This window comes from Streptomyces sp. NPDC006368 (genome assembly GCF_040612535.1).
GTDB lineage: Bacteria > Actinomycetota > Actinomycetes > Streptomycetales > Streptomycetaceae > Streptomyces.
Window position 1 is genome coordinate 1 of the sequence record NZ_JBEXQK010000047.1, and the last position, 47,445, is coordinate 47,445.

Annotated in this window: 38 protein-coding genes; 18 read left to right on the forward strand and 20 right to left on the reverse strand. The window is 73.3% G+C overall.

Going from position 1 to position 47,445, the window contains the following annotated elements; genetic code table 11:
* The first annotated feature begins 226 nt into the window (after positions 1-226).
* Positions 227-727: a MarR family transcriptional regulator gene (locus ABZZ38_RS26035; RefSeq protein WP_356744204.1), complete on the forward strand. Its 501-nt coding sequence runs from the start codon at positions 227-229 to the stop codon at positions 725-727.
* Between the two features lie 34 nt (positions 728-761).
* On the opposite strand, the gene ABZZ38_RS26040 is transcribed toward ABZZ38_RS26035, so the two are convergent.
* Positions 762-1,559: a hypothetical protein gene (locus tag ABZZ38_RS26040; RefSeq protein ID WP_356744206.1), complete on the reverse strand. Its 798-nt coding sequence runs from the start codon at positions 1,557-1,559 to the stop codon at positions 762-764.
* Positions 1,560-1,943: 384 nt separating this feature from the next.
* Here ABZZ38_RS26040 and ABZZ38_RS26045 point away from each other — a divergent pair, with 384 nt between their 5' ends.
* Genes ABZZ38_RS26045 through ABZZ38_RS26065 form a run of 5 tightly spaced genes read left to right on the forward strand, consistent with a single transcriptional unit; the run spans position 1,944 to position 7,445 of the window.
* Positions 1,944-4,676, forward strand: coding sequence for a nitrate- and nitrite sensing domain-containing protein (locus ABZZ38_RS26045; RefSeq protein WP_356744208.1), 2,733 nt, complete (start codon positions 1,944-1,946; stop codon positions 4,674-4,676).
* On the forward strand, positions 4,673-5,161 hold the full coding sequence (locus tag ABZZ38_RS26050; RefSeq protein WP_356744210.1) for a roadblock/LC7 domain-containing protein: 489 nt from the start codon (positions 4,673-4,675) through the stop codon (positions 5,159-5,161). The genes ABZZ38_RS26045 and ABZZ38_RS26050 overlap by 4 nt, the downstream gene beginning before the upstream one ends.
* Positions 5,161-5,568 carry a DUF742 domain-containing protein gene (locus ABZZ38_RS26055; RefSeq protein WP_356744212.1) on the forward strand — a complete coding sequence of 136 codons (408 nt, stop codon included), beginning with the start codon at positions 5,161-5,163 and terminating at the stop codon, positions 5,566-5,568. Before ABZZ38_RS26050 ends, ABZZ38_RS26055 begins: the two co-directional genes overlap by 1 nt.
* 10 nt (positions 5,569-5,578) lie before the next feature.
* Positions 5,579-6,181, forward strand: a complete 603-nt coding sequence (locus tag ABZZ38_RS26060) for an ATP/GTP-binding protein (protein WP_356744214.1) — start codon at positions 5,579-5,581, stop codon at positions 6,179-6,181.
* Between the two features lie 28 nt (positions 6,182-6,209).
* Positions 6,210-7,445, forward strand: a complete 1,236-nt coding sequence (locus tag ABZZ38_RS26065; protein WP_356744216.1) for a styrene monooxygenase/indole monooxygenase family protein — start codon at positions 6,210-6,212, stop codon at positions 7,443-7,445.
* Between the two features lie 118 nt (positions 7,446-7,563).
* Here ABZZ38_RS26065 and ABZZ38_RS26070 read toward each other — a convergent pair whose 3' ends face one another.
* From ABZZ38_RS26070 to ABZZ38_RS26085, 4 genes are all read right to left on the reverse strand, one after another.
* A complete protein-coding gene (locus ABZZ38_RS26070) occupies positions 7,564-8,769 on the reverse strand; it encodes an NlpC/P60 family protein (protein ID WP_356744218.1) in 1,206 nt (401 codons plus the stop codon).
* Positions 8,770-8,845: 76 nt separating this feature from the next.
* The gene (locus ABZZ38_RS26075; RefSeq protein ID WP_356744220.1) at positions 8,846-9,118 is read right to left on the reverse strand and encodes a hypothetical protein; all 273 of its coding nucleotides are present in this window, start codon (positions 9,116-9,118) and stop codon (positions 8,846-8,848) included.
* Positions 9,119-9,129: 11 nt separating this feature from the next.
* A complete protein-coding gene (locus ABZZ38_RS26080; protein ID WP_356744222.1) occupies positions 9,130-9,852 on the reverse strand; it encodes a TetR/AcrR family transcriptional regulator in 723 nt (240 codons plus the stop codon).
* A 29-nt stretch (positions 9,853-9,881) separates the two neighbouring features.
* Positions 9,882-10,817 carry a diiron oxygenase gene (locus ABZZ38_RS26085; RefSeq protein WP_356744224.1) on the reverse strand — a complete coding sequence of 312 codons (936 nt, stop codon included), beginning with the start codon at positions 10,815-10,817 and terminating at the stop codon, positions 9,882-9,884.
* Between the two features lie 159 nt (positions 10,818-10,976).
* Here ABZZ38_RS26085 and ABZZ38_RS26090 point away from each other — a divergent pair, with 159 nt between their 5' ends.
* Together ABZZ38_RS26090 and ABZZ38_RS26095 are read left to right on the forward strand one after the other, a co-directional pair.
* Positions 10,977-12,104: a ferritin-like domain-containing protein gene (locus ABZZ38_RS26090; RefSeq protein ID WP_356744226.1), complete on the forward strand. Its 1,128-nt coding sequence runs from the start codon at positions 10,977-10,979 to the stop codon at positions 12,102-12,104.
* An 80-nt stretch (positions 12,105-12,184) separates the two neighbouring features.
* Positions 12,185-12,907 (forward strand): hypothetical protein, encoded by a 723-nt coding sequence (locus ABZZ38_RS26095; RefSeq protein WP_356744228.1) that lies wholly within the window; start codon positions 12,185-12,187, stop codon positions 12,905-12,907.
* A gap of 9 nt (positions 12,908-12,916) precedes the next feature.
* Here ABZZ38_RS26095 and ABZZ38_RS26100 read toward each other — a convergent pair whose 3' ends face one another.
* The 6 genes from ABZZ38_RS26100 to ABZZ38_RS26125 all read right to left on the reverse strand — a co-directional run bounded on the left by ABZZ38_RS26100 (position 12,917) and on the right by ABZZ38_RS26125 (position 20,872).
* On the reverse strand, positions 12,917-13,375 hold the full coding sequence (locus ABZZ38_RS26100; protein WP_356744230.1) for a DUF3291 domain-containing protein: 459 nt from the start codon (positions 13,373-13,375) through the stop codon (positions 12,917-12,919).
* Positions 13,376-13,388: 13 nt separating this feature from the next.
* A complete protein-coding gene (locus ABZZ38_RS26105) occupies positions 13,389-14,909 on the reverse strand; it encodes a penicillin-binding transpeptidase domain-containing protein (protein WP_356744232.1) in 1,521 nt (506 codons plus the stop codon).
* Positions 14,906-16,294: an FtsW/RodA/SpoVE family cell cycle protein gene (locus ABZZ38_RS26110; RefSeq protein ID WP_356744234.1), complete on the reverse strand. Its 1,389-nt coding sequence runs from the start codon at positions 16,292-16,294 to the stop codon at positions 14,906-14,908. The genes ABZZ38_RS26105 and ABZZ38_RS26110 overlap by 4 nt, the downstream gene beginning before the upstream one ends.
* Positions 16,295-16,393: 99 nt before the next feature.
* Positions 16,394-17,692 (reverse strand): HAMP domain-containing sensor histidine kinase, encoded by a 1,299-nt coding sequence (locus ABZZ38_RS26115; RefSeq protein WP_356744236.1) that lies wholly within the window; start codon positions 17,690-17,692, stop codon positions 16,394-16,396.
* Positions 17,689-18,447: a hypothetical protein gene (locus ABZZ38_RS26120; RefSeq protein WP_356744238.1), complete on the reverse strand. Its 759-nt coding sequence runs from the start codon at positions 18,445-18,447 to the stop codon at positions 17,689-17,691. Before ABZZ38_RS26120 ends, ABZZ38_RS26115 begins: the two co-directional genes overlap by 4 nt.
* Positions 18,448-18,787: 340 nt before the next feature.
* Positions 18,788-20,872: a HEAT repeat domain-containing protein gene (locus tag ABZZ38_RS26125; protein WP_356744240.1), complete on the reverse strand. Its 2,085-nt coding sequence runs from the start codon at positions 20,870-20,872 to the stop codon at positions 18,788-18,790.
* A 166-nt stretch (positions 20,873-21,038) separates the two neighbouring features.
* Here ABZZ38_RS26125 and ABZZ38_RS26130 point away from each other — a divergent pair, with 166 nt between their 5' ends.
* Complete coding sequence (locus tag ABZZ38_RS26130; RefSeq protein ID WP_356744242.1) at positions 21,039-21,845, forward strand: nuclease-related domain-containing protein; 807 nt, start codon at positions 21,039-21,041, stop codon at positions 21,843-21,845.
* Here the strand turns inward: ABZZ38_RS26130 and ABZZ38_RS26135 are convergent.
* Together ABZZ38_RS26135 and ligD are read right to left on the reverse strand one after the other, a co-directional pair.
* Entirely contained in the window at positions 21,842-22,792 is a 951-nt protein-coding gene (locus tag ABZZ38_RS26135; protein ID WP_356744244.1) for an ATP-dependent DNA ligase, read from the reverse strand. The genes ABZZ38_RS26130 and ABZZ38_RS26135 overlap by 4 nt on opposite strands.
* An 8-nt stretch (positions 22,793-22,800) precedes the next feature.
* Positions 22,801-23,685, reverse strand: a complete 885-nt coding sequence (gene ligD / locus ABZZ38_RS26140; RefSeq protein ID WP_356744246.1) for a non-homologous end-joining DNA ligase — start codon at positions 23,683-23,685, stop codon at positions 22,801-22,803.
* Between the two features lie 41 nt (positions 23,686-23,726).
* On the opposite strand from ligD, the gene ABZZ38_RS26145 reads away from it, so the two are divergent.
* Positions 23,727-24,758: a Ku protein gene (locus tag ABZZ38_RS26145; RefSeq protein ID WP_356744248.1), complete on the forward strand. Its 1,032-nt coding sequence runs from the start codon at positions 23,727-23,729 to the stop codon at positions 24,756-24,758.
* Between the two features lie 586 nt (positions 24,759-25,344).
* On the opposite strand, the gene ABZZ38_RS26150 is transcribed toward ABZZ38_RS26145, so the two are convergent.
* A complete protein-coding gene (locus ABZZ38_RS26150) occupies positions 25,345-26,049 on the reverse strand; it encodes a ScbR family autoregulator-binding transcription factor (protein ID WP_356744250.1) in 705 nt (234 codons plus the stop codon).
* A gap of 289 nt (positions 26,050-26,338) precedes the next feature.
* Between ABZZ38_RS26150 and ABZZ38_RS26155 the strand changes: the two genes are divergently transcribed.
* The 3 genes from ABZZ38_RS26155 (at position 26,339) to ABZZ38_RS26165 (ending at position 30,217) form a co-directional block, all read left to right on the forward strand.
* Positions 26,339-27,211, forward strand: coding sequence for a ScbA/BarX family gamma-butyrolactone biosynthesis protein (locus ABZZ38_RS26155; RefSeq protein ID WP_356744275.1), 873 nt, complete (start codon positions 26,339-26,341; stop codon positions 27,209-27,211).
* Entirely contained in the window at positions 27,208-28,050 is an 843-nt protein-coding gene (locus ABZZ38_RS26160) for an SDR family oxidoreductase (protein ID WP_356744252.1), read from the forward strand. Before ABZZ38_RS26155 ends, ABZZ38_RS26160 begins: the two co-directional genes overlap by 4 nt.
* Before the next feature lie 340 nt (positions 28,051-28,390).
* A complete protein-coding gene (locus ABZZ38_RS26165; RefSeq protein WP_356744254.1) occupies positions 28,391-30,217 on the forward strand; it encodes a BTAD domain-containing putative transcriptional regulator in 1,827 nt (608 codons plus the stop codon).
* A gap of 84 nt (positions 30,218-30,301) precedes the next feature.
* On the opposite strand, the gene ABZZ38_RS26170 is transcribed toward ABZZ38_RS26165, so the two are convergent.
* Positions 30,302-30,991 (reverse strand): ScbR family autoregulator-binding transcription factor, encoded by a 690-nt coding sequence (locus ABZZ38_RS26170; RefSeq protein WP_356744255.1) that lies wholly within the window; start codon positions 30,989-30,991, stop codon positions 30,302-30,304.
* A gap of 282 nt (positions 30,992-31,273) precedes the next feature.
* Here ABZZ38_RS26170 and ABZZ38_RS26175 point away from each other — a divergent pair, with 282 nt between their 5' ends.
* The 3 genes from ABZZ38_RS26175 to ABZZ38_RS26185 all read left to right on the forward strand — a co-directional run bounded on the left by ABZZ38_RS26175 (position 31,274) and on the right by ABZZ38_RS26185 (position 36,446).
* Positions 31,274-32,143 (forward strand): metallophosphoesterase, encoded by an 870-nt coding sequence (locus ABZZ38_RS26175; protein ID WP_356744257.1) that lies wholly within the window; start codon positions 31,274-31,276, stop codon positions 32,141-32,143.
* A complete protein-coding gene (locus ABZZ38_RS26180) occupies positions 32,140-32,835 on the forward strand; it encodes a 4'-phosphopantetheinyl transferase superfamily protein (RefSeq protein ID WP_356744259.1) in 696 nt (231 codons plus the stop codon). The genes ABZZ38_RS26175 and ABZZ38_RS26180 overlap by 4 nt, the downstream gene beginning before the upstream one ends.
* 107 nt (positions 32,836-32,942) lie before the next feature.
* Positions 32,943-36,446: a BTAD domain-containing putative transcriptional regulator gene (locus ABZZ38_RS26185; RefSeq protein ID WP_356744261.1), complete on the forward strand. Its 3,504-nt coding sequence runs from the start codon at positions 32,943-32,945 to the stop codon at positions 36,444-36,446.
* A 64-nt stretch (positions 36,447-36,510) separates the two neighbouring features.
* Here ABZZ38_RS26185 and ABZZ38_RS26190 read toward each other — a convergent pair whose 3' ends face one another.
* The 4 genes from ABZZ38_RS26190 to ABZZ38_RS26205 all read right to left on the reverse strand — a co-directional run bounded on the left by ABZZ38_RS26190 (position 36,511) and on the right by ABZZ38_RS26205 (position 41,159).
* Complete coding sequence (locus tag ABZZ38_RS26190) at positions 36,511-37,002, reverse strand: pyridoxamine 5'-phosphate oxidase family protein (RefSeq protein WP_356744263.1); 492 nt, start codon at positions 37,000-37,002, stop codon at positions 36,511-36,513.
* A gap of 220 nt (positions 37,003-37,222) precedes the next feature.
* The gene (locus ABZZ38_RS26195; protein WP_356744265.1) at positions 37,223-38,065 is read right to left on the reverse strand and encodes an NAD(P)H-binding protein; all 843 of its coding nucleotides are present in this window, start codon (positions 38,063-38,065) and stop codon (positions 37,223-37,225) included.
* 155 nt (positions 38,066-38,220) lie between these two features.
* A complete protein-coding gene (locus tag ABZZ38_RS26200) occupies positions 38,221-39,399 on the reverse strand; it encodes an acyl-CoA dehydrogenase family protein (RefSeq protein ID WP_356744267.1) in 1,179 nt (392 codons plus the stop codon).
* A 332-nt stretch (positions 39,400-39,731) separates the two neighbouring features.
* Positions 39,732-41,159, reverse strand: coding sequence for an MFS transporter (locus ABZZ38_RS26205; protein WP_356744277.1), 1,428 nt, complete (start codon positions 41,157-41,159; stop codon positions 39,732-39,734).
* A 202-nt stretch (positions 41,160-41,361) separates the two neighbouring features.
* Between ABZZ38_RS26205 and ABZZ38_RS26210 the strand changes: the two genes are divergently transcribed.
* Positions 41,362-41,799 (forward strand): helix-turn-helix domain-containing protein, encoded by a 438-nt coding sequence (locus ABZZ38_RS26210; protein WP_356744269.1) that lies wholly within the window; start codon positions 41,362-41,364, stop codon positions 41,797-41,799.
* Between the two features lie 206 nt (positions 41,800-42,005).
* Positions 42,006-43,199, forward strand: coding sequence for an acyl-CoA dehydrogenase family protein (locus ABZZ38_RS26215; protein WP_356744271.1), 1,194 nt, complete (start codon positions 42,006-42,008; stop codon positions 43,197-43,199).
* An 80-nt stretch (positions 43,200-43,279) separates the two neighbouring features.
* Here ABZZ38_RS26215 and ABZZ38_RS26220 read toward each other — a convergent pair.
* A partial coding sequence (locus tag ABZZ38_RS26220) for a thioester reductase domain-containing protein (protein WP_356744273.1) occupies positions 43,280-47,445 on the reverse strand: 4,166 nt, incomplete at its 5' end.

The following is a 47,445-nucleotide window of genomic DNA, read 5'->3' on the forward strand; positions in this document are numbered from 1 at the left end:
CCGGCGAGTGGTGCCCGAGCCGCCTTCGCGGCCACGGGGCGACGGGCGACGGGCGACGATTGACGGTTACGGTCACCGGCCCCACGTCCTGGCCCGCTCATCTTGTGAGCGGGCCGTCGCGGTGGGGTGGGGCGGGCGCCGCCGTTGGTCTACGCCTGCGAAATACTGTGCACGCTGCGGCACTGCCCGCTGACGGCGGAAACTTTCAGAGTCGGGAAAGCGCACGATGGGTGCTGACGTGCACAGAAGCGGTACCGGAAGCGATGGCGACAGCGGCAGGGGGACCGGAACGGACCCGGAGTTCCTCGCCCTGGAACGGGAATTGGCCGTCCTCCTGCGCCGCGCCCGCGCCCAGTCCGGCGAAATGGCGCGCGCGGTCCACCCCGAACTGGAGCCCGCCGCGTACGGCCTGCTCGTGCGCCTCGACGCCACCGCCAGCCAGCGCGCCACCGACCTCGCCGGCTACTTCGGCGTCGGCAAGGCGACGATGAGCCGTCAGCTGCGCGCCCTGGAGGAGCTCGGGTTGGTCACCCGCGAGCCCGACCCCGCCGACGGCCGGGCCTCCCTCGTCCGCCTCACCGACGAGGGGCGCGCCCGCTTCCGCCGCGTCCGCGACGCCCGCCGCGAGCGCTACCGCCGCAAGCTGGCCGGCTGGGACCGCGCCGAGGTCGCCGAGCTGGCCCGCCTGCTGCACCAGCTGAACGCGGGCGGCGAGGACACCCCCTAGCCCACGGGCGCGTGCTCCCCGGGACGGAGCGGGGCTACAGCTCCATGTACACCGCTGTCGCGTCGTCGTGCGTCTTGCCGCGGCGCGGGCGGCCCGCCCCCTCACGCGCCGCCGCGCCGGCCGTCTCCAGCTCCCGCACCCGGCCGATCAGGCCCCGCGGGCCCTCCTTGCGCAGGACCGCGAAGCAGTCGGCCCAGTCGCCCGCCCCGAACCGCTCCGTCCACCGGGTCGCCCCGTCCGTCAGCGCCGCCAGCGCCCGGACCTCGGCGGTCGGCGTACGGCCCGTCACCGCCCGTGCGGCCACCGACGGGTCGGCCGCCGCCGTGAAGAAGCCGCCCTCCCGGTTCCGTACGGTCGCGTCCACGAGCGCGTCGCTCGCCAGGGAACCGGGCGGCAGCCGGTCCAGCCGGTCGTCCACCACCGCCCGTACCGCCCCGTCGGGGGACTCCAGCAGAAGCACGGAGTCGGACAGGACCAGATGTTCGACCGCCCGCGCGTCCCACCGCGCCATGGCCACGGTTGCCTGAGGAGTTCGCACGTGAGAAAGGTCACATGTATCGCGGTGGGCGTCCGCGGTACGCCGGATCGCCTCCGCGAGGATCTCCACCAGCGTCATGTCCGGTCGCGAAGCGGACAGTTCGGTCAGCGCGCCCCCGAGCCGGGCGGTGAACCAGGGGACCGGGTGCACACAACCGTGGTCGCGTTCCGGCGGCGTCACCCCGTCCAGTACGACCACCACTCCGCCCCCGCCCGGCGCCGGAACCACCACGGAAGCCCAGTCCTCGTTGGGGCGTTCCCGGTCGCCCGGGACGGAGAAGGTCTCGGCGTGCATGGGGCTCAGTCTGCCGCAGTGCGCACGAGTTCTTCACAGGGCCCACCGCAGGCCCGAACCGGACCCGCGTCAGCAGGTCAGCGCGCCCTTCGCGTCCGGACACGGTCGGAATGCCCGACTCCGGGAAGGTGCGGGCGCGCATCCTGCCAAAGCCCGCGCGGAAGATCCAGCCCGGCGGGCGTACGGACGCGGGGCGGGCACCCGGGCGAGTTGTTCGCCAACTCCTGATTGTTGTTCACTCGTTCGGGTGGCGGAGTGGCCGATGCGTGCTGCCTACCGAAAAGCGCTGGAATGGTCGGAAGCCGTACCAGGGGTGGGACTTCACGTGGTGAACGGCCGTCACCTCTGCTTCATGGGTGGACGAGTTCAAGAATGTGAGCACCGGTGCAGAAGCGCAGTGACACTCCCGGCGACCCTCAGCAGGCACCGGGTGGCCGCGGCGTACGGGTCCGCAGTCGGCTCGTGGCCGGCGTGGCACTCGTCGGCATCACCGTCATAGGGGCCGGCGCCCCCGCCGTCCTCACCGCGTCCGAGGATCTCACCGACTCCCAGCAGCTGGTCACCCTCGCCCAGTTGAACCGGCAGGCCGTCACCCTCGCCCACTCGCTCGCCGACGAGCGGGACGAGGTCACCGCGTACATCGCGGCCGGCCGGGACGACGAGGACGCCGAGCACGCGGTCGGCGGGGACCACAGGGCCCGCGTCGACCGGCAGATCGACGAGATCGCCGCCGACGGTTCCGACGCGCCGGACGACGTGCGTCGCGCGCTCGCCGGTGTCCCCTCCCTCCGGCGCGCCGCCCTCACCGGCACGGGCACCGCCATGGACGCCCACCGGGCGTACACCGACGTCATCGCCGAGCTCCAGGCCCTCGCCGCCGACCTCGCCGACCGCACCCCGGACCGCGCCGACGACGCCGGCACCCGCGCCGCCGCCGAACTCGGCCACGCCGTCGAACAGGCGTCCGCCACCCGCGGCCTCCTCCTCGGCGCCCTCGCCGTGCCCGCGGCGAAGGACGCCGGAGCGACCGTCTACGACCCCGCCACCGGGCGCTTCGTCCCGCGGGACGACCCGGACGACGCCGCGGGCGGCCGCACGCGCGACGCGCTCAGCGCCGCCGCCCAGCGGGCCCGCGTCCGCGAGCAGGCCGCCCTGGCCGACTTCGACCGGGCCGCCGCCCCCGCCGCCCGGGACCGCCTCGCCGGTACCGTCACGGGCCCCGAGGTCAAGACCGCCGAGGGCTACCTCGACCGGCTCACCGACCAGCCCGAACTGACGAGCGCCGAGCGCAAGGTCGACGAGGAGAAGGTCGCCGCCGCGCTCACCGCCCGCATCGAGCAGATGCGCGGTGTCGAGTCCGCCCTCGCCACCGGCGAGGTCGAGCGCATGGAGCGGCTGCGCGACGACGACGTCACCGCGCTGGAGCTGCGCATCGCCCTCCTCGGCGGCTGCCTGCTCGTCGCGATCGGCGTCTCGACCGCCGTCGCCCGGACGCTCACCCGCCCGCTCGCCGTCCTGCGCATCGGCGCCGCCCGGATCGCCGCGGCGCCCGAGGTGGAGGAGCCGGTCCGCTTCACCGGCCGCAACGACGAGTTCGCCCAGGTCGTACGCTCCCTCAACGCCCTGCACGGCAAGCTGCTCGACCTGGCCGCCCGGGCGGAGTCCCTGGACGACGAGCGTACGGACGCGGTCGCCGCCCGCGAGGCGCTCGCCGCCGAACTGGCCACCCAGCGCGCCGAGCTGCGCGAGCGGACCGAGCAGCTCACCGCCGAGCTTGAGGGGCTGCGGCACAGCGTCCACCACACGTTCGTCAACCTCTCCCTCCGTACGCTCGGGCTCGTCGAACGGCAGCTCGGCGTCATCGAGAAGCTGGAGGAGCGCGAACAGGACCCGGAGCGGCTCGCGACCCTCTTCAAGCTGGACCACATGGCCACGGTCATGCGGCGCCACAGCGAGAACCTGCTGGTCCTCGCGGGGCACGAGCACAACCACGCCCACCAGGCGGCCGTACCGCTGGTGGACGTGCTGCGCGCCGCGGTCAGCGAGATCGAGCGGTACGAGCGGGTCACGATCCAGTCCCTGCCGCCGCACGCGCAGGTGGCCGGATTCGCCGCCGACGACCTCTCGCACCTGCTGGCCGAGCTGCTGGAGAACGCCACGTCGTTCTCGCCGCCGGACGCCAAGGTGCAGCTCTCCGGCTGGCTGCTGGAGAGCGGCGAGGTCATGCTCTCCGTCCAGGACGAGGGCATAGGGATGACCGGGGACCGGCTCGCCGAGCTGAACGCCCGCCTCGCCGACCCCGACCCGGACGGCCGGGCCGTGGCGGACCAGGACGGCGAGGGCCTCGGCCTGCGCGTCGCCGCGCTCCTGGCGGCGCGACACGGCGTACGCGTCCAGCTGCGGGAGCAGAAGCAGGGCGGCGTGGCGGCGGTGGTCGTCCTGCCGCAGGCCCTGCTGCCGACGGCGCCGTTGTCCGTCACGGAGACGGCGCCCACGCTGAACCTGCCCGGCTCGGTGGCCGAGGCCAACTCCAACGCCCTGCCGGGCGGCCGTGGAGCACGCGGCGAGACGGCCGTCGCCGACGCCCCGGACGGTACGGACCCGCTGGTGGCGGCGGCGGAGTCGGCGATCCGCGAGGCGACCCTCCAGGTGCGCGCCCCGCGCCCACCGGCCGACGACGCCGACGCCGCCGAGGACGCCACCGGCCCCACCGACGAGGGCACCGCGGCAACCGAGCACGCCGGGCACGCCGGGCAGACCGAGCCCGTCGAGCCCGTCGAGAACACCGGAGAGACCGGGCCGACCGGGGACGCCCACCACACCGGTGCCCGGGAGACGGACTCCCACGAGACCCCGGCCAGGGAGCCGAAGTGGGAGCGTGTCACGGACAAGGGCCTGCCCAAGCGCACGCCCAAGGTCGTGACGACGTCCGAGCCACGCGCCGCGCGCAAGGGCGGGATCGACGCCGACGCGCTGCGCCGCCGGCTCGGCGGGTTCCACAAGGGTGCCCTGGAAGGACGCCGTGACGCCGAGGCGGAGATCGCCGAGGTGTCCGGTACCGCGGAGACGCACCAGACCGAAGAGACGGGGGACACAGTCGAGGAGGCACGCAGTTGACTGGGACGACCGGCACACTCGGGCTGAGCAGTGAGGCCCGTAACCTGCACTGGCTGCTGGGGAACCTCGTCGAGGAGGTGCCAGGGGTCCGTTCCGTCGCCGTCGTCTCGTCCGACGGGCTGCTCCTGCTCTCCTCCGACCCGGACCGGAACACCGCCGCCCCGGTGTCCAACAGCCGTTCCGACGGCCCCCGGGGCTCCAGCGCCGACCTCGCCACGATCGTCTCCGGCCTCGGCAGCCTCACCATCGGCGCCGCCAAGCTGATGGACGGCGGCTCGGTCAAGCAGACCATGGTCGCCATGGAGGAGGGCAGCCTCTTCGTGATGGCGATCAGTGACGGCTCACTGCTCGGCGTGCACGCCACGCCCGACTGCGACATGAGCGTCATCGCGTACCACATGGCGCTCTTCGTCGGCCGCGCCGGACACGTCCTGACCCCCGAACTCCGCAGTGAACTGCGCAAATCGATGGAGGCCGCCCAGTGATGTCCGCCTCTGCCGCCGGCCGGTTGCCCGTCCGCGGCGACGGCCGCCGGCCCGCCCGCGTACGCCCGTACTCGCTCACCGGCGGTCGCACCCGCTTCGGTCACGTCCTGCTCGTCGAGACGTTCGTGGCCGCCCTGGAAGCGCCGGAAGAGCGCAAGGAGCTGTCGAACGGCGGGCTCGCCCCCCGCGTCATGCCCGAGATGCGGGCCATCGTCGAGCTCTGCCGCCGGATGCGTACGGTCGCGGAGATCTCCGCGCTGCTGAAGATGCCGTTGGGGGTCGTCCGGGTGCTGCTCAGCGACCTGGCCGACCAGGGAAAGATACGTGTGTACGGGACGAATCACGGCACCGGCCGGCCCGACCGCGCGCTGCTCGAAAGGGTGCTGGGTGGACTCCGCCGTCTCTGACGTCACTGACATGCTCGTCGAGCAGCCGCAGGAGCAGCTCCAGGACTGGCAGCTGGATCACACCCGCGCCCCGATCGCCACCAAGGTCGTCGTCGCCGGCGGTTTCGGCGTCGGCAAGACCACGTTCGTCGGGGCGGTCTCCGAGATCGCCCCGCTGCAGACCGAAGCGCTGATGACGCAGGCCAGCGCGGAGACCGACGACCTGGCCGCCACCCCGGGGAAGACCACCACGACCGTCGCGATGGACTTCGGCCGCGTCACGCTCGCCGACGACCTCGTCCTGTACGTCTTCGGCACGCCGGGGCAGCAGCGCTTCTGGTTCATGTGGGACGACCTGGTGCGCGGCGCGATCGGTGCGGTCGTGATGGCGGACACCCGGCGGCTGACGGACTGTTTCCCGGCGCTCGACTACTTCGAGAGCTGCGGGCTGCCGTACATCGTGGCCGTGAACCACTTCGAGGGGACGGAGCTGTTCGAGGTCGAGGACGTACGGGAGGCGCTGACCGTGCCGCCCGACGTACCGATCGTCATCATGGACGCCCGGAAGCGGAACACGGTCGTCGAGTCGCTGCTGGTGCTGGTCTCCAGAGCGCTCGAAGTCACCCCCGAGTAACGCGAGTAAGGAAAAGAGACCCCTCTCGATGCGGAAGATACTCATCGTCGGAGCCGGCCAGTCCGGTCTCCAGCTGGCCCTGGGACTCCAGTCGCAGGGGTACGAGGTCACCCTGATGTCCAACCGCACGGCGGACGAGATCAGGGCGGGCCGGGTCATGTCCACGCAGTGCATGTTCCACACGGCGCTCCAGCACGAGCGTGACCTCGGCATCAACTTCTGGGAGTCCCAGGCCCCGCGCATCGAGGGCCTCGGCGTCTCGGTCGCGGCGCCGGACGCCACGCGGGCGATCGACTGGGTCGGCAAGCTGGACGGGTACGCCCAGTCCGTCGACCAGCGCGTGAAGATGGCCGGCTGGATGGAGACGTTCGCCCGGCGGGGCGGCCAGCTGGTGATCCACGGCGCGGCCGTCTCCGACCTGGACTACTTCTCGCGCACCTACGACCTGGTGCTGGTCTCGGCCGGCAAGGGCGAGCTGGTCTCCATGTTCGAGCGGGACGCCTCCCGCTCCCCGTACGCCGAGCCGCAGCGTGCCCTGGCGGTCGCCTATGTCCACGGGCTCGGGCCGCGTCCGGAGCACCCGGAGTTCGACGCGGTGCGGTGCAACCTGGTGCCGGGCGTCGGCGAGCTCTTCGTCATGCCGACGTTCACCACGTCGGGCCGCGCCGACATCCTCTTCTGGGAGGGCGTCCCGGGTGGGCCGCTGGACGTCTTCCAGGGTGTCAAGGACCCCTCCGAGCACCTCGCGCTCACGCTGGAGCTGATGGAGAAGTTCCTGCCGTGGGAGTACGCGCGGGCCACGAAGGTCGACCTGACGGACGCGAACGGCACCCTGGCCGGCCGGTACGCCCCGACCGTCCGCAAGCCGATCGGCCGGCTGCCGGGCGGTGGCCTGGTGCTCGGCGTGGCGGATGTCGTCGTCGCCAACGACCCGATCACCGGCCAGGGCTCCAACTCGGCCTCCAAGTGCGCCGCCGCCTACCTGGACGCGATCGTGTCGCACGGCGACAGGCCCTTCGACGAGGCGTGGATGCAGCAGACGTTCGACCGCTACTGGGAGACGGCACAGCACGTCACCAAGTGGACGAACGCCATGCTCGGCGCCCCGCCGGAGCACGTGCTGAACCTGATCGGCGCGGCCGGACAGCTCCAGCCGGTGGCGGATCGTTTCGCGAACGGCTTCAACGACCCGGCGGACTTCGAGAACTTCTTCTACGACCCGGAGAAGACGTCGGCCTACCTGGCCTCGGTGTCCGGATCCTGAGCAGTGGCGTGCAGGGACCACCCCAGCCGCGCCCGGCTGGGGTGGTCCCTTCCCCGCCCACCGGGGTGCCGCGCGACGACCGGCCCGGGGCGTGCGGGGGCGGCGGCGCCGCACGCCCTCAGGGCCGGTTGTTCCCCTCGTCGGAGCCCGCCGACGCGTCCGTGGGCAGGCTCGGCGGGGTGTAGGAGCGCAGCGGCCGGGCCGTGGGGTCCGGGCGGACCGCGCCCAGCAGCGGGTTGGCGGCCAGCGGCGAGACCTTGACGCGGGCGCCGGGTCGCGGGGCCTGGATGACCCGGCCGCCGCCCAGGTAGATCGCCACGTGGGTGGCCTTCGGGAAGTAGATCACCAGGTCACCGGGGCGCAGCTGCCGCAGGGGCACCTTCGGGAGCGTGCGCCACTGTTCCTGGCTCGTCCGGGGGATCGCGCGCCCCGCCCTCGCCCACGCCCGCGACGTGAGGCCCGAGCAGTCGAAGGACTCCGGGCCCTCGGCGCCCCACTCGTACGGCTTGCCGATCTGCTCGGCCGCGTACTCCAGAGCCTCGCCGCCGTCCTCGGACGGGTTCAGCGCCTCGTCCAGCTCGCCCGTGGCGAGCAGTTCCCGCTGGGCGTCGGACGTCTCCTCGGCCTCCAGGGCCGTCAGCCGCTCGGTCTCCTCCTCGGTGAGCGAGGCGAGCAGCTCCTCGACCTCCTTCAGCCGCGCCTGGGCGTCGTCCCGGGCCTTGCGCAGCCGGTCGGTCAGCGTCTGCTCCCGGTCCAGCGCCCGGCGTGAGGCGGTCGCCAGCGCGTCCGCCCGCCGCTCGCCGCGCTCCAGCCGCGCCACGGTCGCCGCCTGTTCGCGCGCGGCGCGCCGGAGCACATGGCCCTGGTCCAGGGCGTGGTCCGGGTCCCGGGCCAGCAGCAGCCGCAGCGCCGAGGAGAAGTCCGTACGGCCCTGGTACTGCGCGCGCGCCAGCCTCCCCGCGTCTTCCCGGCCGCGCGCCAGCTCGCCCCGGACCTTCGTCAGCGCGCCGGTCAGCCGCTTGGTCTCGGCGATGTGGGTCCTGAGCTCCTCCTCGCCGGCGTTGTACGCCTCGGTCGCCTCCTCCGCCCGCTGGTAGAGGGTGCGCAGCCGCGCGAGCAGCTCCTTGACGGTCGGCTCGGCGGACTCGCCCGCCGTGGGCTCGGCGGACCCGGTCGGCCCGGACTCGGCGGGGGCGGGCTCGGCGGACCCGGACGGCGCCGGCGCGGGCGTCGTCGCCGGCGCGGGCTCGGCCGCGACCGGCAGCGCCGTGGTGGCCACCAGCACCGCCGCCGCGCAGACGGCCCGCAGCAGTTTTCCTGACACTTCATCACCTCCGCTGCCCATCCTGCGGCGGTAATGGTGCGAATAACGTACTACTGGGCGGTTCGGGGCATCGTGTTCACTCCGCTGACGGCTTGGACCAGGGCCACTTGAGCTCGCGCCGCTCCCGCCCCCCGGGCGCGTACTCGTACTTCCAGCCGCGCTGGAGCCTCAGCCGCCCGGTGTGGCCCGCCGGGACGCGGCGGTACGCGTGGACGGTCGGCGGGCCGCCGTCGTCGGAGGGGACGGGGACGACGTACCACTTGGGCGGGTGGCCCGTGAGGCCGGTCAGGACCGGCAGGACCCGGCCGTCCAGGGGGCCGCCGTAGAAGGGGGTGTTCTCGCTTCGCACGAGAGCAAGTGTCACAGCAGGTGCGCGGCCTCGCTCACCACGGGGATCACCCGGCGCGCCAGCGTGCCCACCGGCCCCTGCGCCGTCTCCCGCGACAGCAGCACCGCCACCGCGCCCGCCGTCTCCTCGTCGGTCGCGGCCGTCGCCGTCAGCAGCGCGATCAGATGGTCGACCAGCCAGGCGCGCAGCTCCCCGGCGGGTGGCCGTTTCCCCTCGTCCAGCCAGATCAGGGACGCCGCCTCGACCGCCGCGATCCAGGTGCGCACCATCATCCTCAGCCGGGGCCCGGGGTGCGGTACGCCGAGATGCAGCAGGATCTGCTCGGCGGCGGCCCGCCGCACCTCGTCCACGATCGCCGTCGTCCGGGACGTCTCGGCGACGCTGCCGCCCTGGAGCAGGGCGCTGAACCCGGCGTCGTGCCCGTCGACGAAGGCGAGGTAGCGGTCGAGGACCCGGGTGAGCCGCTCCGTCGGCGGGCCCACGGGCGGCTCGGCGAAGCACAGCTCCAGCTCGTCGGCGGCCGAGCGCAGGGCCGCCTCGTACAACTCCTGCTTGCCGCCGGGGAAGTAGCGGTAGACGAGCGGCCGGGAGACCCCGGCCGCCTCGGCGACGTCGTCCAGCGAGACCTCCTCCGGCGCCCGGTGCGCGAAGAGCGAGAGGGCGACGCCGAGGAGCTGGGTGCGGCGCTCCCCGACGCTGAGCCGTCGGTACGCGGGCGTGGCGGCACTGGTCATGCCCGCAGCGTAGCTGCGTGGGGAGATCGTCAGGCCAGGAGTCCTGAGCTCTTCCACAGCTTCCGGCCAGGACCCCGCAGGACCCCGATGTCGTCGAGGAAGTCGGTCAGGCGCCTGGCGCCCGACTGCATGACCTCGCGCCGGTGGCCGCTCGCCCTGACCTGGGCGACCGCCTCGCGCCGGTCGAGGCCGACGTTCTCGTACACCTGGGGGTTGACGAAGCAGACGGAGAAGACGCGGGCCGCCTCACCGCAGCTGAGCCGGGTGAACTCCTGCTCCCAGCGCGGCGCGGTGACCATCTGGCGCCGCAACTCCTCGCGGGCGTACCGCACATGGCGGGCCTCCTCGACCACGTGGATGCGGGTCACGCCGCGCACCAGCGTCTGGACGCGCTCGTCGGGGAAGGTCAGGCGCTGCATCCAGTCGAGGATCTCCTCGCCGAGCAGCGTCGCCGCGAACGAACCGGGGGTGGTGGAGACGGTCTTCAGCACCCGGGCGAGGTTGTGGTACAGCCGGGGTACGGGGTACGCCGGCGCCCCGCCCTTCTGGATCATGCGGGCGAACATCATCGAGTGGCGGCACTCGTCGGCGATCTCGGTGAGGGCGTACCGCACGTGGTTGCTGGTGACCGACTTGTCGTAGATGTGGCGCACCAGCAGCTGCATCAGGATGATCTCGAACCAGATGCCGAGCGAGGCGAGCGACGCGGCCTCGTGGCGCGCGAGGTCCATGCGCTGCTCCTCGGACATCTTCCGCCACAGCGGGGTGTCGTAGAGCGAGACCAGCTCCGGGGGCCAGAACCACTTGCCCTCCTCGAGCGGGGCGTCCCAGTCGAGTTCCTTGTCCGGATCGAAGGAGTGCTTGGCGGACGATTCGAGCAGGCGCTCGGCGACCTGCTCACGGTCCCGGAGCGGGCCGAGCGCGTCGCGGAGCTGATGTATGTCGCGTTCGGTCACGGTGGTCATGGCTGAGGGCACCTCGCGCAGTTGGGGTTACTGGGGGTCATCCCTTATAAGACTGCGTGTCAGCAAGGTCGTCAATCCCCTGTGCGCGACTTGTTGACCCGGCGTCTAGCAAGTGTGAGCCTGCCAACTACCGCCAGCGCACCGGGGAAGGAGCCGTCCGTGTCGACGCACGACCTCTACGTCAACGATCCGGCAGACCGGATATGGGAGGTGCCGGCCGCCGGCGCCGCCCGCTTCAGCTGGGAGGCCGTCTTTCCCGGCCGGCGGAACGGCGCCGGCCGTGACCGTCTCCTCGCCCTCTACCAGAAGGGCAAGGACAAGCAGTGGGACGGCGCCCGGCGCATCGACTGGGACCTGGAGGTCGACCCGTACGACCCCCTCGGTACACCGGACGAGGCGCTGACCCTCTACCACACGCCCTACTGGGCCAGGATGAGCGAGAAGGACAAGGCGGAGCTGCGCAGGCACTACGCCTCCTGGCAGTTCAGCCAGTTCCTGCACGGCGAGCAGGGCGCGATGATCTGCGCGGCGCGGATCGTCGAGTCGGTCCCCGACATGGACGCCAAGTTCTACTCCGCGACCCAGACGATGGACGAGGCCCGCCACGCCGAGATCTACGGCCGCTTCCTGCACGAGAAGATCGGGATGCTCTATCCCATCAACGACAATCTCCAGGGCCTGCTCGGCGACACCCTGCGCGACTCCCGCTGGGACATGCCCTACCTGGGCATGCAGGTCCTCATCGAGGGCCTGGCGCTCGCCGCGTTCGGCATGATCCGCGACACCACGGACAAGCCGCTGCCGAAGCAGATCCTCGCGTACGTGATGCAGGACGAGGCCCGGCACGTGGCCTTCGGGCGGATGGCGCTGCGCGACTACTACCGGCAGCTCACCGATGCCGAGCTGCGCGAGCGCGAGGAGTTCGTCATCGAGGGCTGCTACCTGATGCGCGACCGGCTGCGCGGCGTGGAGGTGCTGGAGAACTTCGGCATCCCGAAGAAGGAGGCGGCACGGTTCTCGGAGCAGTCCGAATTCCTGCACCTCTTCCGCAAGCTGCTGTTCAGCCGGATCGTGCCGTGCGTCAAGGACATCGGCCTGTGGGGGGAGCGGCTCCAGAAGGCGTACCTGGACATGGGCGTCTTCGAACTCGGGGACTCCAACCTGGACCTGCTGATGTCCCAGGACGAGGAGATCGCCGAACGGCTCGACCGCGAACGCTTCGCCGCGGAGGAGGCCGAGCGAGTGGCGGAGGTGACGGAAGCGATCGCGCAGGGCGCCGCCGAGTGACGGGGTGCACCGGCCGCGCGGCGGCGAGGACGGTCGGACGCCGAACGTGTCCGTGCGGACACGTGGCGTAGCATTCGGGTGTGAGCACGCCTCCTTCGCCCCATCGGCCGCCCGGCGTCGGGGGGCCGCCGCCGGCGTCCGCGACATCGCCGGCGTCACCGGGGAAGAAGCGGATCGGGCTCGTCCTCGGGATCGCCGCCGGATCGCTCGCCGTGCTCGCCGTCCTGGCCTGGGCCGGCAAGCACGGCCTGGACGCGCTCTCCGCCGCCGGCGGTTCCTACCCCGCCGCCGAGTACCGGCTGACCGCGCCACCCACCCTGCTGGGCGGCGCGTACAAGCTCCGCGGCGACTCCTCCGGGAGGGAGGGCAAGGGCCTGGAGGCGGAGGACCGCAAGGACCCCACCGTCCGGCTGACCGCGGCGGTCGTCGCCACATACGCCGGTGAGCCCGGGAGCGCGCTGGTCGTGTCCGGGTTCTACGGTCAGATCAAGAACCCGGGCCCCACCCGCGAGCAGATCCTCGACGGCGGTGCCACCTCCCCGGGCACGACGCTGGTCGTGCCCCCGAAGGAGTTCCGGCCGGCCGGCTTTGACGTGACCGTGAGCTGCCAGGTGACGCGCTCCACCGCGGCCGGCCGGACCAGCACCGTGCCGATGTGCGCCTGGGGGGACGGCAACACCGCCTCCTTCGTCGCGCTCGTCACCCCCGAGGTCTCCGCGCGCGACCCGCGCACGGTGGACCTGCGGAAGCTGGCCGGGACGACCGCCGCGGTGCGCGCGGAGATGCGCGCGCCGTTGAGCTGAGGCCGGACGTCAGCCGAGGTCGTCCGTCCCCGGCGGGAAGCTGTGGCGCAGGGTGAACGCGTGCGGCGTCGCGCCGTGCTCGCGCAGCCGCAGGAGGCGCTTCTCGGCCTCCGCCACCGTCGGGCGTTGGCCCTCCGCGACCCACCACAGCGCGGTCATCGCCTCCTCGACCCGCTCGAACCACTCGTACCGGCGGCTGAGCAGCTCCCGGTGCCGCCCCTGGTACATGAAGGCCGTCAGGGCATCGGTGTCCCGCCACACCGACATGTTGACGATCAGCCAGTCGTCCCCGAAGACGGGGACGTCGGTGGCGTTGCCGCTCTCGCTCTTCAGGCGCCAGACGAAACCGTCGGCCGTGTCGGCCACGGCGTTCACCGGGTCGAGCGCGTCGACGAACTCCTTCAACTCGGGGGAGTCCAGGGGGAATTTGAGGCGGGCCAGGTTCACCTGGGCCAGTTGGTACGGCATGGGCGCACCATAGTCACGGCCGGAAGGGCCACCCCGGCCGGTTTCGCGGAGTGAGACGGTCCCCGCTCTCCGCCTCCTCGCCGCGCAGCGCCGCCTCCATCACCGACCGGGCGATCGGCGCCGCGCTGCCGCCGCCGCTGATGTCCTCCCGGTTCGCCGAGGCGTCCTCCACGACGACCGCCACCGCCACCGCCGGGCGGCCCGCGTCCTCGGCCTGCGCCCAGCCGATGAACCAGGCGTACGGGGTGCCCATGTTGCCCACGCCGTGCTGCGCGGTGCCGGTCTTGCCGCCGACCCTCGCGCCGTCGATCGCCGCTTTGCTGCCCGAGCCGCCCTCGACGACGTCCAGCATCAGCTGCCGCAGCCGGACGGCCGTCGACGGTTGCATGGCCTGCCCGTAGGAGCGGCGGACGGTCTGTGCGACGACCCTGCCGCCCGAGGTGGTCGTCCTGTCGATCAGATACGGGTACGCGAGGTCCCCGCCGTTGGCGACGGCGGCGGCGACCATCGCCATCTGGAGCGGGGTGGCCGTCGTGTCGTACTGGCCGATGGCGGACAGGGCGAGCTGGTCCGCCGTCATGTCCCGGTCGAAGTTGGACCGCGCCACCGCCGAGGGGATGCGCAGCCGCCCGTCGTTGAAGCCGAAGCGTGCCACCGCGTCGAGCATTCCGGTGAGGCCCACCTTCACCCCGAGGTGGGCCATCACGGTGTTGCAGGACCAGCGGATGGCGTACGCGAGCGAGGCGTTGCCGCAGCCGGTCGCCTCGTTGGGCAGCGCCGTGCGCGTGTGGGGCAGCAGGTACGGGTCGGGTGTGCCGGTCGGTGCGTCGACGTCGGTGACGACCCCCGCGTCCAGCGCGGCCGCCGCCGTCACGATCTTGAAGGTGGAGCCGGGCGGGTAGGTCTGCCGGATGGCCCGGTTCAGCATCGGCTGGCTCGGCGTGGCGTTGAGCCGGGTCCACGCGTCGGCGACCCCCTTCCCGGTTCCGGAGAGCTCACCGGGGTCGTACGAGGGGCTCGTCACCAGCGCCAGGACGCGCCCGCTCGACGGGTCGAGGGCGGCGACCGCGCCACGCCTGCCCCGCAGCCCCTCGAACGCGGTCCGCTGGAGCGTGGGGTCGATGGTGGTGACGACCGTGCCGCCGGGGCGGCGGGTGCGGCTGATGTCGTTCCAGAAGGGGAAGGGCGCGAGGAGCGGACTCGTACCGGAGAGGACGGGGTCCTCGGCGTTCTCGACGAGCGTCGTGCCGTACGTCTGCGAGGCGTAGCCGGTGACCGGCGCGTAGAGCGGGCCGTCGGTGTACGTGCGCTCGTAACGCAGTTGCTGGCGGGTGTCCCGGGAGCCGGTGACCGCCTTGCCGCCGACCACGATGTCACCGCGCGGCTGGGCGTAACGCGCCATGGTGGGGCGGCGGTTGGCCGGGTTCTTGTCCAGCGAGGGCGCCTCCACGATCTGGACGCGCGCCGCGTTCAGCAGCAGGGCGACCAGCAGGACGAGGCTCAGCGCGGCGGCGCGCCGGATGTAGGGGATCACCGCGCGTCCTCGGTGACGGCGGGCGGCGGGGCGACGGCGCCGGGGCCGGGCGTCCCCTCCTCCGGGGCGCGGGCCGAGTCGCTCACCCGGATCAGCAGCGCCACGATGATCCAGTTGGTGACGACGGACGAACCGCCCTGGGCGAGGAACGGCATCGCCATGCCGGTCAGCGGGATCAGGCCCATCACGCCGCCCGCGATGACGAACACCTGGAGCGCGACGATGGAGGCGAGCCCGGTGGCCAGCAGCCGTCCGAACGGGTCGCGCAGGGCGAGGCCGGTGCGGTAGCCGCGGGCGACGAGGAGCGCGTACAGCAGGAAAAGGGCGGTGAGCCCGGCCAGGCCGAGCTCCTCGCCGACGGTGGCGAGGATGAAGTCGGACTTGGCGGCGAAGCCGATGAGCATGGACTCGCCGAGGCCGAGGCCCGCGCCGAACATCCCGCCGGCGGCGAAGGCGAACAGCGACTGGGCGAGCTGTCCGGGGCCCTGACCGGCCTCGATCGAGGCGAACGGGTCCAGCCAGTCCTCGACGCGGCTGTGGACGTGGGGCTCCAGGCTGCCGACGACGAACGCCCCGACGGAGGCGAGCAGCAGGCCGACGGCGATCCAGCCGGTGCGGCCGGTCGCCACGTACAGCATGATCACGAAGAGGCCGAAGAAGAGCAGCGAGGTGCCGAGGTCCCGCTCCAGGATGAGCACGCCGACGCTGAGCAGCCAGATCGCGGCGATCGGGCCGAGGACACGGCCGGCGGGCAGCTGGAGCCGCCAGATGCGGCGGCCGGTGTGCGCGAGGGCGTGGTGGTTGACGGCGAGGTAGGCGGCGAAGAAGACCGCGAGCAGGATCTTGGCGAACTCGCCCGGCTGGAAGGAGAGCCCGTCGACCCTGATCCAGATCTTCGCGCCGTTGACCGCGGGGAAGAAGATCGGCACGGAGAGCAGGAGCAGGGCGGCGGCGACCGACAGGTACGCGTACCGCTGGAGCATCCGGTGGTCGCGCAGGAAGACGACGGCGAGGATGAACAGGCCGACGCCGAGCGTCGACCACACCAGCTGCGTGGGGGCGGCCCGGTCGCCCGGGGTCTCCAGGTCGAGCCGGTAGATGAGGACCAGGCCGAGGCCGTTGAGCAGGACCGCGATGGGCAGCAGGAGCGGGTCGGCGTACGGGGCGCGGAACCGCACCGCGAGGTGCGCGAGGAGGGCCAGGAGGCCGAGCCCGGCGCCGTACCCGGCGGCGTCCGGGGGCACGGCGCCGCTGCGGGCGAGGCCGACGGCGATGTATCCGTACACCGCGATGAGCACGGCCCCGATGAGGAGGGACAGCTCCACCCCCCGGCGCTTGCGCAGGCGCAGGCCGGGCGGCGGGGTGTCGGCCCTCGTTGCGGTCATGGTCGGCAACGTAGCAAGACGCACCCGAATTTCCCTTTATGTCACAGTTCATGTCATAGGTGTGGCGGGCTCGGGTGGCCGGGCACGGCAGGGCTGCGGTCAGGACCCGTCGGGCGGCTGGGGGGTGTCCACGGGCGCGGCGTACTCCGGGAGCGTCAGGCGGGCCTCGGCGCCGCCGTCGTCGGCGTTGGAGAAGACCAGCTCCGCGCCGATCGCCGCCGCCTGGCCCGCCGCGATCGTCAGGCCGAGACCGTGGCCCTTGCTGCCGCTGTCCGTGCGGAACCGCTGCGGGCCGTGCTCCAGCAGGTACGGCGGATAGCCCGGCCCGTGGTCCCGGACCGTCACCACCGGGCCGTCCACGCGCACCACGACCGGCGGGCGGCCGTGCCTGTGGGCGTTGGTGACCAGATTCCCCAGCACCCGCTCCAGGCGCCGCCTGTCCGTCTCCACGCGCGCGTCGCGGACGACCCGCACCTCCGTGTCCGTGCCCGACGCCCGCACCACCCGCTCGGCCAGCGGGCCCAGCGCGTGCACGTCCAGGTCCACCCTCTCGGTGCGCGCGTCCAGCCGGGAGATCTCCAGCAGGTCCTCCGTCAGCGCGCGCATCGCCTTCACCCTGTCCCGCACCAGCTCCGCCGGACGGCCCGCGGGCAGCAGCTCGGCCGCCGCCGACAGCCCCGTCAGCGGCGTGCGCAGCTCATGCGCCACGTCCGCCGTGAACCGCTGCTCGCTCAGCAGCTTGCGCTGGAGACTGGACGCCATGGTGTCCAGCGCCCCCGACACCGTCGCGACCTCGTCCTCCGGGCGCGAGGGGTCCCTCGTGCGGGGGTCGTTGACCCGGGCGTCCAGGTCACCGGCGCTGATCCGCCGCGCCACCTGCGCCGTCAGATGCAGCCGCCGGGTCACCCGGGTGACCGCGACCGAGCCCACCAGCAGCGTCGCGCCGATGGCCAGCACCGACGAGCCCACGATCGCCTGGTCCAGGCCCCTGATGGTGCTCGCGCTCAGCGAGTAGTCCACGCGCACGGCGAGCGCCCGCCCGTCCGCAGGACCGGCCGCCCACATCGTCGGCCGGTCCTCGAACGCGGCCACCAGCGTGCCGCGCCGACCCCGGGTGGCCAGATCGCGCAGCGAGGCCGGCAGGCCGGGCGGGTCGACGCCCGCGAACGGCGGCAGCGGCTCGCCCGCCTCGTACGCGACCGTCACCTCCTCCAGCAGACCCAGGGCCTTCTCGCGGGCCGTGTCCACGGTCCGGCGGCTCACCGAGACATGGACCAGCGTGCCCAGCAGCGCGGCCAGGGCGCAGCACATGACCGTGATGAACACCGCCGCCTTCCACGTCAGCGTCGCGGTCCAGGCGGGCGGACGAGGGCGCCGGGGCCGGCGGCGCGTGGTCATGACCCGGCCACGGGAGGCGACGCCCCCGGGACCGCGGGCTCCTCGGGCGGCGGGTCGGGGGCGTCCGTGCGCGGCGGCACCGGCTTGACGCGGATGATCTCGTCCCGCGTCGGCAGCATCGCCCGCTGCTGGGCGTCCCACGTCCACGCCGTGCGGTACTCATAGCCCGGGATGCCCGCCGAGACGACCCGCGTGACCAGGTCCCTGCCCGCCAGCCGCACGCTCACGATCTGCTCGACCGTGGACATGATGCGCGTCAGACCGCCCTTCTCCGGCATGTAGCAGCGCAGGCCGAGCTGCTGGTCCGGCATCCGGATGCCGACGATCAGCTCGTCCCTGCCGTCCCCGGTCAGATCCCGGTAGTACGGCTTCAGGACCGGGCACGCCTTCGGCCTGCTCCGGCACTCGGCGATCCGCTCCACCGTCTCCTCGTACCGTCCGTCGGCCCCGCTGAACCGGTCCGGGTGCGCGGCGGCCTCCGTCCGGACGACCGCCACCGGGTCGAGCCGGCGCACATCGCCGTCCGGCACCTCGATGCCGGGGACGCGCTCGGTGTCGCTCTCGCCGTAGTCGATCGGCGGCGCCGTCACGGGCGGCAGATCGGGCCAGAGGGGGACCGGGCCGACCGCCGTCGGGGTGGGTCCCGCGCTCTCCAGCCCGCCCGGGTCGTCGCACCCCGGCACCGCCACCGCCCCGACCAGCGCGAGCGCGGACAGCGCGACCCCGGAGAACGCGATGGGGCGATGCGGGCTCACGGTGCTCCTGCGGTCGGCGGCGGCTCGTCCGTCAACCTTATGCGGAGGGAAGTCCCTTTTGTCGACCACGCGGGGACGGCCTGCGCAGCCGGGCCCGGCCTGCGGGGCGGGGCCCGGCCTGCGGGGCGGGGTCCGGTCTGCGCGCGGGGTCCGGCCGCTGTGCCCGCTGGGCGCCCGACCGCACCCCGGGCCGGGCCCGGTCTGTCGCCTTGGGCGCGCCCGTACGCGGGGGACCGCCTGCTCGGCCGGGACCGTACGCCGGGCCCGCCCGTGCGTCGGGGCGGTGCCGGACGCCGCGGGCCCGGGGAGTCCGCGTGCCCGCTGGGCTCCCGCCTCCGTCCTACCGGTGGCCCAGGGCCCGGCGGCACAGGGTGAGCAGCCTCTCGTCGTCGTGGATGTCGTGATCGCCCGGGCTGCCCTCCGACACGTTGTGCCGGCGGGGCCGGGCCAGCTCGGCGCGCAGCAGCGTCGCCGCCGGCTGCGCCGTGACCGGCCCCAGCTCGGCGAGGCATTCGGCGATCCGCACCCGCGTGTACCGGTTCTCCTTCCACCCCGCCACCAGCACCGGCAGCGCCTCCTCGAGGTCCCCCGTCACCCGGCACAGCGCCGCCGCCGCGTCCACCCGCAGCCACAGGTCCGGTGCCGTCAGGCAGGAGCGCAGCTCCGGGCACGCCGCCCCGGCGGCCCCGCCGATCGCGCCCACCGCCCACGCCGCCTCGCGCCGCTCATGGGCGTCCGGCGCCCGCAGCAGCCCGCACAGCTTCGGCAGTAAGACCCCGGCGTCACCGTCCACCGCCCACAGGGCCCGTGCCGCCATGCTCACCAGCCCCGCCGAACCGTCACCCAGCAGCGCCCGCAGATCCGGCACCGCCTCACGGGCCGCCGGCCCGAACGCCGCCACCGCGCGCAGCGCCGACTCGATCACCCACTCCCGGCGGAACGCCGGCGCGCCCCGCAGCACCCGCAGCACCTCCGGCAGCGCGTCCACCGCCCGCAGCCCCGCCAGCGCCAGCAGCAGGGGCCCCGCCTGCTCGCTCAGCTCCTCGTCCAGCGGCAGCGCGCCGAGCCTCCGCCGCAGCACCGGCGCGAGCGGCGCACCCGCGTCCGCGAGGTACGGCACCGCGTACACCAGCTGCGCGTTCGGCTCGGACTCCTCCAGCGCCCGCGCCAGGGCCGGCACCGCCCGCGCATCCCCCGCGCGGGTGAGCGCGAGCAGCGCGCTGCCCGGCCACGTCCGGCCCCCGCCCGGCCGCTCGGGCTCCCACGGCGCGGGGTCCGCCGCGACCCGCGCCGCCAGCGCGTCGGCCGCCGGGCGCGCCAGCGCGAACAGGCCCTCCAGCCATGACGCGGCGGCCGTCCTCAGCCGCGGCTCCGGGTCCGACAGCTGCGCCCCGACGAGCCGCACCACCTCGTCGTACGCCCCGCGCCACGTCTGGACCAGCCCGCCGCACATCCACACGGCGTCGGCCCGCTGCCCCCGGTCGGGGCTGCGCAGCTGATCCGTGACGAGCGCGATGCGGTCGTCCACCCGGTCGTCCAGCGCGCTGTGCAGGGTCCGCAGCAGATCGTCGGCCCACGCGGTGCCCCGGCCCGCCCGGTGCTCCTCGCGCAGCTCCCGCAACTGCCCCACCAGGGACGGCGTCACCGGGCGGGCGGCCGGCTCCAGCGCCTCCACCGGCTGGGCCGCCGCCGCGCGCAGCTCCGCCAGCAGCCCCGTCACCCGCGCCACCACGTCCGCGGGCAGCCGCGCCGGCGCACACCGCGCCAGCTGCGCCAGCGACGCCAGCCGCAGCGCCGGATCCTGGGCCGCGCCCATCAGCCAGGCCAGCCACTCCACCGTCTCGTCGCGCAGCGACTCGTACCGCAGCGCGATCCGGCCCACCGCCTCGACCAGCGCCAGCCGCACCTCCGTGTCGGTCTCCACGGTCAGCCGCTCCCGCAGCAGCACCAGCACGCGCGCGGGGTCGCCGTGCAGTGAGGCGAGCGCGCCGGGCGCCGCGAGCCGTACCTCCCGGTCCGTGTCACCGAGCAGCCCGACGAACACATCGGCGCCCGCGGCGACGGCCGCCGCCGCCATCGCGTAGTTCGCCGCGTCCTCGAACTCCTCGCCCTCCGGGTCGAGTTCGTCCAGCTCGTCGTCGCCGCCCAGATCGATGCCGCCGATGCTGGTCAGCAGCTCGACGATGCAGCCGCGGTCCTGCACCTCGGGGGAGGCCACCAGCTCCAGCAGGAAGGGGATGCACGCGAGCGTCGAGTCGTACACGTCGCCCTGGTGGTGGACCGCGCCGTACATCCCCTCCAGCGCCATCTCGCGCTCGGCGGCGTCGCCGGAGGCCAGCCCGCGCAGCAGTGCCGGCACATCGTCGGCCGGGCCGTAGGCATGCCCCAACGAGGCCCAGTCGACCTCCTCGATCCCCGTGAACATGCCCATCCCTCCCCGTCAACACTGCACTTGGGGGCAATAGTGCACCACACCGCCGTCCACCATGACCCGCCAATCGGACACGCGTCGCCCCCTGTTCGTCACCGCCCCGGCGCCCCGTCTTGCCCCAGGAGAGCGCGGCTGTTCCCATGGAACGGGGTGATGCTGCATGACGGGACTGCGGGTGACACCGACCCGCCTCCACGGCCGGGACCGGCTCCACGTCAGCCTCCCGGACGGCCGGTCGGTCGCCTGGTACGACCGGCAGAGCGGCCGGGTCAGTCTGCTGTACGACGCCTACGAGGACGACGTACGGACCGCCCTCGCCCCCTACGTCACCGGTACGGTCACCGTCGGCCCGCCGCCCGTCCCCACCCCCGCCGACCTGGCACGTCTCTCGCTGCACCCCGACGACGACCTCGCCCCCAACCGCCCCGGCGAAGCGCTGCACCTGGCGCTCGACCGGGCGGGCCGCCCGGCCCCGCGTCTCTTCCGGCGCGACCCGCGCCCGGCGGAGCTCGCCGCGCACCAGCGGGTCGGTGACGCCCTCGACCGGCTCGACGGCGCCGGCTGGCGGGTCCTGCACTCCGTACCGCTGCCCGGCGCCGCCCGCATCGACCACCTGGCCATCGGCCCGGGCGGCGTGCTCGTGGTGCGCACCGTCGCGGCGCGCGGCCACCGGGTGCGGTTCGCCGACCCGCTGGTCGCCGTGGGCCGCGCCGAGCCCCTGCCGCGCCTGCGGTGGCTGCGCCGTGACGCCGAGCGCGCCGCGCACGCGCTGGCCACGGCCGTGCACCCGGTCCTCGCGGTGGCCGAGGCGGCCCGCTGGGACCTGCCGCCGGGGCCCCCGGACGTGCGGGTGCTGCGGGACGGCGAGATACCGTCCCTGGCCGCCCTCGGTGGCGTACTGAAACCGGTGGACATCGACGCGCTGTACGCGACGGCCCGCGACCGGCGCACCTGGCTGGCCGCCTAGGGCCCGCCCTCCCGGCTCCGGACCGTGCCCTCCCCGGGCCCGCCGTCGGGGTCCTTCAGCCGCAGCACGGTCGTCACCGTGTGCCGTGTCGTCCCCGTCGCGACCTCCGCCGTCAGCTCCGGCGGTACGGAGCGGTAGGTGACGTCGCCGATGCCGACCGCCGTCGCGGTGCCCGGCTCGCCCGGGGTCAGGGCCCGCAGCACACTGCCCGCGCGGGAGCGCAGCGCGGGCGGCAGCGGGCTGGACACCACCGGGACGTCGTCGTCCGGAAGGACCAGCACCAGCGCGGCCGGCCGTTCCCGGGCGCCGGTGAAGCCGACCACGACCGCGTCCTTGGTGTCGGTGTGCCGGAACTTGCGCCACGCGCGCGTGCCCGCCCGGTACGGCTGGTCCAGCCGCTTGATCACGAGCCCCTCGACACCGATCGCGGGCAGTGTCTCGTACCAGGTGGCCGCCACCTCGGGGTCGGTCGTCATCGGTACCGCCTGGATCGGCGGCCCGAGCTCCGCGAGCAGCTCCTCCAGCCGCTCCCGGCGCCGGTCGTAGCGCGACCGCCGCAGATCGGCGCCGTCCGCCGCCAGCACGTCGAAGGCGGCGTACGAGGCGGGCAGCCGCCGCGCCAGGGCCGGCGCCCGCCCGGGAGTGGCGAAGGCCCGGCCCTGTACGGCGGCGAAGTCGATCCGCCCCTCCCGCCAGACGACCACCTCACCGTCCAGGACGGTGCCCTCCGGCAACCGCAGGGCGGCCTCGGCCAGGTCGGGGAACGCGGCGGTGACGATCCGCCCCGAGCGGGCCTGGAGCACCACCTCGCCGCCCTGCCGGAAGATCACCATCCGGTGGCCGTCGAACTTCGGTTCGTACGCCAGTCCGTGCTCGCGCGGCAGCGTGCCGACCGTCTCGGCGAGCGCGACCCTGACCGGCGGCTGCAACGGCCTCGGCGGTTTCACCGGCACCGTCATGGCAGGGCCCCCGCCCGCTCCGGGTCGAGCAGCGGCGCGAGCAGGTCCCCGTACCGCTGGAGGCGCGGCGGAAGGTCACCGATGCCGAAGGTGAGCTGCGCGGGGTCCCCGCACGACTCGACCTCCTCCCAGGTCACCGGGGTGGAGACGACGGGTGCGCGGCGGGCCCGCAGTGTGTAGGGGGCGGCGGTCGTCTTGGCGGCGGCGTTCTGGCTGTGGTCGACGAAGACCTTGCCGGGGCGCAGGGATCTGGTCATCCGGTGCACGACCAGGGCCGGAAGGTCCGCCTCCGCCTCGACGGCGAGCTGTTTCGCGTACGCCGAGACCCGTTCGGAGGGGGCGCGCTCCAGCGGGACGTACAGGTGGAGCCCCTTGGCGCCGGACGTCTTCGCGTACGCCTCAAGGCCGTCCGCCGCGAGGCGCTCGCGCAGCCAGAGGGCGACATGGCAGCACTCGACGACACCGGCGGGCGCGCCCGGGTCGAGGTCCAGCACGAGCCGGTCGGCCTGGGCGGGGGCGTCGGCCCGCCACTGCGGGGTGTGGAACTCGACCACGAGGTTGGCCGCCCACATCAGGGAGGCGAGGTCCTCGACCATCACCTGGCGGGCACTTTCGTCCTCCGACCGGGGGACGGGCACCGTTTTCACCCAGGAGGGGGTGCCGGGCGGCGGGTTCTTGGTGAAGAACAGCTGCCCGTCCGGCCCGTCCGGATACCTCAGGAAGGACAGCGGGCGGCCTCTGAGGTGCGGAAGGAAGCACGTGGCGGCGGTCGCGTAGTAGTGGAGGAGCTCGCCCTTGGTGGTGCCGGTGGCGGGGTGGATGACCTTGTCCAGGTTGCTGAGCGCCAGCCGTCGCCCCTCCACCTCGGTGATCGGCGTCATACGATGAGAATCCCACGGAACCGGGACGAAAGGGATGAACCATGCGGTCCATCTGGAATGGTGCCATTTCTTTTGGCCTGGTCAGCATCCCGATCAAGCTGGTGAACGCGACGGAGAACCGGTCCATCTCCTTCCGGCAGATCCACACGGAGGACGGCGGCCGCATCCGCTACCGCAAGGTGTGCGAGCTGGACGGCGAGGAGGTGCCCTCGGCGGAGATCGGCAAGGCGTACGAAGAGGCCGACGGGTCGATGATCCAGATCACCGACGATGATCTCGCCGCGCTGCCGCTGCCGACGGCCAAGACGATCGAGATCGTCGCCTTCGTACCGGCCTCGCAGATCGACCCGCTCCAGATGGACGCGGCGTACTACCTGGCGGCGAACGGGGTGCCGGCGGCGAAGCCGTACACGCTGCTGCGTGAGGCGCTCAAGCGCAGCGAGCGGGTCGCCATCGCCAAGTTCGCGCTGCGCGGGCGGGAACGGCTCGGCATGCTGCGCGTCGTCGACGACGTGATCGCCATGCACGGCCTGCTGTGGCCGGACGAGATCCGCCGCCCCGAGGGCGTCGCACCCGACACCTCGGTGACGGTCCGGGAAGCCGAACTCGACCTCGCCGACGCCCTGATGGACACGCTCGGCGAGGTGGACATCGAGACCCTGCACGACGACTACCGGACGGCGGTGGAGGAGCTGATCGCCGCGAAGGCGGAGGGCTCCCTGGAAGTTCCGGCCGAGCCGAAGAAGGAACGGGGCGGCCAGGTCATCGACCTGATGGCCGCGCTGGAGAGCAGCGTCCGCGCGGCGAGGGAGGCGCGTGGCGAGGACGCGGCGGAGGCCTCGGTGACGGCGATCTCCCCGAGGAAGAAGGCGCGGGCGGCGCCCAAGGAGACGGGTGGGAAGAAGTCCACGGCGAAGACGGCCGCGAAGAAGACGTCGGCGGCGGCGCGCAAGTCGACGTCGAAGACGACGGAGAAGAAGCCGGCGGGGAAGGCAACGGCGAAGACGGCGGAGAAGTCGGCGGCGAAGAAGTCCACCGCGAGGAAGACACCCTCGCGCAAGCGCTCCGCCTGACCCCGTCGGCGCCCCGCGACCGGAGCGGCACTGCCGGCGCGGGGTGCCGGGGTGCGGGAGCGGCGCGGGTGCGGGGCGTGGGGGACGGGTGCGGGGTCACGGTGTGCGGTGGGGTGCGGTGGGGTGCGGTGGGGTGCGGTGGGGTGCGGTCCCGCGGCGTCCCCGGCGCGGCCGGCCCGTTGGGCGCGGGGGCGAGGGGCCGGTCGACTGGTCGGCGCTGTCGCGGCGCGCACGCGCGGGGACGTGGCTCTGGAGATGTACGAGCGGCTGGTCGAGCCCCGGCACCCACGCCGTACCGCTGGACGCGGAGTGCGCCGGACCAGCGCAGATATTGGCCGAAAAAACATTCTCCCGGAGCCGGTCGTCCGGCCCCTGAGCGGCACGATCGTCGAAGAGCTCCCCGACTGCGCCGCCCGCGTCGCGCCCCTTGACCGCACCGACTTCCGCCACTCTCCGCGACGCCTGGCGCGCGCCACGCGAACGCGGCACGGAACGCGGCCCGCTCGTCCCGTCGGCCGCCCTTCCGGTGTCAACCGGGCGCACCTCTTACCCGGGGAGCGGCGCGTCCGGCCACGGCGACCAAGGGCTAACCCACGGACGCCGGTCGCGCCAGGTCCGCCGTCCGCTGCGCATACCGGGCCTCCGAGCCCGGCTCCGGCGGTGACGACTCGAGGGCGAGCCGGGCGGCGCGGTCCGGGGAGAAGTCCAGCGCGGCGAGCACCGACGGCACGGCGATGCTCGGCAGCACGTGTTTCTGGAGCGCCGCGTAACGCCGGTCCAGGTCCTCGTAGTTGCTCATGATCTGCGACACCGCCTGGACGCCGGCGAAGGCACCCACATACAGGTCGGCCGACTCGGCGGGGTTCACATGGGGCAGCAGCTCACCGTGCTCCTTGGCGGCGGCCAGCAGCTCCAGGGTGCTCTCCCGCCACCGCAGGAACGGCCCACGGCGATCGAGGCTGTGGGCCTGCTGGTCCATGGAGAGCCGCACTCCGGCGCGGGCGAGGAGACTGGTCCGCATCCGGTGGATGAACAACACCCCGACGTCCACCAGCTCCTGGAGCTTCAGATCCTGCGGCGGGACCCGCTGCGGCGGCTCCTGGGCGTCGAAGACGCCCATCGCCAGCTCCTCCTTGGACTGGAAGTGGAAGTACAACGCGCCCTTGGTGACACCCGCGACCTTGAGGATGTCCGTGATGGTGGCGGCCTGGTAGCCCTGTTTCTCGAAAACCTGGGCCGCGGCCTCCAAGATCGTCTGGCGGGTGCGGATCGCCCGAACCTGCTTGGCCACGCGTACCTCCTTCATGACAGCGGGATCACGCCACGGTGAATGATCCGGGACGACGCTTGAGGGGAAGAAAAAAACCGCCTAGTCTGAATGCTACTGGCTTGTTTGCATCGATCGTGCATCGCCAGGGCAGCGCTGACTGTCATCATCCTGGGGGGGAATCATGCATGAAGCGGCAGTTTTAACCGACCTCGCACCGATAACCGACCTCGCACCGATAACCGACCTCGCGCCGATAGCCGGCCACGGGCCGCCTCCGCCCAACCCGACCGCACAACCTGTTCACTTGGCCATGGTGCACCGTATCCGGACGGCGGACGCCTTCCCCACGAGCTGGGCGCGGACGGGGGAGCACCGCTTCACGGTCACCGCCGTGCTGCCGCACGACCACTCCTTCTTCGCGCCGGTGCACGGCGACCGGCACGACCCCCTGCTCCTTGCGGAAACGATGCGCCAGTCCGCCATGCTGGTCTTCCACGCCGGTTACGGAGTCCCGCTCGACTACCACTTCCTGATGGCCTCCCTCGACTGCACCTCGCGGCCGGAGGGCCTCGCGGTGGGCACCGGGCCCACGGAGGTGGAGGTGGAAGTCGTCTGTTCCGCGCTGAAGTGGCGCGGCGGACGGCCGTTCCAGGGGCGGGTCGACTGGGTCGTGCGGCGCTCGGGAGCGGTCGTCGCCACGGGTGTCGGCGTGACCCGGTTCACCAGCCCGCCGGTCTACCGGCGAATGCGCGGCGACCAGGGCCTCGCCCCTCCTCCCGCCGGGCCGGTGGCCCTGCCGCCGGCGGCGCGCACCGGGCGGGCCCGGGCCGACGACGTCGTCCTGTCGGAGACGGCACAGGAGAACGTCTGGCAACTGCGGGTGGACACCACCCACTCCACTCTCTTCCAGCGCCCCAATGACCACGTGCCCGGCATGCTGCTGCTCGAAGCGGCCCGGCAGGCGGCCGGTATCGCGACCGCCCCGAGCGCTTTCGTGCCCGCCACGGTCAGCACCCGGTTCCACCGGTACGCCGAGTTCGACCGCCCCTGCTGGGTCCAGGCCCATGTCACCGGGGGCGGGACACCGGAGACCACCTCAGTGCGGGTGACCGGCAGTCAGGACGACGCCCTGGTCTTCTCCGCGGTCCTGTCCGGCCCCGCCGTCACGGACAGTCCTTCGTGATCCTCGTGACCGGGGTGACCGGCGCGGTCGGACGCGAGGTCGCCCGGCTGCTGGCCGCGGCCGGGCCGGTACGCGCCCTGGCCAGGCGGCCGGAGCGGGTACCGGTCACCGAGCGCGCCGTCGACGTCGTCCAGGGCGACTACGACGACCGTGACTCCCTCGACCGGGCCCTGCGCGGAGTGCGTGCGGCGTTCCTCGTGACGAACAGCCCCACCGAGCCGCACGACGCCCGGTTCGCCACGGCCGCGCGGGAGGCGGGCGTCCGCCACCTGGTCAAGCTGTCCATGGCCGCCGTCGCCGAGCCGGACGCCGATGACCTCCTCGTCCGTGTGCAGCGCCGCAACGAACAGGCCATCAGGGAGTCCGGTCCGGCCTGGACCCTGCTCCGTGCCAGGACGTTCATGTCCAACACGCTGCGCTGGGCGGGCACCATCCGCTCCGAGGGCGTCGTACGCGCCCTCTACGGCACGTCCCCCGTGGCGTGCGTCGACCCCCGGGACATCGCGGAGGTCGCCGTACGCGTCCTGACCGAACCGGGGCACGAGGGAAAGGCGTACTCCTTGTCCGGGCCCGAGGGGATCAGCGCGGCCGAGCAGACCGCGCAGCTCTCCGAAGTACTGGGCCGGCCGCTGCGGTTCGAGGAACTGACCCGCGAACAGGCCCGGGCCGAGCTGCTCCGGCGCCATCCGGAGCCGGTGGCGGAAGCGTTCCTGCGGAGCGCCGAGCGCCAACGGGCCGGGGCCAAGGCGCACGTACTGCCCACGGTGCCCGCGCTCACGGGGCGGGCGGCGCGGCCGTTCCGGGCCTGGGCGCGCGATCACGCGGACGCGTTCGCCTGAGCCGGACCCCGGGAGGGGGCCATATCCGAAGCGGTATGGCCCCCTCCCGCGTATGCATAACAAACCGCGGGCGCTCTTTTTATGGGTGGAACGGGCCATGGCGGACGGATGAACAAGCGTGAGCCGCCGGTCGCATGCGCGACGCCCGGTGTCCGTGACCGCCGCGACGACCCGCCCGTTCCACGCGCTGACCAGCTGACAATCCGTCAACTAGCCCTGCACCACGAGAGGTTGAGCCTCGGTGGAGACATCGGTGCGAGTCGAATCACTTTGCCAAACCGGTACGTCGGTTTGTAACGTCGCGTATGAAGAGGACACGTGCATGGAGACTGGGGGAACTATGCGCTTTCGGATGCTCGGTCCGCTCGAAGTGATGGCGGGCGACCGGCCGGTCCCTCTCGGGGGAACCAAACAACGGGCCACTCTGGGGTACCTGCTCCTTCAGGCCAACCAGGTCGTGCCCACAAGCCAGTTGCTGTCCGCCCTGTGGAGCGGTGAGGACACGCCCGCCACCGCGCGCAAGATCCTCCAGAACGCGGTGTGGGGGCTGCGCGGGATGCTCACCACCTCCGCCCCTGCCGTCGAGCACCCGGCCACGCTCGTCACCCGGGCTCCCGGCTACATGATCAACGTCGACCCGGACCAGGTGGACCTCCACCTCTTCCGCAAACGCGTGCACGAAGGCCGCGCCCGCCTCGCGGCCGGCCGTCCGGAGGAGGCGGTCCCACCGCTGTGCGAGGCGCTGGAGCTGTGGCGCGGCCCGGTCCTGGCCGACCTCGTCGAGCGGGGCACCTCCTGGCCCGAACTCACCGCCGTGCAGAACACCCGTCTCGACGTCCTGGAGGACTACTTCGAGGCCAAGCTGCAGTGCGCGCAGCACTACGCCGTCCTGGGCGAACTGGAGACGACGGTGGAGGCCGAGCCGCTGCGCGAGCGGACCGCGGGGCAGCTGATGCTGGCGCTGTACCGGTGCGGGCGCCAGGCCGACGCCCTGGGCGTGTACCACCGCATCCGCGCGACCCTGGTCGAGGACCTGGGACTCGAACCCGGCCATGAGCTGCGCCGGATGCAGCAGGCCATACTCGCCCAGGACCCCGCCCTCGACATCGCCCCCGCCGCGGCGGTCACCGCCGACCGGTACCTGGTCGGCGTGCCCGGCGGCCGGGTCCGCCAGCGCGAGGAGCACGAGGTGTACGAGGAGCGCCTGGGGGCGGGGGCGCCGGACGGCCGACGGCACCGGGACGAGCGGTCGCGTGAGGGGCGGCCTCACGAGGAGCGGTCGGGCGAGGAGTGGCCTCACGAGGAGCGGTCGCGTGAGGGGCGGTCGTGTGAGGGGCGGCCTCACGAGGAGCGTCACCGTGAGGCGCGCCGTCGGGAGGAGGCGCACCGCGACGAGCGCCGTCGCGAAGAGGCGGCCCACCGTGACGAGCGTCGACGTGAGGCGCACCGCGACGAGCCGCGGCGTACGCCCGCCGGGGTGTTCGCCGACCGCCGTGTCCAGGCCGCAGCGCCGCCGGTCATCCCGGCGCAGGGTGGCCGCGTGCCGGTGCCGCGGCGGCAGACCCCGGCCACCTTGTTGACGACGACGCGTCAGCGCGTGAGCGTGCTGCTCGTCCGGTCCCGGCTCGCCCCCGGACTCGGCGGCGGTGCCGCGGAGTCGATGGACCAGGTCTTCGAGAGCGTCAACGCCTCCGCACGGCGGCAGATCGAGCGGCTGGGCGGCGAGACCGTGGCCTCGATCGGGGCCGTGACGCTGGGCCTGTTCCGCTCGCCCGACGAGGAGAGCGCCGCGCTCTCCGCCGTACGCGCGGCCGTCGCGCTGCGCGACCGCCTCACCGTGCCGGCGGTCCCCTCGACCCCGGACGGCACACGGCCGGCGTCCTGGCGGGGGCTGACGCTGCACGCGGCCGTGGCCACGGGGCAGGCGCTCGTGCGGTTCCGGCAGGACGATCCCACCGTCCCGTCCGCGGTCAACGGGGCCCTGATCGACCGGTGCCAGTCCCTGCTGGCGCTGGCGCCGCCCGGCGGGATCCAGGTGTGCGACGCCACTCGCGCCGCCGCCGCGTCGATGGTCGAGTACGCCCTGAGCGGCGGGGCCCAGGCCGGATGGCGGGTGCTCGACGGGGTGCCGGAACACCACCCGGCGCCCGGGGTCCGGGCGGGCTGACACCGACGGCAGCCGCTGTCCACGGCCCGCTGCCCGCCGGTGATCAGGCCCGCGGGCGGCGGGCGGCGGCCGGTGGCGTTCCCGTCAGTCGGCGAATCCGAGGACCGGCCACCAGCGCGGTGACACCGCGGCACCCAGGGCCCCCACGCCGTGCCCGGCGCAGCTGTCAGCCGGGGCGACGGCGCGGACCGTCTGATCGGTGGTCAGTCGTGGCAGGAGGAGCCGCCACAGCCGGGTGAACATGTGTCCGCTGAACCACTGCGGATCCGTGCGCCCCAGCGCCTCGAAGCCCAGGGTCGTCGCCGCGATGACGACGGTGGCGTCCTCCAGCGTCACCCCGTCGGCGAGCGCGCCCTGCCGGGCGGCGGCGGCCAGCCCGTCGCCCACCCACTCGGCCCAGTACCGCCGCAGGCTGCCGCCACCGCCCTTCCAGGTGGTGTCCGCGCTCAAGCCGAACCCCGCCCGCAGGATCACGTCCTCCCGCATGTGCAGCGCCAGCGTGTGCGTGGCGTCCACCAGGCCCTGGAGAGCGGGACCGGTCGCGTCGCCCCACGGGGGCGCGATCCGGCGCAGGGCCGTCACGGCCTCGTCCTCGACCGCCTCGGCCAGGGCGTTCTTGTTCACGAAGTGGAAATACAGCGCGCCATTGCTCACCCCGGCTCGGGTGCTGATGGAGGTGAGCGACGACAGGGCGAATCCGTCCCTGTCGAACACCTCGGCGGCGGAACGAATAACTGCTTCACGTGTGCGTGCCGCCCGCTCCTGCTTCGTCATGTCGTGCTCCATGGTCGCGGCGGTCGGGCCTCGGAATGGGATGCGCACAGTCTATAGAAACCGGCAGTGCGGTTTCTTTATTGTGGGGAAGGGCTGGCTCAAAAGCGCGCGGTGATCCACGATGGAACGAGCTGTCGCGCGAACGTCCCGTGGAACGCGGGCGGGACATAACAGGGGGAAAACCATGTGTGTTGACCGGTTATCGCGGTTGTCCGACGCGCCGGACGGCGGCGCGCGCCCAGGGCGCGTGGCGTTCGGCACCATTTTCCCGGACGCGTCCTGATGGCCGGCGGATCGGGCGGATCGGGTGGACCGAAGAGCCGAGGGGGACTGCTGGCCGTCAGCGACCTTCACGTGCGGTACGCCGAGAACCGCGGGATCGTCGAGGAGTTGCGGCCCGGGACGGACGACGACTGGCTGCTGGTCGCCGGTGACGTCGGTGAGACCGTCGAGGACGTCGAGTGGGCGCTCGGCCTGCTGCGCGACCGGTTCGCGCATGTGGTGTGGGCGCCGGGCAACCACGAACTGTGGACGACGCCCCACGACCCCGTGCGGCTGCGTGGCGAGGCGCGCTACCTCCACCTCGTCGAGATGTGCCGGCGCATGGGCGTCACGACGCCCGAGGACCCCTACCCGCTGTGGGAGGGCGAGGGCGGCCCGGCGGTGATCGCACCGCTGTTCCTGCTGTACGACTACACCTTCCGGCCCGCCGGGGCGCGTACGCGGGAGGAGGCGATGGAGATCGCCGAGCGGGCGGGCGTCGTCTGCACGGACGAGGCGTTCCTGCACCCCGACCCGTACCCGAGCCGGGAGGAGTGGTCCCGGGCGCGCGTGAAGCAGACGGCGGCGCGACTGGCCGACATCCCGGCGGAGTTGCCCACCGTGCTGGTCAACCACTATCCGCTGGTGCGCGAGCCCACCCGGATCCTGCGGTACCCGGAGTTCGCCCTGTGGTGCGGTACCGAGGCGACCGAGGACTGGCCGGTGCGGTACCGGGCCGCCGCGGTCGTCTACGGCCACCTCCACATCCCGCGCCTGATCGTGCGGGACGGCGTCCCGCACCACGAGGTGTCGCTGGGCTACCCGCGCGAGTGGCGGCAGCGCGCCGGCGTTCCGGGGCGTCCCGTACGGATCCTGGGGGAGCGCGGATGATCGAGGAACTGCTGCCGCCGTCGGTGGCCGCCGTCGAGTCCTTCGGTGACGACCCCTCGGCCGAGCGGGCCCTGTACCCGCAGGAGGCCCGGCTCATCGCAGTCGCCGTGGAGTCACGGCGCCGCGAGTTCGCCACCGTACGCCGCTGCGCCCGCGAGGCGCTCGGCAAGCTGGGCGGGCCCGCAGCGCCGATCCTGCCGGACGCCAAGGGGGCCCCGCGGTGGCCCGAGGGATTCGTCGGCTCGATGACCCACTGCAAGGGCTACCGCGCCGCGGTCGTGGCCCGCGCCGCGAGCCTCGCGGCCGTCGGCATCGACGCCGAGCCCAATCTGCCGCTGCCGGACGACGGGGTGCGGGACCTGGTGACCGTTCCCCAGGAGCGGGCGTGGCTGCGGCAGTTGGCCCCACGACGGCCCGGCGTCCACTGGGACCGCCTGGTCTTCAGCGCCAAGGAAACCGTCTACAAGGTCTGGTATCCGCTGACGCGCCGCTGGCTGAACTTCGAGGAGGCCGTGATCACCGTGGATCCGGACCGGTCCACCTTCACCGCGCGCCTGCTGGTCCCCGGGCCGGTCGTCGACGGCGTGCGGCTGGACTCCTTCACGGGCGGCTGGCTCGTCCGGGACGGGCTGATCGTCACCGCGGCGACGATCGCCGGCCCAGCCAACAGCGGTCCAGCACTGCACACATGACGAACGATCAGGTGTCAGCCGCGGGTCGGTGGCGATACCCGGGCGCGGGGGCGTGATCCGCGTAACTGTTCTGCGTTTGCGTCATATATCTGAGTTAATGTGAGGTCATGCGATTCGGGGTGCTGGGCCCGCTTGAGGTGTGGACCACTGAGGGAAGACCGGTTCGGGTCCCCGAAGTCAAGGTGCGCGCCCTGCTCGCGAATCTGCTGGCCCACCACGGCCGCGTGGTGCCCGCCCAAGGGCTGATCGAAGCCCTCTGGGGCGGCTCCACGCCACCCGCCAACCCCACCGGCTCGCTCCAGGCGAAGGTCTCCCAGCTGAGACGGGCCCTGGATGAGGCGGAGGAGGGCTCCCGCGAACTGGTCGCCCACCGCGCTCCCGGATACGCGCTGCGCGCCACGGACGAGGCGGTGGACGCCGGGCTCTTCCGTTCCCTGGTGGCACGGTCCCGTACGGTCGACGACCCGCGCGCCAAGGCCGCCGTCCTCGCCGACGCGCTGGCGCTGTGGCGGGGCCCCGCGTTCGCCGACTTCGCGGACGAGCCCTTCGCGCACTCCGCCGCCGCCGCGCTGGAGGAAGAGCGCCTCACGGCGGTGGAGGAGCACCTGGAGGCCCGCCTCCAACTCGGCGAACACCGACTCCTGGTGGGCGAGGTCACCACCCTGGTGACCGCCCACCCGCTGCGGGAGCGGCTGCGGATGGCGCAGATGCACGCGCTCTACCAGGCCGGCCGGTCCTCCGAGGCGCTCGACAGCTACGCCGACCTGCGCCGCCGTCTGGACGAGGAACTCGGCCTGGTGCCCGGCCCGGCCATCGACGCCCTCCAGCAGGCCATCCTCCGTCAGGACCCCGCCCTGCAGAGCGAGGCCGCCGCACCGGCCGCGCCGGCGGCGGGCCGCGCCCGCACCAACCTCCCCGAGCCGGCGAACACCCTGGTGGGCCGGGACGCCGCGCTGGCCGAAGGCCGGCGGCTGATCCTGAACAACCGGCTGGTCACCTTCACCGGCCCCGGCGGGGTCGGCAAGACCCGGCTCGCCGTCGCCGCCGCGAGGGGCCTGACCGGCGAGTTCCCGGACGGGGTGTGGCTGGTGGAGCTCGCCGCGGTGGCCGCCCCGGACACGCCCGACGCCCTGGAGTGCCTCGCGCAGCAGGTGCTCGCCGTGCTCGGCGTCCGGGAGGAGTACGACGGCGCCGGGGCGCCGCCCGCGGGCCCGGACCGGTCCACCGGGCTCCTCGTGGACGCCGTCGCGTCACGCGGGCTGCTGCTCGTGCTCGACAACTGCGAACACGTCCTGGACGCGGTCGCGGAACTGGCCGGCCTCCTGCTGGAGAAGGCCCCCCGCGTCAAGGTCCTGGCGACCAGCCAGGAGCCGCTGAGGCTCCAGGGTGAGACGGTCTGGCCGGTGCCCCCGCTGGAGCTCCCGCCCCCGGGCGACGCCACCGCGCTGGAACGCTCCAGCGCCGTCCGGCTGTTCGTCGCGCGGGCACGCTCCGGTGACCCCTCCTTCGTACTCGACGCCACCACCGCCCCGGCGGTCGCGGCGGTGTGCCGAAGACTCGACGGGATACCGCTGGCCCTGGAACTGGCCGCCACCCGCGTCCGGGCCCTCGGCATCCATGAGCTGCTCCAGCGGCTCGACGACCGCTTCCGCGTGCTCAACAGCGGCTACCGGGGAGCGCCCCGCCGCCAGCAGACCCTTCAGGCCACCATCGACTGGAGCTGGGGCCTGCTGACCGCCCGCGAGCAGGCCGTGCTGCGCCGGCTGGCGGTGCACGCCGAAGGCTGCACCCTGGCAGCGGCGGAGGAGCTGTGCGCCGGGGGTGAGGTGTCCGCCGACGAGGTGGTCGACGTACTGGCCCGCCTCGTCGACCGTTCCCTGGTCACCCGGGTCGACGGCCGCGTCGCCACCCGCTACCGGCTGCTGGAGTCCGTCGCCGCGTACGCGCAGCGCAGGCTGGAGGAGTCGGGCGAGGCCGGCGAGCTGGCCCTGCGGCACGCCCGCTACTACACCGAGCTGGCCGAGCGGGCCCGGCCGCATCTGCACGGCCCCGGCCAGCACCGGTGGACGCAGACGCTCCACGGGGAGACCGGCAACGTCAGGAAGGCCCTGGAGGAGGCCGGGCGCGCCGGCGCCCCCGGCCTCGCCCTGCGTCTCGTCAACGCCCTGGCCTGGTACTGGTTCCTCGCCGGGCGGCTGGGTGAGGCCCGCCGGACCCTGACCACCGCCCTGGGCATGGCCGCCGGCGCTGACGTACCGGCGGCGCGGGTCGCCGAAGCCGCCACCTGGAACAAGGGGTTCGCGCTGCTGCTCGGCGAGAGCGAGCCCGGCGCCCACACCGGACCGCCCGAAGCCGGAAGGGCCGGGGAACCCGCAAAGGCCGGGAAAACCGGAAGGGCCGGGGAGGCGCGAGAGCCCGCAGCGGCCCCGGAGCTCACCGTGGGCCGGGCCCGCGCGGAGTGGTTCGTGGGTCTGGCCCTGTGGGAGGTGGGCGCGCCCGCCGCCTGCGAGGAGCGCGTGAACCGGGCCCTGGCCGACTTCCGGGCCCTGCGCGACGGCTGGGGCGTGGCCGCGGCCCTCAGCAGCCGTGCCGCCCTCGCGATGTGCCACGGCGAGCTGGAGGCGCTGCGCGACAACGCGCTGGAGGCACGCGCCCAGTTCACCGCGCTCGGCGACGGCTGGGGCCAGCTGAAGGCGGCGGAGGCGCTCGCCGTGCACGCCGAGATCAACGCCGACTACGACCTGTCGGCCCTGCTGCACCGCGAAGGCCTGCGCATGGCCCAGTCGCTGGAGCTGTGGTCGGAGGTGTCCCGCCAGCTGTCGGGGCTGGGCCGGATCGCGCTGCTGTCCGGCCGGTTCGACGAGGCCGAGGAGTTCCACCGGCGGGCCCTGAAACTCGCGATCGAGCAGGGCAACCGCCCCGCGGAGCAGATGGCCGAGCTCGGGCTCGCCCTCGGCGCCCGCCGACGGGGCGACCTGGACGGCGCCGAGGCGCACTTGAGACCGTGGCTGGAGTGGAACCGCCGCCGGGGCGCGAGCCACGGCCTCGCCCTGGTCCTGGCCGAGCTGGGGTTCGCCGCCGAGCTGCGCGGCGACGCCGCCGCCTGCCTCGCCTTCCACCAGGACGGTCTGACCGCCGCAGTGGCGACCGAGGACCCGCGCGCGGTGGCGCTGGCCCTGGAGGGACTGGCCGGTGCCCACAGCCTCGCCTCGCGCCACGTCCGCGCGGCCCGCCTCCTGGGCACCGCGTCGGCGACCCGTTCCCGCGCGGGGGCGCCGCTGCCCCCGGCCGAGCGGACCGATGTGGACCGGATCGGGGGGCGGGTGCGCGCGGCGATCGGCGAACACGACTTCGCGGCCGAGTTCGTCGCCGGGCAGGCGGTGGACCCGGCCGGCGCGGCCCGGGACGAGCAGGGCCTCACGCCGGAGGACCCTGCCGCACCGGACTGCGGACTTCCCGGTGTGGTCGCGGGCGGTGCGGGATGCCGCCCGGCGGCACCTCAGCGCGCCGGGCGCCGCCGCCGGGCCTGGTACCGCCCGGCGGGCGGCGAACAGGGCCCGGGCGACGGCGCGCGGGGCGGAGACGCGGAACCGGGAGGCCTGTCCGCGTGACGGGCGCCGGGACCTGCCTGACCCGCGCCGGGCTCACCTGCGTCAGCGCTGCGGCTCGCCTGGATCAGCGCTGGGCCTCGTCGGTCCAGATTCGGCTGCTCAGGTCCGAGCCCCGGAGGACCTGCACGCGCCACGGCTCGATGCGCAGCACGTGGTACTTGGGGTCGGTGGGGCCCTGACGCCAGAAGTTGCGGGGGTTGTAGCCGACCCCGGCGGGGCTGCCCTTGCTGTACAGCTCCCACGCGTACTGCTTGGTTTCCGGGTCGTCGACCCAGGTGGAGACGCTGTCGATGAAGACCGCGTTCTGCCGGGGGTTCCAGTACGAGTAGGTGGTGTGCGGGTTGTTCGCCAGGTGGGCCACCTTGACGGGGGTCTTGTACGCCGCGAGCCAGCCCACCGGTTTGCCGTCGACGGTCTCCCAGATCGGGAGCAGGACGCGGGCCCGTGGCCGGCCCTTCTTGTCCACGGTGATCATCGTGCAGTAGACGATGTCCTGGATGTACTTGACGAACGCGTCCTCGATTTCCGAGAACGTCTCCACTTTGGCAGCAGCCACGACGGCACCTCGACAGTCATTGGGTGAAATGGGCATATTTCCCGCCCAGTTGCCCTCAGCATGCCGCACGGCCCGCCCGTGCAGAAGAAGGCACTTGGAAGTCACCGACTGACTGCCGGGGAACCCCCTGCCCGGACCCCCTGTCCGGACGCCCTGCCCCCTTGCCCTGCCCCCCTGCCGGGACGCCCTGTCCGGACGCCCTGCGGGTCGGGTCACCGCCTCAGACGGCCCAGACGCCCCGGGCGGCGGCATCCCGCACGAAGTCCGTGAAGTCGCGGGCGGGGCGGCCGAGGACGCGCTCCACCGTGTCGGTCGGGGCGGCGTTGAGGTTGTCGCGGATCTGCGCGACGAGGTCGGCGACGAAGAGGGCGTAGTCGGCGGGGACGTCATAGGACACCAGTTCGTCCACGTAATCCCGGTGGGAGACGGGGACGTAGAGGATCTCGCGGCCGGTGGCGCGGGAGATCTCCAGGGCGGCGTCCGCCAGGCCGAAGGCGCGCGGACCGCTCAGCTCGTAGACCTGGCCGGCGTGCCCCTCGTCCAGGAGCGCCGCCGTCGCCACCTCGGCGACGTCACCGGCGTCCACGAACGGCTCGAGGCCGTCACCGGCCGGCAGGCGCAGCTCACCGGCGCGCACGGCGTCCAGCAGCACGCCCTCGTCGAAGTTCTGGAAGAACCAGTTGGGCCGCAGGACCGTCCATTCGGCCCCGGACTCCTGCACCGCGCTCTCACCCGCCGTCAGGTCCTTGCCGCCGACCGGACCCGTCACCCGCGCCTGGAGCAGCACCAGCCGCCGCACGCCCAGGTCCACCGACAGCTTCGACAGGGCGCGGATGCGTGCCTCGGCGTCCCAGTCACCCGGCTTGTCCTGCATGTCGACGATGTAGGCCGCGTCGGCGCCCTTGAGGGCCGCATCCCAGGTGCCCTCGTCGTTCCAGTCGAAGCGGACTTCACCGGACCGGCTGGCCGCGCGGACCGGCGCGCCCCGCTCGCGCAGGGCCTCGACGACCCGGCGGCCCGTCTTGCCGGTCCCTCCCAGGACCACGATGTTCTTCTCCGTCATGGTGTTCGCCTTCTCTGTGTCGGTGTCGGTGGGACCGTGCGGAGGTGCGGAGGTGCGGAGGTGCGGAGGTGCGGAGGTGCGGAGGTGATGCGGAGGTGCGCAGGTGCCGAGGGGCCACCCGCCCGGGCGGACGGGTGGCCCCTCGGTGGGGCGGGCTACAGGAAGGGCGTGTCCGGGGCGAGGCCGAGGATGGCCCGTCCGTGCACTTCCTGGTTGGTGTTGAAGGCGAACAGGGCGTGCAGCGCCAGACCGCGCATGTCACGGTGGTAGCGCTGGAACGGCACGTCACGCATGATCACCGAGGCGCCGCTCGCCTCGAACAGCTCGTCGACGGCTTCCTTGGCGAGCTGAATCGCGTACCCCGCCTTGCCGCGCACCGCCGCACGCTCCTCCAGCGACGGCTGGGTGCCGGCGTCGGCGTGCTCCTGGAGCAGCCGCAGCCACGTCTCCTGGAGCGCCTCGGCCGCGGCGATCTTGTTCGCGGCGGTGGCGACCTGGATCTGGGTGACCGGGGACTGGCTCTGGTCGGTCCACGACGTGTACGTGATGCCCCGGCCGGGGAGCCGGTCCAGGAACAGCTCGTAGGCACCGCGGGCGATGCCCAGGTAGGCCGAGGCGCCCTGCGCCATGAAGAACGGGATGAACGCGTAGTTGCGGCCGGTGGCGCCCGTGTTGGAACGGTCGCCGGTGGCCCCGCCCAGCACGTCGATCAGGCTGACGACCCGGTGGGCCGGGACCTTCACGCCCGCGGCCGAGACCGTGGAGCTGCCGGTGCCCGACGCGGCGGCGGCGTGCCAGTCGTCGGCGATCTCCAGTTCGGAGAACGGCACCAGCGCGGCGTGCGGCACCGGCGTGCCGTCCGGGCCCGCCAGCAGGGCGGCGAGCAGGCCGTAGTCGGCGCCCCGGGCACCGGAGATCCACTTCCAGCTGCCGGTGAGGGAGTAACCGCCCTCCTCGGGCGTCAGCGTGCCGGACGGGGTGAAGCCGGTGGAGACGCGGACGGAGCCCTCCGCGTACACCTCCTGCTGGGCCTCGTCGGGGAAGAGGCTCGGGACCCAGGAGCTGGACACCCAGATCATCGCGACCCAGCCGGTGGCCGTGTCGGCGCGGGCCAGCTCGCTGAGCACCGCGACCTGGTCGGCCACCGGCGCCTCCAGGCCGCCGAACCGGCTCGGGACGTTCAGCCGGAACACTCCGGCCTTTTCGAGGAGTTCAATGTTCTCGTCCGGAATCCAGCGACGCTGCTCGGCCTCCGCCCCGCTTTCCCGGATACGGCCGGCAAGGGCCTTCACTTCGTCGAGCACCGCAGCAACAGAGCTGCCGGTCGTGGTCATCCTGCCTCCTCAGCAGATAAATCCGGGCCGTATTGCGGAACGGATTTGCCCATCGCGAGATTCGCGATGCTCATTCTGGCGAGAAGCAGTCTTGCGCCAGTAACCGGAAAATAATTCCGAGACGGTGGGCGCAGCGTGACCGGGCAGTGAGGGGGAACTGCTCCGCGTGTCCCCGGGAAAACACGTCCCCGGAAAGTACGCGGAAAACGCGAACCGGGCCGCATCACATAACGCGGCCCGGAAAAGGACATTGCCCCAGGCGCGGGGGAGGGCCTGGGGCAATGTGCTGGGGTGGGCCCGGTCTCCCGGGCCCTGGTCGTGTCCGCGGGCGGTCAGCGCGTGGACTCGACCGGCTCCAGTACCGGACCGCCGTCGGCGGTCGGGGTGGCCTGCGCCGCCCCGGACTTGCCGCGCAGTCCGAAGGCGCTGATGACGGCGGCGGCCAGGGCGGCGACCAGCGGGACGACCAGGGCCGCCCGGTGGCCGTCGAGCAGGGCCTGGGGAGTGGTGCCCGAGGTCGCGGCGGCACCGACCGCGGTGACCGCGGACAGGCCGAGCGCGGCGCCGAACTGGAAGCTGGTGTACAGCAGGCCGCCGGCGACGCCCTGCTCCTCCTCCTCGATGCCCTCGGTCGCGACGATGGTCAGCGGGCCGTAGGCCAGCGAGAAGGCCAGACCCAGGATGATCAGGCTCGGGAACATCATCAGGTACGTCCAGTCCAGGCCGAGCGGCAGGAACAGGGCGTACGACAGCGAGGCCAGCAGCAGACCGCCGAAGATCACACGGGCGTTGCCGAACTTCTCGACCAGCTTCGGGGTGAGCGTGGGCGACAGGATGGCGTCGATGCCGATCACGATGAGGGCGAAGCTGGTCTCCAGCGTCGACCAGCCGCGCAGCTCCTGCAGGTACAGCACGGCGATGAACTGGAAGCCGAAGAACCCGGCGGCGAAGAGCAGGCCGGCGAGGTTCGCGCGGACCAGCGCACCGGTACGGAAGATGCCGAGGCGCACCAGCGGGGCGGACGACTTGCGCTCGATCAGGACGAAGGCGAGGAACAGCACCAGGCTCGCGGCGACGGTGGCGGCGGTCTGGCCCACCGCGACGTGCGTGGCCCGCTCGACCGAGTAGACGAGGAGCAGGATCGCCGCCGTCACGCTGAGCGCGCCGCCCAGGTCGACACCCTGGCCGGAGCGGTCCGGGCGGGGCGACTTCTCGATGAGGACCAGCGCGGTGATGAGGATGAGGAAGGACAGGATGACCGGGGCGAAGAAGACCCAGCGCCAGTCGATCGCCGCCAGCAGACCGCCGACGACCAGACCGATGGAGAAGCCACCGGCCGCGGTGCCCGAGTAGACCAGCAGGGCCTTGTTGCGCTGCGGGCCCTCGGCGAAGCTGGTCGTGATGATCGACAGGCCGGCGGGCGTCATGAAGGCCGCCGCGACACCGGTCACGAACCGGGCGACGATCAGCATCCAGCCCTCGGTGGCGAGACCGCCCAGGCCCGAGAACAGCAGGAAGACGGTGAGCCAGAAGATGAACATCTGGCGGCGTCCGAACAGGTCGGCGGCGCGACCGCCGAGCAGCATGAAGCCGCCGTACCCGAGGACGTAGGCGCTCATGACCCACTGGAGTGTGCCGGTGGACAGGCCGAGGTCGGCCCGGATCGACGGGAGGGCCACGTTGAGCATGGCGACGTCGACGCCCTCGAGGAAGATCGCACCACACAGCACGAACAGCACGCCCCAAGCGCGCCCACTCATGCGTTCGGTGCCGCTGTCCGTGGAAGATTGCGGTGTGGACACGGGAATGGCTCCTTGTTGAGAAACACAGGACGGGGATCGGGGATCGGGGAAACGGAAAGCCGCCACGAACAGGCGTCCGCACAAAACGGCGCACAAACAGCGGAGTTGGAGGTCGGTTCCCACTTGTAACCACAGGCATCATCCGGCAGGCTGAATGGCTATGGAAGAAGGCACTTTGAAGTCACCTACTCACTGCACGGGTACCGAGGACGACTACGAGGTGATGCAGTGGGACACCCGACAGGGCTGTGAGGTGCGGCACATCCTCGATCGGGTGGCCGACAAGTGGTCGCTGCTCGTGATCGCGCTGCTGGATCGCCGCACTCTCCGCTTCTCCGAGCTGCGCCGTCTGATCGACGGCATCAGCCAGCGGATGCTGACCGTCACCCTGCGTCAGCTGGAGCGCGACGGCCTCGTGCGGCGCACCGTGCACCCCGTCGTCCCGCCGCGCGTCGACTACGAGTTGACCCCGCTCGGCAACACCCTGCACGACACGATCCGATCCCTTGTCGTCTGGACGGAGGAACACCAGACCGAAATCGCCGCATCCCGGGCCGACTACGACTCCCGGATGGCTCCCGAGGCCCAGGCCTCCTGACCGGGCCGCCGCCCCGCGCCGGGGCGGCGGATTCGGTGACCGGCGGATGGCCGGCCCGGTGACCGGCCGATGGCGGGTTCGGTGACCCGTGGGTGGCCGGCCTGGTGACCCGCTGATGACCGCGCAGTGTCCCCCGTGTGATCACGCATAAGTAACTTGCGCCGGATGCCCGTATCTGTGCGGGCCCCGCCAGTTCGGAGGAATGCGTGACCACTCGTCTGTTACCGGCCGATCCCGGCTCCGGTCCCGGTCTCAAGGAAGCCGTACGCGACGTCGTTCCCGTCATCCGGAAGTACGGCATCGAAGCGGAGGAAGGGGGCCGGGTACCGCGGGAGACGCTCAGACTCCTCGACAACGCCGGCGCGTTCCGCATGTCCGTGCCCGAGCGCTTCGGCGGGCTCGGGCTCTCCGTCGCCGAACAGGCCGAGGTGGTACGGGAGATCGCCCGCGGCTGCCCGTCCACCGGCTGGAACATGACCGTGTGGCTGACCGGCGCGTTGATGGCCGGCCTCTACCCGGACGAGGTGCAGAAGGAGGTCTTCGCGGGCGGCTCGGTCCGTGTGTCGATCGGCTTCGCCCCGACCGGCCGGCTGACCCCCGTCGAGGGCGGCTACCGGCTCACCGGCCGCTGGAACTACAACTCCGGCTGCCACGCCGCCGACTGGGACTGCGTGGCGGCCATGCTCGAACACCCCGACGGCACCGAGGAGGAGTTCTTCGTCCTCGTGCCCCTGCGCGACCTCACCATCGTCGACGACTGGGACGTCTCCGCGGGACGCGGCACCGGCAGCGCCACCACGGTCGCCGAGGACGTCTTCGTCCCCGCCCGGCGACTGGCCACGTACGAGGGCATCACCCTCGGCACGACCGGTGACCGCTGGAACGAGAAGGAGGCGGGCCGGGGTTACGGCGTCGTCGCCTTCATCATGTCGATGTACGCCGCCATGGCCCTCGGCACCGCCACCGGCGCGTACGAACTGTTCCTGGAGCGGGTCCCCGGCCGGGGGATCACCTACACCAACTGGGAGGAGCAGCGCGACCACCCGCTGATCCAGCAGCGGGTCGCCACCGCCGCCAACAAGATCGAGGCCGGCTCCGCGCTGCTGGAGCAGGTCCTGGCGCTGCTCCAGCGGCGCGCGGACGCCCCGGAACAGCCGACGACCGAGGAGAAGGCCGTCGTGCGCGGCCGGACCGCGTTCGCGGCGACGCTGGCCAAGGAGGCGGTCGAGCTGCTCCACTCCACGAGCGGCGCGTCGGTGATCAAGCGCGATGTGCCGTTCCAGCGCTACCACCGCGACATCCTGGGGTTCTCGCTGCACGCGCTGGCCCAGATCCACACCAACCTGGAGGTCCAGGGACGGGTCCTGCTCGGTCTCGACCCGGGCACCGACATCCTCTGACACCCCCGACGACGACCGGGCCGCCGGCCGCCCCTCCCGCAGGAGGGGCGGCCGGCGGCCCGGTCCCGTTCCGGCCGGCCTCAGCGCGCGGCCGGGAAGTGTCCCTCCTGCACGAAGAACTCGACGTACGTGGTGAACAGCTCCTCCGTGAGCGGCGGGCAGCTGATGCCCGTGCCCTCCAGCGCGGCCTCCGTCTCCGTGGTGTCGATCGGAGGATAGAAGCCGTCGGTGTCCGACGTCATCATCTCGAACGCGTGCAGCAGCGGCAGCAGCGCGTTGCCCCGGTCGGCCCGCACCGCCGCGCTCCACTCGTCCCACCCGGCCTCGCCCAGGCGGAAGCCCAGACGCCGCAGATGGGCGACGCAGTCCGCCAGGCTCAGCGAATCCCGGTTGAACAGGTGGAAGGTGCCGCCCGCCGTCCCCGCGCGGGTGGAGATCCCGAGGATCGCCGCACTCACGTAGTCGACCGGCAGCAGATGGAACCGGCCGTCGACACCGGACGGCACCGTCCCCGCCTGCAACAGGCCCTTCAGGCTCAGCCACACGAAGTCACGGGTCTGGCAGGCGCCGTTCTCCTGGTCACCGGAGATCACGTCGACCCGGTAGACGGACACCGGCAGCCCCCGGTCCCGGGCCAGACCGATGACCTGCTCGGCCACCCACTTGCTGCGCAGATAGCCGCTCGGCAGCGCCTCGGCGGGCCCGGTCGGGTCGCCGACCTTCAGCGGTACGCCCGGGGTGACCGGACCGTTGAACACCCCGACCGTGGACACATGGTGGACGGGCACCGTCCGGTGACGCGCCGCGAGCCGCAGCACCTCCTCGGTACCGCGCACGTTGGCCGTCCGCAGCGCCTCGTACGGGTGCAGCCAGTGGACCGTCGCACCGGCGTGGTACACCACGTCGACGGTGCGGGACAGCCCGTCGAACACCTCCTCGGTCAGCCCCAGGCGCTCCTCGGCGAGGTCCCCGACGAGCACCGTGAGCCGGTCCTCGTCGATCGCGTCCCACACCCGGTACCACTCCAGGCTCCCGCGCAGCCGCTCGTACGCCGTCTTCTCGTCCGCACCCCGCACCAGGCAGTGGATACGGGCCGAGGTGGTGCGCATGAGGTCGCGCAGCAGGAACGCGCCGAGGAAGCCGCTGGCCCCGGTGAGCAGGATCTCCCGCGGGTCGGTGACGGTGCGGACGACCTCGGCGGCGGGCCGGATGTCGTCGGCGAGCCGGATGTCGGCCGCGTAGTCCACCGTGTCCGCACCGCCGGAGCCCGTCTCCCCGTCGCGCGCCGCCACCAGTTCGGCCCGCAGCCGGCCGGCCAGGGCGTGCGGCGTGGGGTGGTCGAAGACCAGCGTGGCGGGCAGCGTCAGCCCGGTGAGCGTGCCGATCCGGTTGCGCAGCTCCACCGAGGTCAGCGAGTCGAACCCGAGGTGCGGGAAGGGCCGTTCGCGGTCGATGCCCTGCGTGCCGGAGCGGCCCAGGACCCGGGCGATCTCCTCCAGCAGCGCCTCCAGCACCGTCTCGAACTGCTCCTCCTCGCCGAGCCCCGCCAGCCGGTCGCCGAGGGACGGCCCCGCGTCGGCCGCGCCCCGGGCGGTGCCGCGCGCGGGCGTCCGCACCAGGGCGCTCAGTACGGACGGCACGCGGGGCTGCTCGCGGAGGACCGCCAGGTCCAGCGGGGTCACCACCGTGTCCGGGTGCCCGAGCCGCAGCGCGAGGTCGAACAGGGCGGGTCCCTGCTCGGTGTCGACCGCGCGGAAGCCGCCACGGGCGATGCGCTTGAGGTCGGTCTCGGTCAGTCCGCCGGTCAGCCCGGTGGCCTGCGCCCACAGGCCCCAGGCCAGGGACGTGGCGGGCAGGCCCCGGGCGGCGCGGTGCCGGGCGAGCGCGTCGAGGAAGCCGTTCGCGGCGGCGTAGTTGGACTGGCCGGGGCCGCCGACGACAGCCGCGATCGACGAGAACATCACGAACGCCGTCAACCCCATGCCCCGGGTCAGGTCGTGCAGGTGCCACGCCGCGTCCGCCTTCGGCCGCAGCACCCCGTCCAGCCGGTCCGGGGTCTGCGAGGCGATCAGCCCGTCGTCGAGCACACCGGCGGTGTGGACGACACCCCGCAGCGGATGTTCCGGCTCCACCGAGGACAGCAGCCCGGCGAGGGCGTCCGGGTCCGACACGTCACAGGCGGCGACGGTCACCGAGGCGCCCAGGGCCGCCAGTTCGGCCACCAGGTCACCGGCCCCGGGGGCGTCCGGGCCGCGCCGGCTGACCAGCAGCAGGTGCCGCACGCCGTGCGCGGACACCAGGTGCCGCGCGAACAGCCCGCCGAGCGACCCCGTGCCACCGGTGACGAGGACGGTCCCGTCCCGGTCCCACACCGGCTCACCGGCGACGCCCGCCCCGGCGCCCGAGCCCGCGTCCGCTCGCGTGATCCGCGGTGCGCGCACCAGCCGGGGCACGAGCACCCGGCCGCCGCGCACGGCGGCCTGCGGCTCGCCCGACGCCACGACCGCCGCCAGCACCTCGTCCGGGCCTTCGTCCGGCCCTGCCGTTTCGTCCGCCGGCGCCAGGTCCACGAGGACGATACGGCCGGGGGACTCCGACTGCGCGGAGCGCAACAGGCCCCACGCCGCGGCGGCGCCCAGGTCGGTCACGTCCTCCCCGGCGGCGGCCGACACGGCGCCGCTCGTCACGACCACGAGCGGGACGCCGGACAGCGTGTCCTGCTCCAGCCACCCCTGGGCCAGCTCCAGGGCGCGGCCCACGGTGGCGCGGACCGCCGCCGCCGCGTCCGCGCCGGTCGCGGAGCGCAGGTCGACGCGGACGGCGTCGACCGGGACCCCGGAGGCGATGGCGGTGACGACGGACGCCGGGTCCGGGTGGCCGTCCGTGCCCAGTACGGCCCAGTGGAGAGCCGCCGCCACGTCCTGGTGGGCCTGCGCGGAGGCGGGCCGGGGCGTCCAGTCGACGTGGAAGAGGGAGTCGTGGTTCCGGGCCCGCGCGGCGGTGAGCGCGCCGGTGTCGACCGGCCGCAGCGTGACCGCGCGGATGTCGGCGACCGGCCGGCCCGTCGGGTCGGCGAGGCTCACCGCCCAGGTGTCGTCCTCCGCCCCGGCGAGCGGGGTGAGGCGTACACGCAGGGACTCGGCCCCGGTCGCGTACAGACGGAGCCCGCGCCACCCGGCCGCCGCCAGGAGCGTGGGGGCCGTGCGCAGGTGCAGCGGGTGCAGCGCGGCGTCCAGCAGCGCCGGGTGGAGCCCGAAGTCGGCGGCCCCGCCCACGGTGTCGTCCACCAGGCGTACCTCGCCGAAGAGTTCGCCGTCCCGCTCCCACAGCCCGGTCAGGCCCTGGAGCACCGGCCCGTACGCCGACCCGGCATCGGCGAGACCTTCGTACCCGCCGGAAACCGGGAGCGGGGTGGCACCGGCGGGTGGCCACTGCTGGTGCGGGGCGGCGGCCGGCGGGGTCAGCGGGGCGGAGCTCAGCACACCGCGCGCGTGGCGGACCCACGAGGCGCCGGTGTCGTCGGGCCGGGAGTGGACGGTCAGCGTCCGCCGGCCGGCCGCGTCGGGCGCCCCCACCCGGAGCTGCACATGGACGCCGCCCGTCGTGGGCAGCACCAGCGGCTCCTCGACGGTGAGCTCGTCCAGCACGGCGCAGCCCGTCTCGTCACCCGCGCGTATCGCCAGCTCGGTGAGGACGGCGCTCGGCACGACGGCCTCGCCGGCCACCGTGTGCGCGGCCAGCCAGGGGTGGGTGCGCGCCGACAGGCGGCCGGTGAGCAGCGCCTCGTCGCTGTCACCGAGCAGCAGCGCGGCGCCCAGCAGCGGATGCCCCGCCTTTTCGAGACCGAGGCCGCCGGCGTCCGTGCCGGTGGTGGCGGACGCGTCGACCCAGTACCGCTGGTGCTGGAAGGCGTAGGTGGGCAGCGGCACCCGGCGGGCGCCGGAGCCGGCGTAGAACGCCTCCCAGTCGACGCGGACCCCACCGTGGTGCAGCGCGGCCAGGCCGTCGATCAGTGTCGTGGGCTCGGACCGGCCACGGCGCTGGAGCGCCAGCGCGGTGGCACCGGGACGCTCCGCGAGGATGCCCTGCGCGAGAGCGGTGAGCACACCGTCGGGCCCGATCTCGACCACGGTCGTCACACCCTGCTCGCGCAGTGTGGTGATGGCGTCGGCGTAGCGGACGGCGTGGCGGACTTGGTCGGTCCAGTAGTCGGCGGTGCGTAGGTCGTCTGTGGTGGCGGGGTGGC

Bases quoted from the DNA above. Each gene is read 5' to 3' on its own strand.
- ABZZ38_RS26035 (WP_356744204.1), top strand. From the start codon at position 227: ATGGGTGCTGACGTGCACAGAAGCGGTACCGGAAGCGATGGCGACAGC.
- ABZZ38_RS26040 (WP_356744206.1), bottom strand. From the start codon at position 1,559: ATGCACGCCGAGACCTTCTCCGTCCCGGGCGACCGGGAACGCCCCAAC.
- ABZZ38_RS26055 (WP_356744212.1), top strand. From the start codon at position 5,161: ATGTCCGCCTCTGCCGCCGGCCGGTTGCCCGTCCGCGGCGACGGCCGC.
- ABZZ38_RS26060 (WP_356744214.1), top strand. From the start codon at position 5,579: ATGCTCGTCGAGCAGCCGCAGGAGCAGCTCCAGGACTGGCAGCTGGAT.
- ABZZ38_RS26065 (WP_356744216.1), top strand. From the start codon at position 6,210: ATGCGGAAGATACTCATCGTCGGAGCCGGCCAGTCCGGTCTCCAGCTG.
- ABZZ38_RS26080 (WP_356744222.1), bottom strand. From the start codon at position 9,852: ATGACCAGTGCCGCCACGCCCGCGTACCGACGGCTCAGCGTCGGGGAG.
- ABZZ38_RS26085 (WP_356744224.1), bottom strand. From the start codon at position 10,817: ATGACCACCGTGACCGAACGCGACATACATCAGCTCCGCGACGCGCTC.
- ABZZ38_RS26100 (WP_356744230.1), bottom strand. From the start codon at position 13,375: ATGCCGTACCAACTGGCCCAGGTGAACCTGGCCCGCCTCAAATTCCCC.
- ABZZ38_RS26110 (WP_356744234.1), bottom strand. From the start codon at position 16,294: ATGACCGCAACGAGGGCCGACACCCCGCCGCCCGGCCTGCGCCTGCGC.
- ABZZ38_RS26115 (WP_356744236.1), bottom strand. From the start codon at position 17,692: ATGACCACGCGCCGCCGGCCCCGGCGCCCTCGTCCGCCCGCCTGGACC.
- ABZZ38_RS26125 (WP_356744240.1), bottom strand. From the start codon at position 20,872: ATGTTCACGGGGATCGAGGAGGTCGACTGGGCCTCGTTGGGGCATGCC.
- ABZZ38_RS26130 (WP_356744242.1), top strand. From the start codon at position 21,039: ATGACGGGACTGCGGGTGACACCGACCCGCCTCCACGGCCGGGACCGG.
- ligD (WP_356744246.1), bottom strand. From the start codon at position 23,685: ATGACGCCGATCACCGAGGTGGAGGGGCGACGGCTGGCGCTCAGCAAC.
- ABZZ38_RS26145 (WP_356744248.1), top strand. From the start codon at position 23,727: ATGCGGTCCATCTGGAATGGTGCCATTTCTTTTGGCCTGGTCAGCATC.
- ABZZ38_RS26155 (WP_356744275.1), top strand. From the start codon at position 26,339: ATGGTGCACCGTATCCGGACGGCGGACGCCTTCCCCACGAGCTGGGCG.
- ABZZ38_RS26165 (WP_356744254.1), top strand. From the start codon at position 28,391: ATGCGCTTTCGGATGCTCGGTCCGCTCGAAGTGATGGCGGGCGACCGG.
- ABZZ38_RS26170 (WP_356744255.1), bottom strand. From the start codon at position 30,991: ATGACGAAGCAGGAGCGGGCGGCACGCACACGTGAAGCAGTTATTCGT.
- ABZZ38_RS26175 (WP_356744257.1), top strand. From the start codon at position 31,274: ATGGCCGGCGGATCGGGCGGATCGGGTGGACCGAAGAGCCGAGGGGGA.
- ABZZ38_RS26180 (WP_356744259.1), top strand. From the start codon at position 32,140: ATGATCGAGGAACTGCTGCCGCCGTCGGTGGCCGCCGTCGAGTCCTTC.
- ABZZ38_RS26185 (WP_356744261.1), top strand. From the start codon at position 32,943: ATGCGATTCGGGGTGCTGGGCCCGCTTGAGGTGTGGACCACTGAGGGA.
- ABZZ38_RS26195 (WP_356744265.1), bottom strand. From the start codon at position 38,065: ATGACGGAGAAGAACATCGTGGTCCTGGGAGGGACCGGCAAGACGGGC.
- ABZZ38_RS26200 (WP_356744267.1), bottom strand. From the start codon at position 39,399: ATGACCACGACCGGCAGCTCTGTTGCTGCGGTGCTCGACGAAGTGAAG.
- ABZZ38_RS26205 (WP_356744277.1), bottom strand. From the start codon at position 41,159: ATGAGTGGGCGCGCTTGGGGCGTGCTGTTCGTGCTGTGTGGTGCGATC.
- ABZZ38_RS26210 (WP_356744269.1), top strand. From the start codon at position 41,362: ATGGAAGAAGGCACTTTGAAGTCACCTACTCACTGCACGGGTACCGAG.